At 65.0% G+C, this 57,119-nt stretch carries 52 protein-coding genes and 3 tRNA genes (2 of these 55 cut by a window edge); 23 read left to right on the top strand and 32 right to left on the bottom strand.

Features of this window, described 5'->3' with window-relative positions; translation table 11 throughout:
- The 6 genes in view from aldA to rhmD are tightly spaced (at most 44 nt apart) and all read right to left on the bottom strand, a layout consistent with a single transcriptional unit that may run on beyond the window.
- Positions 1-610, bottom strand: partial view of an aldehyde dehydrogenase gene (gene aldA / locus SALB1_RS13925; protein WP_109995454.1) — the beginning only. Its footprint begins 833 nt before the window's first position; the window shows 610 of its 1,443 coding nt (coding positions 1-610); the start codon lies at positions 608-610; the stop codon falls past the left edge of the window.
- Between the two features lie 44 nt (positions 611-654).
- Positions 655-1,449 (bottom strand): aldolase/citrate lyase family protein, encoded by a 795-nt coding sequence (locus tag SALB1_RS13920; RefSeq protein WP_109995453.1) that lies wholly within the window; start codon positions 1,447-1,449, stop codon positions 655-657.
- A 26-nt stretch (positions 1,450-1,475) separates the two neighbouring features.
- A complete protein-coding gene (locus tag SALB1_RS13915) occupies positions 1,476-2,246 on the bottom strand; it encodes an SDR family NAD(P)-dependent oxidoreductase (RefSeq protein WP_109994401.1) in 771 nt (256 codons plus the stop codon).
- Complete coding sequence (locus SALB1_RS13910; RefSeq protein ID WP_109994400.1) at positions 2,246-3,154, bottom strand: amidohydrolase; 909 nt, start codon at positions 3,152-3,154, stop codon at positions 2,246-2,248. The genes SALB1_RS13915 and SALB1_RS13910 overlap by 1 nt, the downstream gene beginning before the upstream one ends.
- Positions 3,141-3,479, bottom strand: coding sequence for an L-rhamnose mutarotase (gene rhaM, locus SALB1_RS13905; RefSeq protein WP_109994399.1), 339 nt, complete (start codon positions 3,477-3,479; stop codon positions 3,141-3,143). The genes SALB1_RS13910 and rhaM overlap by 14 nt, the downstream gene beginning before the upstream one ends.
- Positions 3,480-3,488: 9 nt before the next feature.
- Positions 3,489-4,673, bottom strand: coding sequence for an L-rhamnonate dehydratase (rhmD, locus tag SALB1_RS13900; protein WP_109994398.1), 1,185 nt, complete (start codon positions 4,671-4,673; stop codon positions 3,489-3,491).
- A 255-nt stretch (positions 4,674-4,928) separates the two neighbouring features.
- On the opposite strand from rhmD, the gene SALB1_RS13895 reads away from it, so the two are divergent.
- From SALB1_RS13895 to dapE, 4 genes are read left to right on the top strand one after another with little or no spacing between them, the layout of a single operon-like run.
- Positions 4,929-5,936: a LysR family transcriptional regulator gene (locus SALB1_RS13895; protein ID WP_109994397.1), complete on the top strand. Its 1,008-nt coding sequence runs from the start codon at positions 4,929-4,931 to the stop codon at positions 5,934-5,936.
- A 24-nt stretch (positions 5,937-5,960) separates the two neighbouring features.
- Complete coding sequence (gene dapD, locus SALB1_RS13890; protein ID WP_109995452.1) at positions 5,961-6,785, top strand: 2,3,4,5-tetrahydropyridine-2,6-dicarboxylate N-succinyltransferase; 825 nt, start codon at positions 5,961-5,963, stop codon at positions 6,783-6,785.
- Positions 6,785-7,138, top strand: coding sequence for a Spx/MgsR family RNA polymerase-binding regulatory protein (locus SALB1_RS13885; protein ID WP_109994396.1), 354 nt, complete (start codon positions 6,785-6,787; stop codon positions 7,136-7,138). The genes dapD and SALB1_RS13885 overlap by 1 nt, the downstream gene beginning before the upstream one ends.
- Complete coding sequence (gene dapE / locus SALB1_RS13880) at positions 7,138-8,280, top strand: succinyl-diaminopimelate desuccinylase (RefSeq protein ID WP_109994395.1); 1,143 nt, start codon at positions 7,138-7,140, stop codon at positions 8,278-8,280. The genes SALB1_RS13885 and dapE overlap by 1 nt, the downstream gene beginning before the upstream one ends.
- Positions 8,281-8,295: 15 nt before the next feature.
- On the opposite strand, the gene SALB1_RS13875 is transcribed toward dapE, so the two are convergent.
- The 3 genes from SALB1_RS13875 to SALB1_RS13865 all read right to left on the bottom strand — a co-directional run bounded on the left by SALB1_RS13875 (position 8,296) and on the right by SALB1_RS13865 (position 11,444).
- On the bottom strand, positions 8,296-10,152 hold the full coding sequence (locus tag SALB1_RS13875; RefSeq protein ID WP_158590746.1) for a patatin-like phospholipase family protein: 1,857 nt from the start codon (positions 10,150-10,152) through the stop codon (positions 8,296-8,298).
- A 100-nt stretch (positions 10,153-10,252) separates the two neighbouring features.
- The gene (locus SALB1_RS13870) at positions 10,253-11,272 is read right to left on the bottom strand and encodes a class I fructose-bisphosphate aldolase (RefSeq protein WP_109994393.1); all 1,020 of its coding nucleotides are present in this window, start codon (positions 11,270-11,272) and stop codon (positions 10,253-10,255) included.
- A gap of 82 nt (positions 11,273-11,354) precedes the next feature.
- Positions 11,355-11,444, bottom strand: a tRNA-Ser gene (locus SALB1_RS13865).
- A gap of 212 nt (positions 11,445-11,656) precedes the next feature.
- Between SALB1_RS13865 and SALB1_RS13860 the strand changes: the two genes are divergently transcribed.
- The 8 genes from SALB1_RS13860 to SALB1_RS19740 all read left to right on the top strand — a co-directional run bounded on the left by SALB1_RS13860 (position 11,657) and on the right by SALB1_RS19740 (position 19,966).
- A tRNA-Thr gene (locus SALB1_RS13860) sits at positions 11,657-11,732 on the top strand.
- 293 nt (positions 11,733-12,025) lie between these two features.
- Positions 12,026-13,063: an IS630 family transposase gene (locus tag SALB1_RS13855; protein WP_109993068.1), complete on the top strand. Its 1,038-nt coding sequence runs from the start codon at positions 12,026-12,028 to the stop codon at positions 13,061-13,063.
- A gap of 170 nt (positions 13,064-13,233) precedes the next feature.
- Positions 13,234-13,737 (top strand): GspH/FimT family pseudopilin, encoded by a 504-nt coding sequence (locus SALB1_RS13850; RefSeq protein WP_109994392.1) that lies wholly within the window; start codon positions 13,234-13,236, stop codon positions 13,735-13,737.
- Positions 13,734-14,282 carry a type IV pilus modification protein PilV gene (pilV, locus tag SALB1_RS13845; protein WP_109994391.1) on the top strand — a complete coding sequence of 183 codons (549 nt, stop codon included), beginning with the start codon at positions 13,734-13,736 and terminating at the stop codon, positions 14,280-14,282. Before SALB1_RS13850 ends, pilV begins: the two co-directional genes overlap by 4 nt.
- Entirely contained in the window at positions 14,279-15,070 is a 792-nt protein-coding gene (locus SALB1_RS13840) for a PilW family protein (protein ID WP_370453187.1), read from the top strand. The genes pilV and SALB1_RS13840 overlap by 4 nt, the downstream gene beginning before the upstream one ends.
- Positions 15,067-15,663: a PilX N-terminal domain-containing pilus assembly protein gene (locus tag SALB1_RS13835; protein ID WP_109994389.1), complete on the top strand. Its 597-nt coding sequence runs from the start codon at positions 15,067-15,069 to the stop codon at positions 15,661-15,663. Before SALB1_RS13840 ends, SALB1_RS13835 begins: the two co-directional genes overlap by 4 nt.
- Positions 15,664-15,671: 8 nt before the next feature.
- A complete protein-coding gene (locus SALB1_RS13830; protein ID WP_179950670.1) occupies positions 15,672-19,508 on the top strand; it encodes a pilus assembly protein in 3,837 nt (1,278 codons plus the stop codon).
- Between the two features lie 2 nt (positions 19,509-19,510).
- The gene (locus SALB1_RS19740) at positions 19,511-19,966 is read left to right on the top strand and encodes a type IV pilin protein (RefSeq protein ID WP_158590823.1); all 456 of its coding nucleotides are present in this window, start codon (positions 19,511-19,513) and stop codon (positions 19,964-19,966) included.
- Between the two features lie 38 nt (positions 19,967-20,004).
- Here SALB1_RS19740 and lspA read toward each other — a convergent pair whose 3' ends face one another.
- Genes lspA through murJ form a run of 3 tightly spaced genes read right to left on the bottom strand, consistent with a single transcriptional unit; the run spans position 20,005 to position 23,041 of the window.
- Complete coding sequence (gene lspA / locus SALB1_RS13820; RefSeq protein WP_109994386.1) at positions 20,005-20,511, bottom strand: signal peptidase II; 507 nt, start codon at positions 20,509-20,511, stop codon at positions 20,005-20,007.
- On the bottom strand, positions 20,508-21,446 hold the full coding sequence (locus tag SALB1_RS13815) for a bifunctional riboflavin kinase/FAD synthetase (RefSeq protein WP_109994385.1): 939 nt from the start codon (positions 21,444-21,446) through the stop codon (positions 20,508-20,510). The genes lspA and SALB1_RS13815 overlap by 4 nt, the downstream gene beginning before the upstream one ends.
- A gap of 23 nt (positions 21,447-21,469) precedes the next feature.
- Positions 21,470-23,041 (bottom strand): murein biosynthesis integral membrane protein MurJ, encoded by a 1,572-nt coding sequence (gene murJ / locus SALB1_RS13810; RefSeq protein WP_109994384.1) that lies wholly within the window; start codon positions 23,039-23,041, stop codon positions 21,470-21,472.
- Positions 23,042-23,186: 145 nt separating this feature from the next.
- On the opposite strand from murJ, the gene rpsT reads away from it, so the two are divergent.
- The gene (rpsT, locus tag SALB1_RS13805) at positions 23,187-23,456 is read left to right on the top strand and encodes a 30S ribosomal protein S20 (RefSeq protein WP_109995451.1); all 270 of its coding nucleotides are present in this window, start codon (positions 23,187-23,189) and stop codon (positions 23,454-23,456) included.
- Between the two features lie 688 nt (positions 23,457-24,144).
- Here rpsT and SALB1_RS13800 read toward each other — a convergent pair.
- The 5 genes from SALB1_RS13800 to rplU form a co-directional block, all read right to left on the bottom strand.
- Entirely contained in the window at positions 24,145-25,344 is a 1,200-nt protein-coding gene (locus SALB1_RS13800) for an IS110 family transposase (RefSeq protein ID WP_255414403.1), read from the bottom strand.
- A 206-nt stretch (positions 25,345-25,550) separates the two neighbouring features.
- Positions 25,551-26,684: a glutamate 5-kinase gene (gene proB / locus SALB1_RS13795; RefSeq protein WP_109994383.1), complete on the bottom strand. Its 1,134-nt coding sequence runs from the start codon at positions 26,682-26,684 to the stop codon at positions 25,551-25,553.
- Complete coding sequence (cgtA, locus tag SALB1_RS13790) at positions 26,671-27,741, bottom strand: Obg family GTPase CgtA (RefSeq protein WP_109994382.1); 1,071 nt, start codon at positions 27,739-27,741, stop codon at positions 26,671-26,673. Before cgtA ends, proB begins: the two co-directional genes overlap by 14 nt.
- Positions 27,742-27,849: 108 nt before the next feature.
- Positions 27,850-28,113: a 50S ribosomal protein L27 gene (gene rpmA, locus SALB1_RS13785; protein ID WP_109994381.1), complete on the bottom strand. Its 264-nt coding sequence runs from the start codon at positions 28,111-28,113 to the stop codon at positions 27,850-27,852.
- 41 nt (positions 28,114-28,154) lie between these two features.
- The gene (gene rplU / locus SALB1_RS13780; RefSeq protein WP_109995450.1) at positions 28,155-28,469 is read right to left on the bottom strand and encodes a 50S ribosomal protein L21; all 315 of its coding nucleotides are present in this window, start codon (positions 28,467-28,469) and stop codon (positions 28,155-28,157) included.
- A gap of 161 nt (positions 28,470-28,630) precedes the next feature.
- Between rplU and SALB1_RS13775 the strand changes: the two genes are divergently transcribed.
- Both SALB1_RS13775 and SALB1_RS13770 read left to right on the top strand, forming a co-directional pair.
- Positions 28,631-29,599, top strand: a complete 969-nt coding sequence (locus SALB1_RS13775; protein WP_109994380.1) for a polyprenyl synthetase family protein — start codon at positions 28,631-28,633, stop codon at positions 29,597-29,599.
- Between the two features lie 7 nt (positions 29,600-29,606).
- Positions 29,607-29,683 (top strand) — tRNA-Pro (locus SALB1_RS13770).
- A 138-nt stretch (positions 29,684-29,821) separates the two neighbouring features.
- On the opposite strand, the gene SALB1_RS13765 is transcribed toward SALB1_RS13770, so the two are convergent.
- Positions 29,822-30,271, bottom strand: a complete 450-nt coding sequence (locus SALB1_RS13765; RefSeq protein WP_109994379.1) for a hemerythrin domain-containing protein — start codon at positions 30,269-30,271, stop codon at positions 29,822-29,824.
- Between the two features lie 151 nt (positions 30,272-30,422).
- Between SALB1_RS13765 and pilB the strand changes: the two genes are divergently transcribed.
- A complete protein-coding gene (gene pilB / locus SALB1_RS13760) occupies positions 30,423-32,153 on the top strand; it encodes a type IV-A pilus assembly ATPase PilB (RefSeq protein WP_109994378.1) in 1,731 nt (576 codons plus the stop codon).
- Between the two features lie 541 nt (positions 32,154-32,694).
- Here pilB and clpA read toward each other — a convergent pair.
- The 5 genes from clpA to SALB1_RS13735 form a co-directional block, all read right to left on the bottom strand.
- A complete protein-coding gene (gene clpA / locus SALB1_RS13755; RefSeq protein WP_109994377.1) occupies positions 32,695-34,962 on the bottom strand; it encodes an ATP-dependent Clp protease ATP-binding subunit ClpA in 2,268 nt (755 codons plus the stop codon).
- 60 nt (positions 34,963-35,022) lie between these two features.
- Entirely contained in the window at positions 35,023-35,352 is a 330-nt protein-coding gene (clpS, locus tag SALB1_RS13750; RefSeq protein ID WP_109994376.1) for an ATP-dependent Clp protease adapter ClpS, read from the bottom strand.
- A gap of 249 nt (positions 35,353-35,601) precedes the next feature.
- On the bottom strand, positions 35,602-36,624 hold the full coding sequence (gene plsX / locus SALB1_RS13745) for a phosphate acyltransferase PlsX (protein WP_179950669.1): 1,023 nt from the start codon (positions 36,622-36,624) through the stop codon (positions 35,602-35,604).
- Positions 36,625-36,756: 132 nt separating this feature from the next.
- Entirely contained in the window at positions 36,757-36,942 is a 186-nt protein-coding gene (gene rpmF, locus SALB1_RS13740) for a 50S ribosomal protein L32 (protein ID WP_109994374.1), read from the bottom strand.
- 31 nt (positions 36,943-36,973) lie between these two features.
- Positions 36,974-37,498 carry a DUF177 domain-containing protein gene (locus SALB1_RS13735; protein WP_158590744.1) on the bottom strand — a complete coding sequence of 175 codons (525 nt, stop codon included), beginning with the start codon at positions 37,496-37,498 and terminating at the stop codon, positions 36,974-36,976.
- A 141-nt stretch (positions 37,499-37,639) separates the two neighbouring features.
- On the opposite strand from SALB1_RS13735, the gene SALB1_RS13730 reads away from it, so the two are divergent.
- Entirely contained in the window at positions 37,640-38,230 is a 591-nt protein-coding gene (locus SALB1_RS13730) for a nucleoside triphosphate pyrophosphatase (protein ID WP_109994372.1), read from the top strand.
- A gap of 1 nt (position 38,231) precedes the next feature.
- On the opposite strand, the gene SALB1_RS13725 is transcribed toward SALB1_RS13730, so the two are convergent.
- On the bottom strand, positions 38,232-38,900 hold the full coding sequence (locus SALB1_RS13725) for an HAD family hydrolase (protein WP_109994371.1): 669 nt from the start codon (positions 38,898-38,900) through the stop codon (positions 38,232-38,234).
- Positions 38,900-39,805: an RluA family pseudouridine synthase gene (locus tag SALB1_RS13720; protein WP_109994370.1), complete on the bottom strand. Its 906-nt coding sequence runs from the start codon at positions 39,803-39,805 to the stop codon at positions 38,900-38,902. The genes SALB1_RS13725 and SALB1_RS13720 overlap by 1 nt, the downstream gene beginning before the upstream one ends.
- Positions 39,806-40,153: 348 nt before the next feature.
- Here SALB1_RS13720 and SALB1_RS18820 point away from each other — a divergent pair, with 348 nt between their 5' ends.
- A complete protein-coding gene (locus SALB1_RS18820) occupies positions 40,154-42,022 on the top strand; it encodes an Rne/Rng family ribonuclease (protein ID WP_120247047.1) in 1,869 nt (622 codons plus the stop codon).
- Positions 42,023-44,032: 2,010 nt separating this feature from the next.
- On the opposite strand, the gene SALB1_RS13710 is transcribed toward SALB1_RS18820, so the two are convergent.
- The 5 genes from SALB1_RS13710 to SALB1_RS13690 form a co-directional block, all read right to left on the bottom strand.
- Positions 44,033-44,542 (bottom strand): low molecular weight protein-tyrosine-phosphatase, encoded by a 510-nt coding sequence (locus SALB1_RS13710; protein ID WP_199678811.1) that lies wholly within the window; start codon positions 44,540-44,542, stop codon positions 44,033-44,035.
- Complete coding sequence (gene kdsB / locus SALB1_RS13705) at positions 44,539-45,282, bottom strand: 3-deoxy-manno-octulosonate cytidylyltransferase (RefSeq protein WP_109994369.1); 744 nt, start codon at positions 45,280-45,282, stop codon at positions 44,539-44,541. Before kdsB ends, SALB1_RS13710 begins: the two co-directional genes overlap by 4 nt.
- Complete coding sequence (lpxK, locus tag SALB1_RS13700) at positions 45,279-46,274, bottom strand: tetraacyldisaccharide 4'-kinase (RefSeq protein WP_199678810.1); 996 nt, start codon at positions 46,272-46,274, stop codon at positions 45,279-45,281. Before lpxK ends, kdsB begins: the two co-directional genes overlap by 4 nt.
- Positions 46,271-48,013, bottom strand: a complete 1,743-nt coding sequence (gene msbA, locus SALB1_RS13695) for a lipid A export permease/ATP-binding protein MsbA (protein ID WP_109995447.1) — start codon at positions 48,011-48,013, stop codon at positions 46,271-46,273. The genes lpxK and msbA overlap by 4 nt, the downstream gene beginning before the upstream one ends.
- Positions 48,014-48,169: 156 nt before the next feature.
- The gene (locus SALB1_RS13690; RefSeq protein WP_109994368.1) at positions 48,170-50,461 is read right to left on the bottom strand and encodes a DNA internalization-related competence protein ComEC/Rec2; all 2,292 of its coding nucleotides are present in this window, start codon (positions 50,459-50,461) and stop codon (positions 48,170-48,172) included.
- 109 nt (positions 50,462-50,570) lie between these two features.
- Here SALB1_RS13690 and SALB1_RS13685 point away from each other — a divergent pair, with 109 nt between their 5' ends.
- The gene (locus SALB1_RS13685; RefSeq protein WP_255414403.1) at positions 50,571-51,770 is read left to right on the top strand and encodes an IS110 family transposase; all 1,200 of its coding nucleotides are present in this window, start codon (positions 50,571-50,573) and stop codon (positions 51,768-51,770) included.
- Between the two features lie 693 nt (positions 51,771-52,463).
- Here SALB1_RS13685 and lolD read toward each other — a convergent pair.
- Entirely contained in the window at positions 52,464-53,174 is a 711-nt protein-coding gene (gene lolD / locus SALB1_RS13680) for a lipoprotein-releasing ABC transporter ATP-binding protein LolD (protein WP_109994367.1), read from the bottom strand.
- The gene (locus SALB1_RS13675; RefSeq protein WP_109994366.1) at positions 53,167-54,417 is read right to left on the bottom strand and encodes a lipoprotein-releasing ABC transporter permease subunit; all 1,251 of its coding nucleotides are present in this window, start codon (positions 54,415-54,417) and stop codon (positions 53,167-53,169) included. Before SALB1_RS13675 ends, lolD begins: the two co-directional genes overlap by 8 nt.
- 71 nt (positions 54,418-54,488) lie before the next feature.
- On the opposite strand from SALB1_RS13675, the gene SALB1_RS13670 reads away from it, so the two are divergent.
- The 4 genes from SALB1_RS13670 to mfd all read left to right on the top strand — a co-directional run.
- Positions 54,489-54,905 (top strand): hypothetical protein, encoded by a 417-nt coding sequence (locus SALB1_RS13670; RefSeq protein ID WP_145961328.1) that lies wholly within the window; start codon positions 54,489-54,491, stop codon positions 54,903-54,905.
- Positions 54,902-55,945: an agmatine/peptidylarginine deiminase gene (locus SALB1_RS13665; protein ID WP_109994364.1), complete on the top strand. Its 1,044-nt coding sequence runs from the start codon at positions 54,902-54,904 to the stop codon at positions 55,943-55,945. The genes SALB1_RS13670 and SALB1_RS13665 overlap by 4 nt, the downstream gene beginning before the upstream one ends.
- The gene (locus SALB1_RS13660; protein WP_109994363.1) at positions 55,938-56,822 is read left to right on the top strand and encodes a carbon-nitrogen hydrolase; all 885 of its coding nucleotides are present in this window, start codon (positions 55,938-55,940) and stop codon (positions 56,820-56,822) included. The genes SALB1_RS13665 and SALB1_RS13660 overlap by 8 nt, the downstream gene beginning before the upstream one ends.
- A gap of 206 nt (positions 56,823-57,028) precedes the next feature.
- Positions 57,029-57,119 carry the start of a transcription-repair coupling factor gene (gene mfd / locus SALB1_RS13655; protein ID WP_109994362.1) on the top strand. Its footprint extends 3,401 nt past the window's final position, so the window shows 91 of its 3,492 coding nt (coding positions 1-91); the start codon lies at positions 57,029-57,031; its stop codon lies beyond the right edge, outside the window.

Genomic DNA, 57,119 nt, shown 5'->3' with positions numbered 1-57,119 from the left:
CGTTGAACACGCCCTTCGGCAGATCGAGGGTATCCAGCAACTTCGCGAACTCGAAGCAGTTGTTCGGGGTCTCCTCGCTCGGCTTGATGACGATGGTATTGCCGGTCACCAGCGCCGGCGCCATCTTGCGGGCGATCAGAAAGAACGGGAAGTTCCACGGCAGGATGCCGGCGACCACACCCAGTGGCTTGCGGAACAGGAACATATGCTCGCCCGGGCGATCGCTTTCGATGATCTCGCCCTCGATGCGGCGCGCCCACTGGCCCATGTAATCCAGATATTCGGCGGTGAAGTTCACCTCCACCTCGGCCAGGCCCGCCACCTTGCCCTGCTCGGCCACGATGATCGCCGCCAGGTGATCGACGTTGTCGCGAATCTTATTGGCCAAAGCATGCAGATAGCTCGCGCGCTCGATCGCCGGCCGGGCGGCCCAAGCCTTCTGCGCGCCGCGGGCGGCTTCGACCGCGCGCTGGACGTCGTTGGCATCGGACTCGGGCACGCGCGACAGCAGCGCCCCGGTCGCCGGGTTGTGGTTGTCGCGGGTCTCGCCGGATGCCGACGGCGCGAACGCGCCACCGATATAGTTCTGATAAGTCGTCACGTCGCTCATTTCGATCTCCTCGCTGAATGGATGCGGGTAACGCCCGCTCCGGATCAATAGGTGCCGCGCTCCGCGACCGGCAAGCCGCCGCGATGGCGGGCGGCGTTGGCATCGGCGGCGCGCTTGAGCATGACCACGTCGAGCCCGGTGGCAATGAAATCGAAACCGGCCTCGCGATAACGGTGGGTATCGGACTCGGCGGGCGCCAGAATGCCGGCCGCCTTGCCGGCGGCGTGCGTCGCTTCGAGCACGCGCCGGATCGCGCCCTGCACCTCCTCATGGCCCGGGTTGCCGAGGTGGCCCATATTGGTCGACAGATCGGCCGGGCCCACGAATAGAGCATCCACACCCTCGGTGTTGGCAATCGCCTCGACATTCTCGACCCCGGCCGGGGATTCCACCTGCGTGATCAGGCACAGCGATTCGGCGGCGCGCTGGGCGTAGTCGGGCACAGAGCCCCAGCGATCGGCGCGGATCACGCCCGCCCCCATGCCGCGGAAGCCGCCCGGGGCATAACGCATCGCCGCCACCAGCGCGGCGGCCTGCGCGCCGGTCTCGACCATCGGCACCATGAGCGTGCGTGTGCCGATATCCAGCAGCTGCTTGATCAGCGCCGGATCGTGGTTGACAGCCCGCACGATCGGCGCCGCGGGCCAGGGCTCGATCGCCCGCAGCTGATCGAGAATGGTCACCACCGTGTTCGGTGCGTGCTCGCCGTCGATGAGCAGCCAGTCGAAACCGGCGGTGGCGACGATCTCGGCGCTGTAGGCATTGGCCAGGCCCAGCCAGCAACCATAGAGCGGCGCATCGGCCAGTTTGGATTTGAACGCGTTGGCAGGAAGTTCCATGGCGTGTTCCGTAAACGTGATGTGGGTCACTGCAGGTTGACGTACAGCCCGCCATCAACCAACAACGCGGCACCGGTGACGTACTTGGCCAGATCGGAGGCAAGGAACACCGCGGGCCCGCCCATGTCGTCCGGCGCGCCCAGCCGCCCGAGCGGCGTACGCGAGATCATGTACTCGCGCTTGGCCGCATCCGACAGATCCTCGCGATTGATATCGGTTTCGATCGTGCCCGGCAGCAGCGCGTTGCAGCGGATGCCGTGCGGGCCGAGCGCGATTGCGGTGGACTGCATCAGCGATAGCACACCGGCCTTGGTCGGCGTGTAGTGGGTCTGCATGCCGCCGCCGACCAGCGCCGAAATGGAGCTGACCGCGATGATCGCCCCTCCATCCCCCTGCTTGACCATCTGGTTGGCCGCGGCCTGCACGGCAAAGAACGCGCCGTTGAGGTTCACGTCCACGGTCTTGAGATACGTCTCGCGCGGCATGTCGAGAAATGAATGAAACGGACAGATGCCGGCGTTGTTGATGAAGACATCCAGCCGGCCGAAGGCGTTGATCGCGGTCTCGACTAGCACATCGCCGGTTTCCGGTTTCTCGGCCGATGCCGCCACCCAGGCGGATTTCACGCCCCGCGCCTCGATCTCGGCGGCCGTGGCCGCCAGCGTCTCGCGCTCGGCCGCTGTATCCTCGGCGCTGATCGCGACGTTCGCGCCGTGCTCGGCACAGGCCAGCGCAATACCGCGGCCGATGCCGCGCGATCCACCAGTCACGAAAATATTCTTGTCCTTGAGCAGCATCAAACCTTTTCCTCACCCGGCAAGCGATACAGCCGCCGTGCGTTGTCCGCGAATAACGCCTGCTTCACGGCAGTCCCCGCGTCCGCCACGACATCGGCATAGGCCTGCCAGATCGCATCGTAGCCGGCGTACAGCCCGTCTACTGGATAATTCGAGGCGAACAGACAGCGCTCGACGCCGAAAGCATCAATGGCCTCGAGAATCAGCGGGCGGATCGAACCCAGCTTCCAGTCGTGATCCAGCATGCCGAAGCCGGACAGCTTGATCGCCACGTTGGACAGACTGGCCAGCCGCCGCAGACCGTCGCGCCAGGCGCGCCAGCCGGCAACGCTCGATCGGTCGACGTACATGCCGGCGTGGTTGATCACGAACGGCACATCCGGATGCTCGGCCGCCAGGATCGCGGCCGCCGGCATCTGATCCGGATAGATCTGCAGATCGAACGACAGGCCGAGCTCGGCCAGCAAGGCGAAGTTCGCGCGCCATGTCGGCTCGCGCATGTAATGCCGCCCGACATAGTCGAACAACGGATCGGCGTGCACATTCAGGATCTGGCGGACGCCGCGCACGCGCTCGCTGGCTGCAATCTGGCGCTCCAGCGCGTCGCGTGCGTCCGGCTTCGACAGATCGGCGCCTATCACGAGTGCCGTCGGTAGATCGTCCGCGCCAACCGAATCCGGCAAGCCGGCGAGCCATTCGGTTTCGCGTAACGGGTCAACCGCATCGGCCTCGATATGCACCGCCGCCGCGATCTCGATATCGCCGGCCGCGGCACGCAGGTCGGCCGGGCCGAAATCATGCGCCATCGGCGAGTAATCGCCCAGCAAATTCGGCTGCGGATTCTCCAGCCACGGCTGATTGCCGAGATCCAGCCGCCAGAAATGCACGTGGGGATCAACAACTCGCATCATCGGCCTCCGCGCTGAGCGTGAAGACCGGCATCAGCGGCACTTCGACCGGCGAATTATCGGGTCGGGTTTCCATGAGGTCGGCCATATACGCCCACCAACGCTGCATCACCTGGTGCTCTGGCAGCACATCGACCGTGTGCTCGCCGGTCAGATGCATGACCGCGAACAGCCGACCGGTGTCTTCATCGCAGAAGATGCGGTAGTCGCGCACGCCGGCCGCTCGCAACGCATCAACCAATTCCGGCCAGATTTCGTCGTGGCGCCGCCGATATTCGGCGGCCTGCCCCGGCGTGAGCTGCATCTCGAAAGCACGAACAGTCATGGCCTGGCTCTAGTGCTCGTAGGGCCGCGCCAGATCGGCGTCGGCCGCGATGGTCACGCCGAAGCCCGGCTTGTCGAGTGCGGAGGCCTTGATGCGCCCGTTCTCCGGTACCGGCTCGCCTTCCAGCAACGGCGTGAACATCGGCACGACCTTGTCGGCTTCCGGCGCCATCATCAGGAACTCGGAGAACGGGCTGTTATGCCGTGTGATCACGAAGTGGTAGCTGTAGACCGACGAGCCGTGCGGGATGACGAGCTTCTGATGCGCATCGGCCAGCGCCGAGATCTTGATCAACTCGGTGATGCCGCCGCACCAGCCGACGTCCGGCTGGATCACGTCGCAGCATTCCATTTCCAGCAGCATGCGAAAGCCCCAACGGGTGGCCTCGTGTTCGCCGGTATTCACCCACATGCCGACCGGCACGTTGCGGCGTAGCTCGGCATAGCCCCAGTAGTCGTCCGGCGGCAGCGCCTCCTCGATCCATTTCAGGCCGTATTCGGCGGCGCCATGCGCCAGGCGGGTGGCGTATTCGACGTTCAGGCTCATCCAGCAATCGAACATCAGCCAGAAATCGTCGCCCACCCGATTGCGCATATCGGCGAGCTGGTCGAGATTCGCCTTCAGGCCGGCGTCGAATTCGGCTGGGCTGTGCCTGAGCGGCAGCTTGCCGCCGATGAAGCCCATGTCCTTGGCTAGATCGGGCCGCGCGCCGGTGGCGTAGAAAATCAGTTCGTCGCGTACCGGGCCACCGAGCATGGCGTGCACCGGTTCATCGCGCACCTTGCCGAGCAGATCCCACAGCGCCAGATCCACACCGGAGATGGTGTTCAGCACGATGCCCTTGCGGCCATAGAACAGCGTGGCGTGAAACATCTGGTCCCACATCAGCTCGATGTCGGTGACCTTCTGGCCTTCGATGAAGCGCGCCAGATGTTTTTCCACGATGAAGGCACCGATTTCGCCGGCGGTGGTCACGCCCACGCCGATGTTGCCGTCACTGGCTTCGACCTCGACCACCAGCGTGCCCAGCACGTTGAGCCCGAAACTGCGCCGCTTGGCGCGATATTCCGGGTACTTGCTCATCGGCGTCGAGATCTGGCTATCGATCCAGTGGCCTTCGCCCTGATCGTGATAGTCGGCCCCGCCACCACGCACCGTATAGGCACGAATCTGCTTGATCGTCGGCATCGCCATCGTGAAACGCTCCCGTGTACGCCCGTCGTGTCTTGAATCGGCTACTGGAATAACAGCCGCTCGGAAGCCGCGACCAATACGGCCCACATGAAAGCCGATACGATCTTGTTATCGGGCGCCGGAAATGCCGACGCTTCAAGCTTTTCAAAGTAACGTGTAACGCCTTAGCTCAGCGTTCATTCGACCAATGTCGAACACATCGCCAGACCGATAGCATTAAGGTATTGAAACTTTCCGCGTTCGACAGGTCGGCCCATGGCCCTGGTTTCCCGCACCACCCTGCTCAATCGGCTGCGCTACAAGCACCTGCTGCTGATCCGTCTGCTCGATGAGCGCCGCAACCTGCATCGCGTGGCCGAGGCGATGAATATCTCGCAGCCGGCGGCCACCCGCATGCTGCGCGAGATCGAAATCACTTTTGACAGCGAGTTGTTCACCCGCGACGCCAAGGGCGTGGCGCCGACCCGTCTCGGCGCCGTGCTGGTGTCGTTCGCCCACAACGCGCTCACGCGGTTGGACCGCTGCGCCGAGGAATTGCAGCGCTATCGCACCGGCGACGGCGGCGAGCTGGCGGTGGGCGCCATCATGGGCGCCGCGCCGGATCTTGTCGCCCAGGCCGTGATCGAGATGAAGCAGGACCGGCCGCTGCTGCGCATCCGACTCATGGGCGAGACCAGCGACCAACTGCTGGATCTGCTCTCGCGCAGCCAGATCGACATGGCGATCGCGCGTTTCTCCTCGGCGCTCCAGCACAACGAGTTCGACTTCGAGCCACTCGGCAACGAGCGCATGATCGCCGTGGTTCGGCGCGGCCATGCGCTTGTCGGCCAGTCGGGTATCGAACTTTCCCGGTTGCTCGAGGAATGGCCGTGGCTGCTGCAACCCGTGGAAACACCCGCGCGCCAGGCGCTGGAAAAAGAGCTGGAACAGCGCGGGCTGGTCTCGCCGCGCGACGTCGTCGAATGCGGTTCGATCTTCGCCGCGTTGCAGTTGGTCAAGCGCAGTGATGCCATCCTGGTGATGGCCGAATCGGTGGTCCGGGATTACCTGGATTTCGGCGTGCTCACCCGCCTGCCGATCACGCTCGGCCAGGCGCTGGCGCCGTTCGGCATCCTCACCCGCCGCGGCGAACGGCTGAGCGAAGCCGGGCATCAGTTCGCCGCCGTGGTCCGCGCGCATGCCGCGTCCTGCGCCGCGCCGACTGTCTTGCGACATGGCGACGCTGCGTCAGACGGTGATTCCACGTTAAACTCGCGCGCTTGAAATGCACCCTTGAGCGAAAAGACCATGGCCGAAATACAGCAGATCATCGAGGACGCCTTCGACCACCGCGACCAACTGTCGCCTTCTTCGGCCGACCCGACCATCGTCGAGGCGGTCGAAGCCGCACTGGCCATGCTCGATGACGGCTCGGCCCGTGTCGCCGAACCCACGGCCGATGGCTGGAAGGTCAATGAATGGCTCAAGAAGGCCGTGCTGGTTTCGTTCCGCCTGCGCGACAACGCGCCGATCGACGGCGGACACACCCAGTATTTCGACAAGGTACCGGGCAAGTACGCCGACTACGACGAGGCGGCCTTCAGGAAACAGGGCGCGCGCATCGTGCCACCGGCCATGGTGCGCCGCGGCGCGCATATCGCACCCAACGCGGTGGTCATGCCGAGCTATGTGAATATCGGCGCCTATGTCGGCGCCGGCACGATGATCGATACCTGGGCCACGGTCGGCTCCTGCGCCCAGGTCGGCGAAGGCGTGCATCTGTCCGGCGGCGCAGGCCTGGGCGGCGTGCTGGAACCGCTGCAGGCCGCGCCGACCATCATCGAGGACGGCTGCTTCATCGGCGCGCGCTCGGAGATCGTTGAAGGCGTGCGCATTGGCCGCGGTTCGGTGATTTCGATGGGCGTGTTCATCGGCGCCTCGACCCCGATCTACGACCGCGAAGCCGACCAAATCATCCACGGCGAAGTACCAGCCGGCTCGGTGGTCGTCGCCGGCAGCCTGCCGCGCGACAACGGGCGCTATTCCATCAACGCCGCGATCATCGTCAAGAAAGTCGATGCATCGACCCGCGCCAAGGTCGGCGTGAACGAACTGCTGCGCAACGTCCAATAATGGCGCAGTTGTTTGGCATCAAGACCTGCGACACCTGTCGCCGCGCCCGCAAGTGGCTGGATGACGCCGGTATCGATTATTCCTGGATCGACGTGCGTGAAGATGGCGTCAGCCGCGAACGCCTGGAAGCCTGGCGCGAAGCGCTGGGCGACGCGGCGCTGCTCAACAAGCGCAGCAAGACCTGGCGCGATTTCGACGCCGACCAGCGTGCGGCGGCCGAGACCGATCCGATCCCGGTACTGCTCGCCCATCCCACGCTGATCAAGCGGCCGATCCTGGAAACGCCGCGCGAAACACTGGCCGGATTCTCCCGGGCGCGCTACGAAACCGCGCTCGCCGGCGGCAGCCGTTGATGCCGGAAACGCCCGCGCTCGATCTCGCCCGTGAATTGATCCGCCGCCCCTCGGTCACGCCCGAGGACGCCGGGTGTCAGGATCTGCTCGCCGACCGACTGGAAGCCGCCGGCTTTGCGATCCAGCGCTTACGGTTCGGCCCGGTCGACAACCTGTGGGCCGTGGCCGGCGAATCCGGCCCCCTGCTCTGCCTGGCCGGGCACACCGATGTGGTGCCCGCCGGGCCGGCCGAACAGTGGTCGCACGATCCGTTCGCCGCCGAGATCGTTAACGGCAGGCTCTACGGTCGCGGGGCGGCCGACATGAAATCCAGCGTCGCCGCCATGGTGTGCGCGGCCGAGAGGTTTCGCGCCGAACAGCCTGGTCACCCTGGCCGTCTCGCGTTCCTGTTGACCAGCGACGAAGAAGGCCCGGCCATCGACGGCACCCGGGCCGTGATGCGCTGGCTGGAAGAACGCGGCGAGCGCATCGATTTCTGTCTGCTGGGCGAACCTTCCAGCAGCCACGAGCTGGCCGACACCATCAAGAACGGGCGTCGCGGCAGTCTCAACGCCCGCATTCGCGTGCGCGGACGGCAGGGCCACGTCGCCTATCCGCAGCGCGCCGACAACGCCCTGCACCGTCTGATCGGCCTGTTGCACGACCTCACCGCGCATCGCTGGGACGACGGCGATGCCTTCTTCCCGCCGACGTCTTTCCAGGTCTCCAATCTGCGCGCCGGTACCGGGGCCGAGAACATGATTCCCGGCGACGCCGACGCGGTGTTCAACTGGCGCTTCTCGCCGTTGCAGAGCGCCGCGTCGATTGATGCCGTCGTATGCGATTACTGCGGCCGCCACGGCGTCGATCCCCACGCCATCGAATGGCGCCTTTCCGGCGAGCCCTTCATCACCAAGAGCGGCCCCCTGATCGATGCCGCGCGCCGTGCCATTCGCCAGTGCTGCGGCCACGACGTGACGCTTTCGACCGCTGGCGGCACTTCGGACGGCCGCTTCATCGCGCCGACCGGCGCCGAAGTCATCGAACTCGGGCCGCTGAACGCCTCGATCCATCAGATCGACGAACACATCGAGGCAGCCCATGTGGATCAGCTGGCCGGTATCTACTACGCGCTGATCGGGGCACTGCTCGGCGGTTCGTGACCGCCCGACGGCCGGTCAGACCGTGGACAACGGCGTCGAGCGCAGCCCGGCCATGGCCGGCCGGCCCAGCGCATCGCCCCGCTCACCCGCGGCTTCGAGGGCGGCCCGCCATTCGTCCAGCTTCTGGTCGGCGTAACAATAGCCGCGATAAACCACATCATCGAGCTTGTCCCAGTCGAACATGCCGATGCCTTCGACCGGCATGTGCAGCGCCAGGTCCGCACGCGCGTCGATCTCCCGGCGTTCGCGGTCACTGGACAGCGTGGCGGTGTGGAACAGAATGCGAAACATGTTCAGATGCCGCCCGGCCGCCCCCAGTGACAGCAGCGAGGTCGTGGGCGAATCGTCGGCCATTTCCACGGTCAGCGTCGACTCGCTGCTGACGTCGGAGACGATCACGTGCCCGCGCCCCATCTCGGCCATGGTGTCGAAGGGAATCGCATTGAGCAGGCCGCCGTCCACCAGCAATTCGCCGCGATGGACGGTCGGCGGCGCAATGCCCGGCACGGCCATGCTCGCCGCGACCCAGGTGGCGAGTTCGCCCTCGTCGTGCACCACGGGCAGGCTGCGCGACAGGTTGGTCGACAGACAATAGAACGGGATATCCAGGTTCTCGATCAGCCGGTCGCCGAAGATCGCGCCCAGCTGCCGGCGGAATTTCTCTGCCGTGATCAACGAGATACGCGACAGCGAATAATCATTGAGATACTTGCCGGTGACAAACGTCTCGCGCAGGCGCGCCAGCATGGTGGTGGCGTCGTCACCCATTGCGATCATGCCGGCGATGAGCGCCCCCATGCTGGTGCCGCCCACGGCGTCGATCGGGATGTTCTTTTCGTGCATGGCCCGCACCAGGCCGACGTGGGCGAAGCCACGCGCCCCGCCGCCGCCCAGCACCAGACAATTCGCCCGGCCCGAGACGAGCCGCGCGACACGCGCCATCTGGTCCGGCGGATAATCACGCGCCACGCGGTGATGGAAGCCGGCACGCGCCACCCGACGCCAGCCGAGTGCGGAATACTCGTCGTCCTGGCCGTAAAGCAGTACGACCTCCATCGGCGCGCGCAGCGCCTGCTCTCCCAACCAGGCCAGATTGCGCGAGAGAAACGGCCACTGCTCGCCATAAGCCACGATCAGTACGCGGTCGGCCTGACGCAGCCCGCGGCGTGTCCAGGCGTCGGGCTCGGCGCTGCCCTGATAGATCAGGTAGCGATAGCGTTCCTCGAGCTGCGTCAGCCAGCGGGTGAGCGTCCGGTGCGACTCACCCGCGCCCAGATCGGCCTCGGCCGTCCCGTCGCCCAGCGCCGTATCCACGCGCGAGGCGTCGATACGCAATGTCGGCGCATACGCCGCCAGCGCACTGGACAACGCGCGCGAGAAACCCGCCACATCCACCCCGGGGTGCGCCGGCACCACGGCATACGTCCGGCCACTCTGCACGCTGTCGCGGCTGGCCATCGGCGACATGTCGCTCAGGCGATCCGCGATCAGACGGGTCACCTGCAGCATCGCCTGCGGGTAACGTGTCACCAGCGATTCGAACTGCGCGCGCGAGATGCGCAGCAGCTGCGTGTCGCGCATGGCGAGGCCATCGGCAGAGTGCTTCTGCTCGCGAATGATGGAGATCTCGCCCACCATCTCGCCCGCGCCGAGCTCGCCCATATGCATCGACGGCCCGTCGTCACGCGGGCGGACGACACGAATCCGGCCGCTGACGATTACATACAGCGCATCGCTATCGTCACCGGCTCGAAACAGATATTCCCCGCCCCCGATTTCCACCCACTCCGCGCGCGCGGCGATCGTGCGCAGCGCGCGGCGGTCGAGATTCCGGAACAGCGGGTTGGCGCGCAATATGGCCTGCGTATCCATAGTCTTCAGTGTATCGGCAATACCGGGGCTCGCGGTACGTGCATAAAAAAGCCCGAGCCGATCACGGCCCGGGCCACGGAATCGCAGTTCCGACCAGCGGTCAGGCGGCGTCTTCCATGTCGGGGTTGTACTCGCCGCGCGCCGCCGCACCATTGTTGCGGGCACGCTTGAGAAACGCCCGTTGGGCCGCGGGCACGTTATCCGCCTGCCCGGCCCACGTCTTGAGTGCCGGCGTCTGCAGCGCGCGACCGAACGAGAACGAAAGCGTCCAGGGTTGCGGCCCCCGGCGATTCATCGCATCCAGATGCGCTGTGGCGTCTTCATCGTCCTGCCCGCCGGACAGGAAAACAATGCCGGGCACCGCCGCCGGCACGCAACGCCTCAGGCTTTGCAGCGTGGCGTCCGCCACCTGGTCCACCCCGGCCTGCTCGGCGCAGTATTTGCCCGAGACGACCATGTTGGGCTTGAGCAACATGCCTTCCAGCAGCACACGCTGTTGTTTCAACTCGGCGAACACGGCATCGAGCACCGCCTCCGTCACCTGCTGGCAGCGTTCGATCGAGTGCTCGGCGTTCATGAGCACTTCGGGTTCGACGATCGGCACGATACCCGCTTCCTGGCACAGCGCGGCGTAACGAGCCAGCGCATGCGCGTTCACCTGAATGCAATAATCGCTCGGCCGGTCTTCCGCGATATCGATGACGCCGCGCCACTTCGCAAAACGCGCGCCCGCTTCGGCATAGGTCGACAGGCGCTCGCGCAGCCCGTCGAGGCCTTCGGTGACTTTCTCCTCTGCGCTTCCCGCCAACGGCTTGGCGCCCTGGTCCACCTTGATCCCGGGAATCATGCCCTTGCCGGCCAGCAATTCCGGAAAAGGCGTGCCGTCGTCGGCTTTCTGAAAGAGCGTTTCCTCGAACAGAATCACGCCACTGATGAACTCTTCCGCGCCCGCGGTCGTGAATAGAAGATTGCGATAGGCTCGGCGGGTCTGTTCCGTCGATTCGACGTTGATACTGTCGAGTCGCTTCTTGATGGTGCCGGTGGATTCGTCGGCAGCCAGCAGCCCCTTGCCGTACGTCATCAACTGACGAGCCGTGTCGATCAAAACCTGGTCTTGCATTGCGCTCTATCCTCCATAGTAGTGATAACGGTGGTGTCGCAGCCTCTCCCGGCCACGCCACGAATACGCGCAATTTGTTGTATGGCGGAGAGGGTGGGATTCGAACCCACGAGGGGCTTGCACCCCTGCCGGTTTTCAAGACCGGTGCATTCAACCGCTCTGCCACCTCTCCCAAAAATCTATGGACCGTTGGCTGAATCGCCGGTGACTCGCGAAACCGCGCCCGGCCGACGCATTACGATAGTATTTTCGAGCCGCAGTATGCCGCCATGCAAGCCCCGCGGCCAGGGCTTTTCCCATGGTCACGATCCCACCGCCGACCGGCCGCGCATGGGCGTTGTCCGATTCGCGCGCTTTCTTTATACTCCGCGCCTCGCAAGTTTCGCCGGGATAGCTCAGTCGGTAGAGCAACTGATTCGTAATTAGTAGGTCGGAGGTTCGATTCCTCTTCCCGGCACCAGTATAAAAGCCCCCGCGTCATCGGCTCGGGGGCTTTTTCATGGGCCGAGCCACGATAACGTGGGCACTTGCCTGCTATCCCCACCGTTCGGGGCGGACACTTTCGCCCGTCGCCGCGGACCGATAGGCCGCTTCGACCAGCGCGAGCGTGTTGAAGTTGTCCGGCCCCGCGCGGTGCGCGCGCGCCGTCGGCATCGCCCTCGGCCATCCGGCGATGTTGGCTCACCGGTAAACCCTTCGCACCTTATACTAATCCGTTCATAAGTAGAACCTCATATGATAGGTTCTGTGATCATGAGCACGAAGCGCAGCAATGACGGCCGCCATCTGGACGCGCAGTCGAAAGAGGCGATTCGGTTGCGGGCCGTGGATCAAATCGCGCAAGGCGAAAGTCCGGAGGCGATGGCCGAGGCGTTGGGAGTGAATCGCCGGACCGTGTATCGGTGGCTGGAACGCGCCCATCACGGGGGGCGAGAGGCGCTCTACAATCGCGCGAAATCGGGTCGGCCGACCAAGTTCACTGCAGCCGACCTACAGTGGCTGTCCGGCGCCTTGCGGGACAGTGACCCGCGTCAGTATCGCTTTGCGTTTGCTTTGTGGACGCGCGACATCGTGCGGGAATTGCTGCGTCGCGAGCGTGGGGTACGGGTTTCGGCCGTGACGGTGGGCCGCGTACTCCGCCGCTTGGGTTTTACGCCGCAGCGCCCGCTACGCCGGGCCTGGCAGCAATCACCCGAGGCGGTCGCCGAATGGAAGCAGACGGTCTATCCGGAGATTCGACGGCGCGCCCAACGCGAGCGTGCGCGGATTTATTTTGCCGATGAATCCGGGGTGCGCTCGGATTATCACGCCGGCACGACCTGGGCGCCGACAGGCGAAACGCCGATTGTTGAAGCCACCGGAGCGCGCTTTTCGATCAACCTCGTGTCGGCGATCAGTCCCGGCGGCTCGCTGCGTTTCCAGCTCGTCGAGGGCACGGTCACGGCCGAGGTCTTTGCCGGATTCATCCAGCGCCTGGCCGCCGATACGGCGGCGGACGAAAAAGTCTTTCTCATCGTCGATGGCCATCCCACGCATCGCGCCAAGCGCGTCCGACGGACGCTGGAGGCCCTCGACGGCCGCGTCGAGTTGTTCTTCCTGCCGGGCTATTCGCCCGAGCTCAATCCGGATGAGCAGGTGTGGGGGTATGTGAAGAGTCGGCTGGGTCGCGGTGCTATCGCGAGCAAGGACGAACTCAAGATGCAGGCGCGATCGCTCCTGCATTCCCTGCAAAAACTGCCCGACAAGGTCGCTGCGTTTTTCCGTCACCCCGAATGCCAATACGCAAGGTGACGTGGCTTTACTTTTGAACGGGTTAGTAAGTGACGCCCGCTGTGTGGCGGCCATCGGAGCGCCGGTCGTCCAACCGCCGTCCATCGGCTGCGCGCCAGCGCTCGTCGAGCCATGCTGCGCCACGGGATGAAAACAGACTAAGCTAACAACATAACAAAGGGGAAGGCACAATGGGGGCCGCCAACATCCGCGGATTCACGCTGCTCGAACTCATGGTCACGATTGCCGTGGCCATAGTGTTGCTGACGCTCGCGATTCCGTCGTATCGCAGCTTGGTCACGCGCAATAGTCTGGCGAGCAACGTCAATGATCTCGTGGGCTCGCTGAACTATGCACGCAGTGCAGCGGTAAGCCGTGGCACAACGGTCTATGTCTGCGCCAGCCAGAACCAGACAACGTGCCGCGACGACGGCGTCTGGAGCGACGGCTGGATCATCTACGCGCCCGACCCAAGCACGACCGACACGTCACCCCATTCCAGCAATATGCTCCGTGTCCACGGCGCCACGGGCTCCGGGGTCAAACTGACCGCGAATCACGACGCGCCCTTGAGTTTCAACGCGGACGGATTCGCCATCATAGGGCGAACCTTTACCGCCACCACCGAAGATGGTCGGACGAGCACATCGGTCACCGTGGCATCGACCGGACGCGTCGACAGCAGCACGCCATGACCTCGCCGGCGCCCCAGAATGGTTTCACCCTGCTCGAGGCCCTGGTGGCACTCGTGGTGATCTCGATCGGCCTGCTCGGTCTGCTCGGGCTTCAGACCGTGGCCATTGTCAACACGCATGTATCCAAATCGCAGACGCTGGCCAGTATCGGGGCCAACGATATCGCCGACCGTATCCGGGCCAATCCAGCGGCGGACGCCTCGCTGGTCTACGCGCAGATTTCCGACAGCGGCACGACGCAGCCGCAAACTGATTGCACGCAATCCGTGTGTAATCCATCGGCCATGGCAAGCTACGACGCATGGGAATGGCAGCAGACGCTGGCAAACACCCTGCCCAGTGGGCGAGGGGACGTCAGCTGTGTCTCGCCCACGAACCCTAGCAGCAATGACCCATGTCGCGTCTACGACGTCACCGTACTCTGGCGGGGCCGGGATGCGGCGGCCGGCAGCGGCACCGGCGATGTGTCGGCCTGCCCGAACGCGACCAACGGAGGCGGCCTCGGCACGGGGTTGCGCTGTTATTCCATCGAGATCCAGCCGTGAGCGGTGTCGTGACGGGGCGCCAGCCCGCGAACCAACGCGGCTTCACGCTGGTGGAGCTCATGGTCGCGCTGGTGATCGGCCTGCTGTTGTTGGCTGGCGTGCTGCAGATTCTACTGAGCAATCGCGCCAGTTTCGACGCCCAGCGTGCCACCGCGCATCTACAGGAAAACGCGCGCCTTGCGGAGTTCGTTCTGAGCCACGCGATCGCCCACGCGGGCTATCGCACGGCGCTGGATGCCGCCGAAACCACGATTTTCCCCGCAACCTCGAACCCGAAGACAGCCAATTACCCCGACGGCGCCTACATCACCGGCGCCACCGATGCCGATGGGAACAACGATGCGCTGCGCGCGCGTTTCCAGGCACGCGGGGACGTGCGCGATTGCCTCGGCGGCTCGGTCGGCTCCCCCGCGGCCAGCGAGACGTCCGACGTCCTGTTCTTCGTCAACGGCAACGACACCCTGGAATGCACCAAATTCAGCAACGGCGGATCGACAACGCAGCCGATCGTCGAGAACGTCGACCGGTTCAAGGTGCGCTACGGGTTGAACACCAACGGGACCGCCGGGGTTGATCACTACGTCACTACCCTGACCGGCACCCAGGCCCGGGAGGTCCGCAGCGTTCGGATCCAGTTGCTGCTGCGCAGTGCCGACAACGATCCGGCCCTGTCAGAGCCCGTCGACCAGAAGTACGATTTCAGCGATGGCTCGACCTTCGAGACCACCGATCGCCGCGCCCGCCTGCTCGTCGATCGTACAATCGCGATCCGGAATCCGAGTCCATGAGCATGCCCCGCCCAGCGGCGCCCGTCGTCAACAGACGCCAGGATGGCTTTATTCTGGTGACGAGCCTCGTATTTCTCGTCGTTCTGACGTTGCTGGCGGTCTCGGCGATCAACTCTTCGACGCTACAGGAACGCATGGCCACAAATCAGCGGGAGAAGTCGCGCGCCCTGGACGCCGCGGATTCCGCATTACGTCATGTGGAAACGCTGCTCGCCTCGACCGACTTCCGCCAGTGCAATCCGGTCATGAGCCCCACCGCAGGCACCAACGCCGCTGCAAACAACGGCTGCAATGCCAGCGCTTCGGGGCTCACCGTCATCCCCGCGGGCTCAGGCGCATCGAACTCGACGAGCTACTATCTTTCCGACCAGTTCTGGTCTCAGGCCGGCGTGAGCAGCTATCAACTGCCGGCCGATGCGAGCGGCAGCGGTCTGAACGTGCAGTACGTTGTGGAATACGTCCGCGAGCAGGCGAACGACCTCAACCCGGGTTCTGCCGGCGCCGTCATACTCTTTCGCATCACGGCCCGCGCTCACGGGCGCTCGCCGGCGTCGCGGGCGGTCGTGCAGAGCGTTTATCAGGTGACCACTTAGGGATGTCGATGCGCATGCATGCTCGAACCCGTCTTATTGCGCTAGTGCTGCTCATCGGACTCGCACTCGGCTGCGTCAGTGGGCACTCTCTAGCCGCCAGCAGCTCCGCCATCAATCTGACTGATCAACCGGTTGTTACCGGATCCGGCCTAGCGCCGAACATCCTAGTGGCCGTGGACAACTCGGGCTCTATGGACTTCGAAACGCTCTTCCCGACGGATAGCGGACTACTTTTTTGGAACAGCCGCACTAACTCTGCCTGGAGCGGCGGCAACTATGTTCAAGACAGCAACATCAGCTACGCGTATCTTTTTCCAAACGGTTATAACAACTGTTCTTATTCCGGCGGATGCCAGTCTACGGACCGAAGAATCTACAGTGGCTACTATGCGGTGCCGCCCATCCCGATTATGGCATTCGCGCGTTCGCCCCAATACAACCACTCTTATTTCAATCCCGCCGTTGACTACAAACCTTGGGTCAACAAGCCCGCAATAAGTGATTTCACGCATGTCCCGGCCAGCCCGGTCGTCAGTGATAGTTATTTCGACCTGACTCAAGATATAAAAACTTATCAGGATGGATATAACTTCGCTGTAATCAACGGCATGCCGTTTGGCGACGTGACATACGCTGACAGTTATCATTGCACGAGCTATTATCGAAATCGATGCACGTCCATAGAACCGGACTGGCAGACATCCCCCAAGAACAGCGTATTTTATAGTGGATACCAAGGGGGCGCACTTGTCGGAATAGCATACTTCCCGGCCACTTTTTATCTCGACACAGGCACTGCGCTTCCCGCCAATTACGGGTACGTCGGCCCAACTTTGGCAGGTTATGGCCCCGACAAGCAAAATCTAACAGGCTATGAAATAAAGCCTCAAAATTTTGCAACGACTCAGCAGTATCAATCTGCAATGCAGAACTTCGCCAACTGGTTCACTTATTACCGCAAGCGCAGCCTCGCGATCCGCGGCGGCATCACTCAGGCATTCAAGCAGATCGGCCGCGTCCGCGTCGGTACCTGTACGATCACAGAGGCTCAGAATCGCCTGAGCAGTATGTACAACGGCTCGTCCTACCTGACCATGACGAGCCTGCCAGCGGTGGGTGACGAAAGCGGCGGGGTCCGCCGAAACTTCTACCAATCGATTTATGGCCTGGATTTCAGCCAGGCACGCGGCACGCCCAACCGCCCCGCCCTGTACTACCTGGGCCGAGAGCTGGAAAACAACCCGAACATCATCCAGTCGCCCTGCCAACGCAACTACGCACTGCTTTTCACCGATGGATACAACAACGGCACGGTGAGCGGCGTCGGCAATGTAGACGGCAACTACGGCACCGGCAACCATTCCCCGATTCCGGATAGTTACACGAACACGATGGCGGATATTGCCATGCGGTTCTACAAGCAACTCAACCCGCCCAGCAATATCGGGAATGCCGCAGTTCTGCCACTGCCCAAGGGTTGCCCGGGCGACGAATCGGTCGATTGCGAACAGAAGCCGCATATGACCACTTTCGGCATCACCCTGGGACAAAGCGGTTATATCTTCGGTAACAGTGCCTACGCAGCACAGAACAAAGACCCGTATGCCAATCCACCCCCTTGGTATCTTAGATCCTACAGTGGTACCCCCTATCCAGCCGGCAACTTGCCGACCTCGGGCCCGCAGGAAATCGACGACCTGTGGCACGCAGCGATCGATTCTCGCGGCGCACTGCTCAACGCCTCCTCGCCACAGGAATTGGCCGGCAAATTCACGTCGGCACTGAACCAGATTCTCGGTCGCGGCGAGACGCTGACCAACGCCACCGGCAACAGCACATCGCTGACATCCAATTCGGTGGTGTTTCAAACACAGTACGAAACCACCCACTGGACGGGCGACCTGATTGCCTTCAACGCAAAGACCGGGTCGACTGCTGCATCGGACCGCCTCTGGAGCGCGGCGTCGCTTCTGACCGGCGTTAAAGGGGCCACTACGAGCGATGGGCGCACGATTGTGACCTCACTGCGCAGCAACAGCTCGACCACCGGCGGCGCGGTATCGGGCGTACCATTCACATCCGCCGGCCTGGCCTCCGCCGGCATTTCCAGCCTCACACCGGACGCCATCGCCTATCTGCGCGGCCATCGCGACAAGGAACAGACCGGCGCCAGCAACGACGTTGCCAACGGCCGCATCTACCGTAATCGTGGTGATACCGTACTCGGCGATATCATCAACTCGGTGCCGACCTATGTCGGCAGCCCTACACCGCTGCGCTACGCTGGCACGTGGCACGACCAACTCTACCCGAACCAATCCATGCCCGAGAACAGCGGGCAGACCTATTACAACCCGAGCAGCTCATCGAGTTTCGTATCGCAACAGGCCAGCCGCGCCCCGATGGTCTATGTCGGCGCCAACGACGGCATGCTGCATGGCTTTGATGCCAAGACCGGCGCCGAAAAACTGGCTTACATCCCGAACACCCTGCTCGGCTCACTGGCCGGCGGCAACGACCCGCTGACCAGCCCATCCTACGCGCATCGTTCCTTCGTCGACGGTCAAACCACCGCCGGCCCGGCCTATTTCAACGGTAAATGGCACACCATGCTCGTCGGCGGTCTGCGCAACGGCGGCAACACGGTATATGGGCTCGATATCACTGACCCGAGCACTTTCAGCGAGTCCAATGCCGGCAGCATCGTCCGCTGGGAGTTCAAGGCCCCGGGGCTCGGCAAGACCTTCGGGAAACCGTCCATCGTGCGTCTGCACAATGGCGAATGGGCGGCGATATTCGCCAATGGTTACAACAGCGACAACTACGGCGCATCGCTTTATATCGTCGATATCGCCGATGGCCACGAGATCGCCCACCTGACAACCGGCGCGACGCCGGTCAACGGTGCCCAGGGCAACGGCCTGGCGACGCCCTTCCCGGTCGATATCGACGGCGACCATGTCACAGACTATGTGTATGCAGGCGATCTGTACGGCAATGTCTGGCGTTTCGATCTCACATCGAGCAACCCGAGCGACTGGTCGGATCAAAAGATATTTCAGGCCAAGGCAGCCGACGGCAGTGTCCAGCCGATCACCACTCAGGTGCAGGTCGCCGCCCATCCGAATGGTATCGGCTACGGCGTGATGGTCTACTTCGGCACCGGCCAGGATATCCAGCCGCTCAATAACAACCAGAGCGCCACGCCGAACAGTTTCTACGGCGTCTGGGATCCGGACGTGATCTCCTACGATCCGGGAACCAATAATGCCCCGCCCCGACCGGATAATTGGTTTGTCACCCGCGATCAACTGGTATCGCAGTCGGTAAACACGATCAGCCCCAGCAACGGTATTGCGGGGCTGAGCTACCGGACCGTAACGGACAATCCGGTCACCTACATCGACAATAACGGCAAGATCGCGGACCGTGGCTGGGCCATCGATTTGCCACAGGACAGCGGCGAAGCGGTGCTCAATCCAGCGTCGATCGTGGGCGATAACGTGGAATTTTCCACCACGGTGATCAACCGCCAGACCTGCTCACTCACCAGCAACGGATATTTCATGGCGGTAAGCCGAGTCAATGGCGGGCCGGCGGCCAAGAATATCTTCGACGTCAACGGCGACGGGGTCGTGAACGACCAGGACGCCAGCACGCCACGCGTAGCCGGCGTCGGCTTCGGCTCGAAGAGCGGTTCGCCCGGCCGAGGAGCGAGTTTCAACGACCTCGTCCACGGCACACAGGTGATCAAGACGCCATTGACCGGCGGCGGCACCGCAACCATTACACTGGCCCGAGACTTCCTCAACGGTCGCCGGTCCTGGCACGAGATTCGACGATGAGCATGCGCAGATTCAGACGCTATCGGGAGCGGCAGCGGCACGCCCCGGGCCTGCTACAAAACGGGTTCACGCTCATCGAATTGATGATCGTGGTGGCGATCATCGGCATCCTGGCGGCCATCGCCTATCCGAGCTATCTCTCCCACGTTCGCGAAGCACGCCGGGTAAACGCCAAGAGCCTGTTGCTCAAGGCTGCCAATGAAGAAGAGAAGTACTATTCGGTACAGAACCAATACGCGACGAGCATGAACCAGCTCGGCCTGCCGAGCACCACGGAGAACGGGTTCTATAACGTCAGCGCCAGCGTCTCCGGCACGAACAACGACAAGTACACCATCACGGCCACCGCGCAGGCAGATCAGGTCAACGATACCTGCCGCACCATGACCATCGATCAGACCGGCGCCAAAAAAGCAACGAACGCCAGCGGGCAGGACGTTTCCGATACCTGCTGGTAGCCGCCGCGCCCGCCAGGCCGATGACCCGAGTAAGGCGCTCAGCCGTTACGCCTGGGCCACAGCATATCGACTGCAATCAGCACCGCGCCGATGCAAATGGCGCTGTCGGCCAGATTGAACGCCGGGTAGTGCCAGGTGCCGATGTGGAAATCCACGAAATCCACCACGAAGCCGCGCGTGGCGCGGTCGATCGCGTTGCCGAGCGCGCCACCGGCCACCAGGCTGAGCGCCGCCGCCAATAAGCGGCTGTCGTGCGGGTGCCGACGCATCCAGACCAGAATACCGATCACCACAGCCACGCTGAGACCCACGAACAGCCAGGGCGTCGCACCGCGCAGCATCGAGAAAGCCGCGCCAGTGTTGTGAACCAACGTCAAATTGAGCCAGGGCAACAGCGGCGTCGACTCATACAACGTAAAATGATTGACCATGAGCTGCTTGGTGATCTGATCGGCCGCGATCACCAGTGCCGACAGCCAGAGCCAGTGCGCGTTCTGCAACTCAAAGCCGCGTTCGGCCCCGGCGTCGTCTCGGAATTGACTCATTGCGAACTCGTGTTGTCCAGCAGCCGTCGAACCTCGGCGACGTCGGCATGCATCTGACGGGTCAGTGCGTCGAGGGAGTCGTAATGTTCCTCGGCCCGCACGAAGTGCTCGAAGAATACGTCAATCCGCTGACTATATAAATCGCCCGAGAAGTCGAGCAGATAGATCTCCAGCAGCTCATCGCGGCCGTTGACCGTCGGCCGCACGCCGAAGCTCGCCGCGCCGGCATGCATACGCCCGTCGACCCGCCGCACGCGCACCGCATAAACGCCGTAACGCAGCGCCGCCGGGCGCTTAAGGCGCAGGTTCGCGGTGGGAAAGCCGAGCGTACGCCCGAGCTGCTCGCCGTGAACCACGCGCCCGGTGATCCGGTAGGCACGGCCCAGCAGCCGCGAGGCCGCCACCACGTCGCCGACGCCCAGGCATTCGCGCACCCGGGTCGAACTGACGCGCTCGCCATCGACGCAGACATCCGGCACGGGCAACAGCTCGACGCCGCGCGCCTCGGCGAAGCGTTCGAGCGTATGGATATCGCCCGCGCGTCGATGACCGAAGCGGAAATCGCGTCCCACCAGGATCGCACGCGCGCCGAGCCGTCGCTGGATCAGGTCGTCCAGAAACGACTCCGGCGACAGCTGGGCGAAGCTGCGATCGAAACGCGCCCGCACGAACAGATCGATGCCCAGCGCGGCGGCATCTTCCATTTTCTCGCGCAGGGACGACAGCTGCGGCGGCGGGTCGTCCGGCATGAAGAAGGCGCGCGGCGTCGGGTCGAACGTCATCAACGCGGCCGGCAGGCCGAGCGTGGCGCCGCGTTCGTGCACGCGCTCGATCACCGCCTGATGCCCCCGATGCAGGCCATCGAAATTGCCGATCGTCAGCACGCAGCCCTGCGGCTGGGCTGGCGCGGCGCGTACGGAACGGATAATGCGCATCAGGCTTTCCCACTCACTCCCGATCACTGACTCGAGCCGTGGCCCAGGCGGAACTGGCGCGGCCGGATGCCGGCCAGCCCGAGCACGACGAAATAAATCGCGACGCCGGCGCCGATCCAGAACGACAGCCAGGCCACGCGCATGAGCGCGCTACGCGATTCCCAGACCATTGTGGTGGCGGCGCCCACGTGCAACACCACCGCCATCACGATGCACGCCAACGCAACACGCCACAACAACGCCGCCCAGCCGGCGCCCGGCTGATAGGCACCGCTGGCGCGCAGGTAGCGAAACAACAGGCCCGCGTTGATGAACGCGCCCAACGAGCCGGCCAGCGCCAACCCGGCATGCGGCGCCGGCCAACGCATCAACAGAAATATACCCACGAAAATGAGATTCATCGCCATGCCGCAGATCATCGAGATCACGCCGCAGCGCACCGGCGTGCGCGAATCCTCGCGCGAATAAAACCCGGTTACCAGCACCTTGACCAGCGAGAACCCCATGAACCCCAGCGAGTACGCCATCAACGCGTATTGGCTCATGAGCGCATCGTGCGCATTGAACGAGCGGTAATTGAAAAGCGTGGCGACCAGGGGCCCCGCAAGCACGAACAAGCCCACCATCGCCGGCAGGCCGAGCAGCGCCAGCAGCTTGAGCGCCCAGTCGAGCGTGGCCGAGAACTCCGCCGTCGACGCGCTGGCATGGCGCGCCGACAGCGTCGGCAGAATGACCGTCGCGATCGCCACGGAAAAGATGCCCAGCGGGAATTCCATCAGGCGGTCGGCATAGTACAGCCAGCTCACGCTGCCGGCCGCCAGGCAGGAAGCCACGATCGTATCCAGTAGCAACGTGAGCTGCGCGACCGATGAGCCGAACATGATCGGCAGCATCAGGCGCAGAATACGACGCACCTTCGCGTCCGCCCATGCCCAGCGTGGCCGCGGCAGCCGATCGATGCGGATCAGGAATGGAATCTGGAACGCGAGCTGGGCCGCTCCGGCGATGAAGACCCCGATGGCCAGCGCGATCTCGGGGCGTGCGAACAGCGGCGACAGCCCGATCGCGGCGCCGATCATGCAGATGTTGAGCAGCACCGGCGTGACCGCGGGTACCGCGAACTGCCCATAGGTATTGAGCACACCGCCGGCCAGAGCGGTCAGCGATATGAACAACAGATAAGGGAAGGTGATGCGCAGCAGGTCGACTGCCAGCGAGAACTGGCTCGGCGAATCCGCGAACCCGGGCGCAAAGGCATAGATCAATGCCGGCGCGGCAATCACGCCGATCACGGTCAAACCGATGAGAATGACGCCGAGCGTACCCGCCACCGCCGACACCAGCGCCTTGACATCGTCGCCGCTCTCCTGGTCGCGCGTCGACGACAATACCGGCACGAACGACTGCGCGAACGCACCTTCGGCGAACAGGCGACGCAGAAAGTTGGGAATCTTGAAGGCCACGAGAAACGCGTCCATCGCCGGGCCGGCCCCGAACATCACCGCCAACGTGACGTCGCGCACAAAACCCAGAATGCGCGAGCAGAATGTCATCGCGCCGACGACGCTGGTCGATCGGGCCAGAGATGAAGCCATTGCAAATGCACGAAGCCGAAACGCTGCGCACTATAGCCTTTAATGCGTGCGCGTCGAAACACGCGCGTGCAAGTTGACAACGGCGCGTCCAGAACCCATAATCGCGCGCCTTTCCGGCATCCAACCCATATTTCAGGAGCTGTCCGTGGCGAATACTGCCCAAGCCCGCAAACGCGTCCGCCAGGCGACCGAACATCGTCAGCGCAACATGGCGCAGCGTTCGCTCGTGCGTACGCATATCAAGAAGGTGCAGAAAGCCATTGCCGCGAACGATCTGTCGAGCGCGCAGGAAGCTTTCAACAACGCCGTGCCGGTCATCGACCGCATGGCCGGCAAGGGGCAGATCCATCGCAACAAGGCCGCACGCCACAAGTCGCGCCTGAATGCGCAGATCAAGGCGATGGCCCAGGCCTGATTCCTTCGCGCCCCGCGCACATCAAAGCCCGCCCCGGCGGGTTTTTTTGTGTCTGACGTGCGCGTGCGCAATGGCGCCATGGACGCGACCGCTTGCCGGCGCGCCGTGAATCCGCCCGAGCGCCGCACCACGACGCCCCGGTCCGCGACCACGCGGCGGCACCTAGCCGAACACATGCGGGCTTTCGCGAGACCCGGCGGCACGCGCGCAAACGCGCCGTAGTGGCGCCCCGGCACACGGCAACGCGGGACGGCGGGCGCTCGAATGCCTTGGGGCGGGCAGCGTCCCGGCTGCCAGGGCCCGCACCGCGGCGGCACGGAATGCGGCCCGGCACACCCGTGACAGGATCCCGTGTGCTGCCACGCCGATTCATCGACCTATTTGGGCCCTGATATGGATTGACCTGTCAACTACGACTCGTGATTCGTTCATCATGTCTTTTGACGTATGCCCTTGGAACAGAACACGGGCGGCTGCTGCGACGGTAGATCACTCTGATATACGTGGATTGGGTACCGACCTGACATGTCTTCGTCGCGGAGCTGCCTTGCTCTAGTGGCGGGGATCAAGCGGATTGGCCGGGTGCCCCATAGGGTCCTCAAGGGTTCTCCAACCGGGCCGGCCGTGTCCTGATCCAAAGGCATGCGTTTCAATCCTCCTGTTGTGAATGGGGGTGACGGCCGAGCGGTTACGCGGCTACGGCTGGATTGACCGGTACTTCGCAGGCGATGGCCCAGATAAAGCCGGCCAATTCGCGTGCGACCGCGGTGGTGGCCAGCGGCGTGTTCTTGCCGGCGCCGATCAGATGGCGATAACGCCCGCATAAACGCTTCTGGGCGTGCCAAGCGATGGCTTGGACGGTGTCACTGGTCTGTTCGGCCCGCCGCTGGATGGCATCACTTTTACGCGCCGGGAATCGATAGGCCCAGGCGGCTTCGACCAGCACGCGCCGAACATGGCCGTTGCCTGTCTTGGTAATGCTGCCCTGGCGTCGTGAACCACCGGACGAGTGCTCGCTGGGCACCAGGCCCAGATATGCCATCAGCTGGCTCGGCGAGTCAAAGCGCGTGAGATCGCCGAGCTCGGCGAGCACAGTCATGGCGGTTATCATCTGCACGCCGCGCAGTGCCATCAGGGCCTCGACCACCGGCCGCAGCGACCAGCTGTCCAGTGCTTGGCGCATCTGCCCGGTCAGGGCGGCCACGCGACGCTGGGCCGCGATCACGGTATCCACATATTCCTGCAAGACGATCTGCTGAACCGGTGTGGCCATGGTGATCCGCTCGATCCAGCGAAAATGGGCCTGGGTCCAGCGGCTCTTGCCGGGGTACACGTGCCCGTGGCGCAGCAAGAAGGCACCCAGGCGTTGGCGTGCCGTGCGTTCGATCGCCTTGAGATCCTCACGCGCCCGGGTGAGATCGCGCATCGCTTCCTGCTCGGCATCCGGCACCCACACGGCGGTCAGATCGCCGCTGCGCAGCGTTGTGGCCAACTTGAGGGCATCGCGCCGATCCGTCTTGATCCGCTCGCCGGGCTTGCGCGGAATCAGCGACGGCGCCACCACTTGGCAATCATGGCCCAGACTCAGGAGCTGGCGATAAAGCCCGTACCCACAGGGCCCGGCCTCGTAGCAAAACAGGATCACCTCGCCATCAAAAGCCGTGGTCAAACGGTCGACGAGCTTGGCGATCGTCTTGGGCTTGTTGGCCACCTCGCCCCAGCTGGCCGGCGTACTGCTGCGTCCCGCCGGCGCGACCGCCACGGCAATCGTGTCCTTGTGCACGTCTAGACCGACGTAAACGCCGTATTCGGCGACGGTCGACACCCGCTGTTCCAGCACAGCCTGCGCGATCCGGGTCTCATTGGCGTCCATGCTAATCTCATTCATGACCTGCCCTCCTCAATGTGGCTCTGTGTCAGGGGTTTAACCCATCCCCAACATAACCCACGCAATGTTGAGGACGGGCAGGTCAATCCATGATGTCTATTTCGACTCGTTTCGCGCCGTGCGGCGTTACAGCCATTCGCCGCATGCCCGGATACGGCGCGTCACCGCGCCCTGCCCGGCGCCATCGCCCGCATCCATGACGCGCGCTAGCGCGATATCGTCACCAGGTTATCGCGGTGGATGAATTCCGGCTCTCGATCGTAGCCGAGGATGGTCGGGATACGCTCACTCGTCTGGCCCATCAACAACCGGGCCTCCCGGGCGTCGTAATTGACCAGCCCCTGCGCCACCTCGACGCCCTCCGGCGCTATGCAGACCACGAGATCACCGCGCCGGAAATCCCCTTCGACCTGCGTGACGCCGATCGGCAAAAGGCTGCGCCCAGACTCCCGTAGGACACGTGCCGCCCCCGCATCGACATGCAAACGCCCACGCACCCGGCGCTGGCCGGCCAGCCAGTTCTTGCGCGCCGCGCGCCGACCGCCCGGGCGCGGCAATAGCAGCGTGCCCAGCGCCTCGCCGGCCACGACCCGCTCCAGCACACACGACTCACGGCCATTGACGATCACGGTCATGGCGCCGGAGTCGGCCGCCTGGCGCGCGGCACGGATCTTGGTTTGCATGCCGCCCCGGCCCAGTGCACCGCCGCCGGCACCAGCCATGCCGAGTAGTTCCGGCGCGTAGGCCTCGACCTCATGGAGCAGGCCGGCATCGGGGTAAATTCGCGGATCGGCCTCGTACACCCCCGCCTGATCGGTGAGGATAATCAGGCCGTCGGCGTCGATCAGATTGACCACCAATGCGGCCAGCGTATCGTTGTCCCCAACCCGGATCTCCTCCATCGCGATGGCGTCGTTCTCGTTCACGATCGGGATCACACCCAGACCCAGCAACGTCATCAACGTGCGCCGCGCGTTCAGATATCGTCCGCGATGCGAGACATCGTCATGCGTGAGCAACACCTGGGCGACCCGGCGGTCGAAGGTCGTGAACGCGCGGCCGTATGCCTCGACGAGCCCGGCCTGGCCGACCGATGCGGCCGCCTGCAATTCGTCGAGACGCTGCGGGCGCAAATGCCAGCCCAGACGCACCATCCCCTCCGCCACCGACCCCGAGGAGACCAGCACAACCTCACTGCCGCCGGCCGCCAGTGCCGCGATCTGCCGCGCCCACTCATCGAGCCGGTCGCGGTCGAGCCCCTGGCCGTCTGCCGTCAACAGCGCACTGCCGATCTTGACGACCCAGCGACGAACGCCGGTCAGACTGTCACGCGCGCTCATCGTCCGGCGACTCGGCATCGTCATGACCACTCTCGACATCCTGCTGTGCCGATTCCGCCTCAAGCGCGTCCATCGCCTGCTCGATCAGCACGCGCAGCGAATCCGGATTGATTGCGGAAATCGTGTAGACCGGCCCCTGCCAGTCCAGCGCTGTCACCACGCGATCACGCAGTGCGGCCACGGCGTCGGCATCCAGGGCGTCCACCTTGTTCAGCAACAGCCAGCGCGGGCGCCTGGCGAGCTCCGGGTTGAATCGCTCGAGCTCCTCGGTGATCGTGCGGATCTGCGCGACCGGATCGCGCCCTTCGATATCCACGGCATCGACCAGATGAAACAACAGCCGTGTCCGCTGGACATGACGCAGGAAGCGGTGCCCCAGGCCGATCCCCTCGGCCGCACCCTCGATCAATCCCGGGAGATCGACCAGGGTAAAACTCCGCAGCGGTCCGGCGGCGACCACACCGACCTGCGGCTGCAGGGTCGTGAACGGATAATCGGCGATACGCGGCCGGGCCGCGGAAATGGACGACAGCAACGTGGACTTGCCGGCATTCGGCAGTCCGACCAGTCCGACATCCGCCAACAGCTTGAGCTCGAGGCGCAGCTCCCGGATTTCGCCGGGCGTGCCGTCGGTCGTCTTGCGCGGCGCCTGATTGGTGCTCGACTTGAAGCGGGCGTTACCGAGCCCGTGGTAGCCCCCCTGGGCCACGCACACGGTCTCGCCGTCGTGCGTCAGATCACCGATCAGCTCGTCGGTCTCGCGCGAATAGCAGAGTGTGCCCACCGGCACGGGCAGATAACGATCGTCGCCCTTGGCACCGGTCCGGTTCTTGCCCGCGCCGTTACCACCGCGCTCGGCCTTGAACACGCGGTTGATTCGATAATCGTAAAGCGTGTTGAGGTTGTGATCGGCGATCAGGTAGACGCTACCCCCATCACCGCCATCACCGCCATCGGGGCCGCCGTGCGGTACGTATTTCTCACGCCGAAAACTCAGGCAGCCATGGCCGCCGTCGCCAGCTTCGACCCGGAGATTGGCTTCATCAACGAATTTCATGCGGTCCGCCCTCAGCGCGGGATGATGACCGGCTTATCACAACAGCACGAGCAAGCATAAAAAAGCCCCGCCGGAGCGAGGCTTTCGCGATCGAGCACCGATCGCCTGTCAGTCAGCGGCCGGAACCACGGAAATGAACTTGCGGTTGCGCGGGCCTTTCACGGAAAAATCCACGGTGCCGTCGACGCTGGCATACAGCGTGTAGTCCTTGCCGGTGCCCACATTCGAGCCGGCGTGAAAGCTGCTGCCGCGCTGACGAACGATGATGTTGCCGGCCTTGACCTGCTGGCCGCCGAATTTCTTCACGCCGAGGCGTTTGGATTCGGAATCCCGGCCATTGCGGGTACTGCCGCCTGCCTTTTTATGTGCCATGAGCTAGTTCCTCCGGTTCGAGGGTGTCGATGCCGATGCGCTCAAGCGCCCGGAATCGAGGTGATCTTGAGCTGCGTGTAGTGCTGGCGATGACCATGCGTGCGACGGTACTTCTTGCGACGCTTGAACTTGATCACTTCCACCTTGTCGGCGCGACCATGGCTCTGCACGTCGGCAGAAACTGCCTTGCCGTCGAGCACTGGCGTGCCGACCTGGACGTTTTCGCCGTCGGAGATCAGCAATACGTCGGCCAATTCAATCGTGCTGCCGGCCTCGGCATCAAGCTTCTCGACGCGCACCACATCGCCCTCGGCGACCCTGTACTGTTTACCGCCGGTACGGATTACCGCGTGCATGTCCACTCCAAACGCAGGTTGCGGGCGTGTTCGGCCCGTTTAAAGAGCGCGAATGATACGGCTTTGGACGGCGCCGGTCAACGTTTGTGTGCGGCGCCCGCTTTCTTGACAGATAGCAGCCGCAGCCCTAAGTTTGCCGCTGTTTTTGCGATCCCGGACAGATGAATATCCAGCCGCTGTTTCAGCCGGTCGAAAATGACATGCGCGCAGTCGACGCGCTGATCCGTAAACGGCTGAGCTCCGATGTCGTGCTCATCAATACGCTGGGCGAATACATTATTGCAAGCGGCGGCAAGCGCATTCGCCCGGCACTGGTCGTGCTCGCCGCGCGTGCCGCCGGGTATCAGGGCACCGCTCATCACCTGCTGGCGGTGATCATCGAGTTCATTCACACCGCCACCCTGTTGCACGACGACGTGGTGGATGAATCCACGCTCCGTCGCGGGCGGGAAACCGCCAACAGCGTCTGGGGCAATGATGCCAGCGTGCTCACCGGCGACTTCCTTTACTCGCGCGCGTTCCAGTTGATGGTGGAGCTCGACTCGCCCGAGGTGATGAAGATACTGGCCGACGCCACCAACCGCATCGCCGAAGGCGAGGTGATGCAGTTGATGCATGCGCATGACCCGAACCTGACCGAATCGGATTATCTGGAGGTGGTGGATCGCAAGACGGCCAGCCTGTTCGCCGCCGGCTGCCGTCTCGGCGCGCTGATCGCCGGGCGCACGCCGGCCGAATGCCAGGCGATGGCCGATTTCGGGCGCCATCTCGGCATCGCCTTCCAGGTGATCGACGACGCGCTCGACTATGGCCACGGCGACGACAGCTACGGCAAGAATCTCGGCGACGACCTGTCGGAAGGCAAGACGACACTGCCGTTGATCTGCGCGCTGGCGCGCACGCCCGAGGTTGAAGCCGCGCCGCTGCGCCAGGCAATTCGGGACGCCAACCTGGGCGCGCTGGATTCGATTAAAAAAGCGATTGAATCCACGGATGCGATGACATACACTTTCGGCCGCGCCGACGAGGCAGCCAACGCAGCGATCGAGTGCCTGGCCCCGTTCGAGTCGACGCAGTTCAAGGACGCCTTGATTATGCTGGCCGAGTTTTCGGTCCAGCGTCGGTCCTGACCGTCATCGGAGTATAGCTCAGCTTGGTAGAGCGCCACCTTCGGGAGGTGGAGGTCGTAGGTTCAAATCCTGCTACTCCGACCATCTTTTTCGTTCCCGCCTGATACGCTGACAACCGCGGATCGTACGTGAACGCTCGGGCGCCGGCGCAGAGCGATCGCGCCGCTGCTCTGTTTCGGCGACAACGACGCGACGCCGCGCTGAACGCGGCGCCGCACCGCCTCAAGGCGAACCGTCGGCCTGCTCCGCCATCATCCGATCATACCCTTGCGCGAGTTGCACCTTCTCGTCGTCGCCGAGCACGCGACCGGCGATCTGAAAGACCTCTCGCTCCTCCTCGTCCAGGTGATGCGTGACCAGATCCTCGAGCTTCCGGGCGGAACTCAGCCATGCGGGCGAGCTGTAATCGGTGGCTTCGATCGCCTCCACCAGCTCGTCGATCTCATGGTGCTCGGCCACGCTGTGGCGCGCTTTTTCCTGCGTCATGTCGTGTTCCATCAGCGGATTGTAGAAGTACCGCTCCTCCGCGTTCTCGTGATGCACAAGCTCCGCCTTGACCGCGGCAAACAGGCCTTCCCGCTTGTCGGAGTCGCCGTGCGTCTCGCACAGTGCGGCCAGTAATCGGCGTTGCTTGTCGTGGCTTTCGCGCAGCGCTTCGAAGATCGTTTTCACGTGGATTCTCGCTGTGAATTACAGCCCGACCATAGTTCATGGCACGCCATGAGGAAACCGCCTACAATCGACGCATCGGTTCACCCGTGTAATCTGACGTACTCGGCGGCCCGATCCAGCGGATCGACAGCTTTTGGTACGCGGTGCAACTATGCCGACAACCCAACGCACGACGCGCCAGACGACCCTTGGCGGCCTGGCGCGACAACTCGTCGAAGACGGCCTCATCGAGTACGAGGCGGCGCTTCGTATCCAGGCGGAAGCCCAGCGCAACGAAGAGTCGTTCGTGGCGCGGGCGGTGGCGACCCGGGCGCTTAGTGCGCCGGTCCTGGCACGGGCCCTGGCGCGCGCTTTCTCCATGCCGCTGCTGGATCTGCGCGCGGTGGATCTCGCCCATGCCCCGATCGACGCCGCCCCCGAGAGCCTGATCCGCAAGCACGGGGCGCTGCCCATTTTCCGGCGCGGCCGGACGCTGTATCTGGCGGTGGCGGATCCCACCAATCTGCAGGCGCTGGACGAATTCCGTTTCAATACCGGCCAGCAGATCGAAGCGGTACTGGTCGAGCAGGACAAGCTCGAACGCGCGATCGAATCGAACTTCAGCGCGCTCGACAGCGCGATGGCCGGCCTGGACGATGTCGCGCTCGACAATCTCGCAGTCGAGCAGGATGGCGGCGACAGCACCAGCTCCGATGCGCTCAAGGCCGACGCCGATGATGCGCCCGTGGTGCGTTTCGTGAACAAAGTATTGCTGGACGCCATCAACCGCGGCGCATCGGACATCCACTTCGAACCCTACGAACAACGCTACCGGGTGCGCCAGCGCCAGGACGGCGTGCTGCGCGAAGTGGCCTCGCCCCCGGCCGCGATCGGCATGCGCCTGTCGGCGCGGCTGAAAGTCATGGCACGGCTGGATTTGGCCGAACGACGCATCCCGCAGGACGGGCGTATCAAGCTCAACCTGTCGAAGAACCGATCCATTGATTTCCGCGTCTCGACCTGCCCGACACTGCACGGCGAGAAGATCGTGTTGCGTATCCTCGATCCAGCCAGCGCACAGATGGGAATTGAAGCGCTCGGTTACGAGGATTACCAACGCGAAATCTTCGAGTCGACCATTCACAAGCCCTACGGCATGGTGCTGGTGACCGGCCCCACCGGCAGCGGCAAGACGGTGTCGCTCTATACCGCGCTCAATATCCTCAACACGGCGGACCGCAACATTTCCACCGCCGAGGATCCGGCGGAAATCAACCTGCCGGGCGTGAACCAGGTCAACGTACAGCCACGCGTCGGGCTGACCTTCGCCGCCTGCCTGCGGGCGTTCCTGCGCCAGGATCCGGACGTCATCATGGTCGGCGAGATCCGCGACCTGGAGACGGCGGAAATTGCCATCAAGGCCGCCCAGACCGGGCATATGGTGTTGTCGACGGTGCACACGAATGACGCGCCGCAGACCCTCACCCGTCTGATGAACATGGGCGTGCCCGCCTACAATATCGCCGCCTCGGTCACGCTGATCATCGCCCAGCGCCTGGCGCGCCGGCTCTGCCCCCAGTGCAAGACCGCAGCAGAAATCCCGCCCGATGCGCTGATCGAGGAAGGCTTCTCGGTCGAGGAAATCGAGCATCTGACGATCTATGAAGCCAACCTGAAAGGTTGCGATCATTGTACCGACGGCTATCGCGGACGCGTGGGGATCTATCAGGTGATGCCGGTCACCGATGCTATCGGCCAGATCATCATGTCGGGCGGCAATGCAGACGACATCGAGAAACAGGCCGCCTCGGAGGGCGTGCTCAACCTTCGCCAGGCCGGCCTCAACAAGGTGCGCCACGGGGTCATCAGCCTGGCCGAACTCAACCGCGTCACGGTGGAATAGAGATCAGGGCTCGTTGTCGCTGCAAACGACAGCGTGGCAAGCCCGATCACACCCCGCGCCCTCGCCGAATGGGGCCATTCGAACACACGGGGCGACCGCCAAGCCTTGGCATGACATGCCATCGCAGACGGGACGGCGCCCATGCCGCGTTACCGGCCCCGAACCGGGGCATCGCGGTCGCACTGTGCGCCGCCTGACAAGATTTGCGCCGCAACGCCGTGTGATGCGAAACCGCAAAGGCCGCTGTGACCCGTAGACGGGAGCAGGGTGTCACGCAGGTCGGATTAGATGCTTGCACCGTAATCCGACAGGCGGGCCTACGGAACCGCGGGTTGAGCGTCGGATTACGCGCTGCGCGCTAATCCGACCTGCCGCCAGGTCATTGTTTTTAAATTAATTAGACGGAAACAGTGCTAGCCTAGGCCCTATTTGACCTACGAGCGGTATAGCTGTCGCACTACGCCCGCGTCGAGATTCACCTGCCCGGCCTGCGCCGGACGTGGGCGGCGCCCCGCGAAGCGGCGCGTCGCCCGCGTCGCCCTCAGGCCTGCTCGGGCGTCTTCTCGCTCGACGAGACATCCAGATCGAGCTCATCGTTGACCACCCGGACCACCACGCGGCCGCCATGGGCCAGCTCGCCGAACAGCAGCTCCTCGGCCAGCGGTTTCTTGATGTTCTCCTGAATCACGCGGCCCATCGGGCGTGCGCCCATCTTCTCGTCGTAGCCGCGCGCGGCCAGCCAGGCCCTTGCCTCGGACTCGACCACCAGCTCCACGCCGCGCTCTTCGAGCTGGGCCTCGAGCTGCAGCACGAACTTGTCGACCACGCGCTCGATGACATCGCCCTTGAGCGGCGCGAACTGGATGATGGAGTCCAGACGATTGCGGAACTCGGGCGAAAAGCCGCGACGGATCGCCTCCAGGCCATCCGTGCTGTTATCGGATGGATTGAAGCCGATACTGCGGCTGGCCATCTGCTCCGCCCCGGCGTTGGTCGTCATCACCAGGATGACGTTGCGGAAATCCGCCTTCCGGCCATTGTTATCGGTGAGCGTACCGTGGTCCATCACCTGCAGCAGCAGGTTATAGATGTCCGGATGCGCCTTTTCGATCTCGTCCAGCAGAATCACAGAGTGCGGCTGCTTGTTGACCGCTTCGGTCAGCAGGCCGCCCTGGTCGTAACCGACATAGCCCGGGGGCGCGCCGATCAGGCGCGACACGGTATGCCGCTCCATGTATTCCGACATGTCGAACCGGATCAGCTCCACGCCCAGATGCAGCGCGAGCTGACGCGTGACTTCGGTCTTGCCCACACCGGTGGGCCCGGCGAACAGGAACGAACCGATCGGCTTGTCGCGGTTGTCTAGCCCCGAGCGTGACATCTTGATCGCGCTGGACAGCGAGTCCACGGCCTCGTCCTGGCCGAAGATGACCAGCTTGAGATCGCGATCGAGCGTGCTGAGCACGGCGCGGTCGTCGCGGGACACGGTCTTGGACGGAATCCGGGCGATCCGCGAGACCATTTCCTCGATATCCCGAACCTGCACCGTCTTGCGCCGCTTGGTCGACGGCCGCAGACGCAGACGCGCCCCCGCCTCGTCGATCAGGTCGATCGCCTTGTCCGGGAGATGCCGGTCGTTGATATGACGCGCCGACAGCTCGGCCGCTGCCTCCAGCGCCGGGTTGGTGAAGCGCACCTGGTGGTGCTCCTCGAACCGTGTCTTGAGCCCCTTGAGGATCTGCACCGTGTCGGCCACGCTCGGCTCCGGCACATCCACCTTCTGGAACCGGCGCGCCAGGGCGCGATCCTTTTCGAAGATGTTGCGGAATTCCTGGTACGTGGTCGCACCCATGCAGCGCAACTCGCCCGAGGCCAGCTTCGGCTTGAGCAGGTTCGAGGCATCCATCACGCCACCGGAGGCCGCGCCAGCGCCGATCACCGTGTGAATCTCGTCGATGAACAACACCGCACCTTTTTGCTTGCCGAGTTCGGCGAGCACACCCTTCAGGCGCTTCTCGAAATCGCCACGGTACTTGGTACCCGCGATCAGCGCGCCAAGGTCCAGCGCATAGATCACGCTCTTGGACAGAATATCCGGCACACGCCCTTCGACGACCATCCGCGCCAGCCCTTCGGCGATCGCGGTCTTGCCGACGCCGGCCTCGCCCACCAGCAAGGGATTGTTCTTGCGCCGACGGCACAACGTCTGGATCACGCGCTCGATCTCGTGCTCGCGGCCGATCAGCGGATCCACGTCGCCCTCGGCGGCCTTGCGGTTGAGATTGGTGGCGTACTGTTCCAGCGGTGACGCGCTCGACTCGCCGTTCTCGTCGCTCTGCGACTGGCCGGCGCTGCCGGCGTCACCGGATTCCTCGCCCGACTTGTTGACGCCGTGCGAGACGAAATTGACCACGTCCAGGCGCGTGACGTCCTGTTCGCCCAACAGGTATACCGCGTGCGACTCCTGCTCGGAGAAGATCGCGATCAGCACATTGACCGCCGTGACCTCCTTCTTGCCGGACGACTGCACGTGATAGACCGCGCGCTGCAGCACGCGCTGGAAACCCAGCGTCGGCTGAACCTCGTGGTCTTCGCCGGCCGGCACGACCGGCACATGCGTGTCGATGTAATTCTTGAGTTCACGCTCGAGACGTTGAATGTCGGTGTTCACGGCCTCGAGCACCTCGATCACTGCTGGATTGTCCAGCAGCGACATCAGCAAATGCTCGACGGTGAGCATTTCGTGATGCTGACGACGCGCAACCATGAAGGCGGCGTCGAGTGCAGTCTGCAGTTCTTGGCTGAGCATTTTGCGTCCCCGAACTTGGCGTTCGATTTAAACCTGCGGCGCGACGTGTCGGCCGTCCTTTCAGGCCTCTTCCATAGTACACAACAGCGGGTGCTGGTGTGCGCGTGCGTGGTCGTTGACCAGTTGCACCTTGGTCTCCGCGATCTGGGCGGTATAGGTGCCGGCCACGGCCTTTCCGCGTGTATGAACGGTCAGCATGATCTGTACCGCCTTGTCCCGATCATGGGTGAAATAAGTCATCAGCACTTCGACCACGAATTCCATCGGCGTGTAGTCGTCGTTATGCATGACCACTTTATACAACGGCGGCTTCTTGGTCCTGGGCTTTTCGGGCGCGACCGCGGTACCGCCGTCTTCGTGCCCGATTTTCGGTTTGTCGGTATCAGTCATGTCGACCCCTGGGTTTCATTCGACGTGAAACGCGACGCGCGCCGATGTCGCCGCCGATTGAAAGATAGAGAAAGACGGGTGGCATGGCGGCACCGAACACGCGGCATTCACGCCGGCCGTGCAGGCCATTTTCGATCCGATTATCCGATCCGCAACCATCAACGGCTACAGATATAGGGGCTGGAAAGCCGTGAATCAATCGCTCGAACAAGGATTCGGCGCACACCCTCGAATCGCGCGAAATCCGGCCTATTCGCCGAGGTTATGCGCCAACTGCTGACGAATCCGGCGCGGCACGCTCTGCGCCACCTCGAGCCGCGCGACGCCGATCGCGCTGGCGAATGCCGTCGCATCGGCATCGCCATGAGATTTGACCACGGTGGCCTGCAACCCGACCAGCGTAGCGCCGTTGTACTGGCGCGGATCAACGCGGCTGCGAAACGCCCGAAGCACGGGCATGGCCAGAACCGCCGAGGCCTTGGTCAGCCAGTTGCGCGCGAACTCCTCACGCAGATACTGGGCGATGAGCTTGCCCAGACCCTCGCTGGTCTTGAGCGCCACATTGCCGACGAAACCATCACAGACCACCACATCCACATCGCCGATGTAGATATCGTCGCCTTCGACAAAGCCGATGTAGTTCAGCCCGCTCGCGGCAAGCAGCCGGCCGGCGTCCTTGATCTGCTGATTGCCCTTGATTTCCTCGGCGCCGATATTGAGCAATCCGACCCGGGGATGCTCGATCCCGTGCACGGCACTCGCGAGCACGGCGCCCATGACCGCGAACTGGAACAGCTGCTCGGGCGTACTCTCGGCGCTCGCGCCCAAATCGAGCATCAGGGTGTGCCCGTCGCGCGAGGGAATCGGCGAAATGATCGCCGGCCGATCGATGCCGGAGAGCGTCTTGAGTACAAATCGGGCGGTGGCCATCAGCGCGCCGGTATTGCCCGCCGATACGCAGGCATCGGCCTCGCCGCGCTGCACCAGATTGACCGCCACGCGCATGGACGAGTCTTTTTTCTGGCGCAGCGCGCGCGCAGGCGACTCGCACATGTCGACGACCTCGCCGGCATGCACGACCTCGAGACGATCGAGCACGGCATCGCTTTTCTGACGCCGCCCGCGGTCCGCGATCTGTGTCTCGAGCGCCGCCGCATCGCCCACGAGTTTCAGCACGATATCCTCGTGCCGGCGCAGGCTGGCGATCGCCGCTTCGACGGCCACGGCACTGCCGTGGTCGCCACTCATCGCGTCAACCGCGATGCGAATCATGCCGGACACGTGATCGCCAGCGGTCGCTGCACTTGTTTCATCCCCTCGCCCCATGTCCAACACGATACAACGCAGCGCCCGTCACCCGGACGCCGCACTGTCGGCTGGATACGATGACGCGCGCAGAAAACTCTAGACGTCGTCGCCGGTCTCGACCACACGCCGGCCACGGTAGAAGCCGTCGCGGGTCACGTGGTGACGACGATGCGTCTCGCCCGTGGTCGGGTCGATCGACAGCGTCGGACGATCCATGCTCGCATGCGTGTTGCGACGCTTGTCGCGCTTCGAACGGGATTTACGGTTTTGTTGGACGGCCATAGCACTGCCTTTGGGTTATCCGGATCGGGATCTACCGCGGCTCATCGTCATCGCGCTTGAGCGATGCCAACGCCGCGAACGGGTTCGGTTTGTCTGGCGCCGGACTGTTCTCCGGCGCTTTCTGTTCGGTGTCGTAGGCCGCCCGACATGCCGGACGGTCGCACTGCACGATCATCGGCAGCGCGAGCAGCAGTTCATCGTCGATCAGCGCATGCACATCCAGCATATCGCCTTCGCTCAGAATCGGCTCCCACTCGCGCGGCACGGCGGCGGCCGCCTCGTCACTGGCCACGACGATCCCCGCCACATCGATGTCCATCGCCTGCGCGGTCGGCTGCAGGCAACGCTGACACGGCAGCATCAGCGTCGTGCGCACGCGACCGGTCAGCACCACCCGGCGCTGGTTATCCTCGTCGAGCAACAAAGACGCCTCGACCGGCGCATCCGAAGCCACGACCACGACGGCCTTGGTTCGAGGCAACGCCGACAACGACAAACGGCCCGTCAGGCGCGCCTTGTCCACCGCCCGGCGGCGATAGTCGATCCGCCGCGTCATTTGTTGCCCCGACGACATGGCGCGCGATAATAGGGGGCGAGCCGCCGCAAGTCAAAGCCTTTCGCCCGCGAGGCCAATCGTATCCGGCCGTGCGGTCGCTTGCTTTATGCTCGCCTGCGTCATTTTCAATCCCACACGCTCATGAGCGCGCATCGCCCCCACGTGATTCTAGCCTCCAGCTCGGTCTGGCGCCGCCAGCTGCTGCAACAGATCGGCCTGCCCTTCGAGGCCACGTCGCCCGATGTCGACGAGACCGCGCACGCGGGCGAGCCCGGCGACGCGCTGGCCTGCCGCCTGGCCCGGGCCAAGGCCGAGAAGGTGGCCGCCGACTGGCCCGAGGCGGTCGTCATCGGCAGCGACCAGGTCGCCGACGTCGATGGGTACATTCTGGGCAAGCCGGGCACTGCCGCACGCGCGCGCGAACAATTAAGGTGGCAGTCGGGCAAGCGCGTGGTCTTTCATACCGGGCTGTGCGTCTGCGCGCCGGCGTTCGCCGAGCCGCGCCTGCATCTCGAAACCGTGACCACCCGGTTTCGCGAGCTGGACGATGCCGAGATCGCGCGCTATGTGGCGGCCGAGGATGTCACCGCCACGGCCGGCAGTCTCAAGTCCGAAGGCCTGGGCATCACCCTGGTGGCTGCGATCGAATCCAGCGACCCCAGCGCCCTGGTGGGGTTGCCCCTGATCGGCCTGCGCCGGCTGCTCGCCGAGGCCGGCCTTGCCCTGCCCTGACTCAGGGCGCCCCGGCTTTACCGGCGGCCAACCAGGCCGGCAACGCCCGTACATCCGCGATCACGTCGATGGCGCCCGCGCGGCGCAGGCGGATTTCATCGTGTACGCCGCAACGCACGGCGAGCCCGTCGATTCCCGCGGCGCGCGCCATCACCATGTCGTACTCGGTATCGCCGACCATCAGCGCCGCCTCCGGCTCGGTTGCCGTGCGCAGCAGGATATCGTCGATCATGTTGGGCGCCGGCTTGGGCACCGACTCATCCGCGCACCGGGTGATGCGAAACAGCCCCTTCGAATCGGTTGCGTGCATCGCGCGATCCAGCCCGCGCCGGTTCTTTCCGGTCGCCACGGCCAGCTCGATCCCCTGCTCGCCGAGATGAACCAGCGCCTCGCGCGCGCCCTCGAACAGTCGCGGGGCCGCGCGTGGCCAACCGTAGCGCTGGCGATACCGGCTGATGCGATCGCGCACCCGGACCGGGTCCAGCTCGGGAAACAGTCGCCCCAACACCTCCTGGATACCGAGGCCGACGAGCTCGCGCATCTGGGCCGGCGTGCGCTCGGGCAGGCCGGTATCCTGAATCGCCTGCTGCAGGGTGCCGACAAGCTCGCCGGCCGAATCCATGAGCGTGCCGTCCCAGTCGAATATGATCAGCTGGTAGTCGCGCGCCATCACGCCCGCCCCAGCCGGCCGAAGACCGCCGCCAGATCGGGCGCAAGCGGCGCCTCGAAGACATGCGGCCGCCCATCGAAATACAGCCGTACCGAGGACGCGTGCAGCGCCAGCCGCGCCAGGCCGCGCTCACGCCAGCGACTGGCCCGCGCGTTCGGGCCGTACTTGTCGTCTGCGGCCACGGGGTGGCCGCAGTGCGCCGCGTGCACCCGGATCTGGTGCGTGCGACCGGTCCGGATCTCGACGTCCATGCGTGTGGCGTCGGCATAGAACTCGGCCGGAGCGAAGCGCGACAGACTGGCCCGTCCGCCGTCGTGATCGACCGTGACCACGCGCTCGCCGGCGCGCTCCACGTCGCGCGACAGCGGCGCATCGACCTCGATCGTACCGTGCGGCCACCGCCCCTCGACCAACGCGATGTAGCGCTTGCTCGCCGACGCGTCGTTAAGGCCGGCCCGCAGATCGTCGAGCGCAGCGCGGGAACGCGCCACGAGCAGACAGCCGCTGGTCTGCCGGTCGAGGCGATGCACGAGTTCGAAGTACTCGCCGGGGCGCGCGGCCCGCAGCACTTCGATCAACCCGAAGCGCAGGCCGCTACCGGCATGTACGGCCAGTCCCGCCGGCTTGGCAAACACCAGATAATCGGCGGTTTCCGCCACGACCGCGGCGTTGACCTTGTCCATCAGCGCGTCGGGCGGCCGCCCCGGGTCGGCCTTCGGGGCCTGATGGACCGGCGGAATACGCACATCGTCGGCTTCGACGAGCCGGGTTCCGGGCCTGGCCCGACCCTTGTTCACGCGCACTTCACCGCTGCGAATGATTTTGTAAACGCGCGATTTCGGCACGTTTTTGAATTCACGCAGCAAAAAATTATCCAGCCGCATGCCGTCGTCGTTGGCGTGCACGCGAACATGTCGTACTTGAGGCCGCTGCGTTGTCAGATTACACTCCCAAGGTCGCGCATACGCGGCCCATCGAAAGTCGATGTAGCCAGCGAGCGCTGACCGACAGTTATTTCGAACACGCTGGTGCGTAACGGTTGAAAGCCTATCACGGCACGTTCGCTCAGCGGTTCCCTATTCTCGAGTTATCCATTCATCTTATGCGCTCCTGTCTGACCGCCGTAGTCCCCATTCTGCTCGCCGCGATGCTTGGCGAGTGTGCGCGGGGTACGTCGCGGTCGGCCGCGTGGCAACGCGTCCATACGCGCCGCGCCCGGGCCGCCAGTCGAGCGCGCCACTGGATCCCAATCCATGAAACGTATTTTGGTCAACGCCACCCAGCCGGAAGAGCTGCGGGTGGCCATCGTCGATGGACAGAAACTGCATGACCTCGACATTGAGGTCGGTTCTAGAGAACAACGCAAGGCCAATGTCTACAAGGGACGCGTAACCCGGGTCGAGCCCAGCCTGGAGGCCGCGTTCATCGATTACGGCGGCAACCGCCACGGGTTCCTGCCGCTCAAGGAAGTCGCCAAGTCGTACTACGAGAAAGCGGACGGCAACGGCCAGGGCAATGGCAAGGCCACGCTATCCGAAGGCCAGGAAGTCATTGTCCAGGTCGAGAAGGAGGAACGCGGCAACAAGGGGGCCGCGCTCACGACCTACATCAGCCTCGCCGGGCGCTATCTGGTGCTCATGCCGAACAATCCGCGGGCGGGCGGCGTGTCCCGTCGCATCGAGGGCGAGGAGCGTAACGAGCTGCGCGAAGCACTCAACGAAGTCCAGGTGCCCGAGGGCATGGGCGTGATCGTGCGCACCGCTGGGGTCGGCCGCTGCGCCGAGGAATTGCAGTGGGATCTGGACTATCTCGCGCACGTCTGGAAAGCGATCAACGACGCGGCGGACGCGCGCAAGGCGCCGTTCCTGATCTACCAGGAATCCAACGTCATCATCCGCGCGCTGCGCGATTACCTGCGCGACGATATCGGCGAGGTCGTCATCGACCAGCCCGAGATCTACGAGACCGGGCGCGAGTTCATGCAGCAGGTCATGCCGCATGCCCTGAACAAGCTCAAGCAATACACCGATGAAACGCCGCTGTTCTCGCGTTTCCAGGTCGAGTCGCAGATCGAATCCGCCTTCGAGCGCGAGGTCACCCTGCCCTCCGGCGGTTCGATCGTGATCGATCACACCGAAGCCATGACCTCGGTCGACATCAACTCGGCACGCGCCACCAAGGGCGCTGGCATCGAGGAAACGGCCTTCAACACCAACGTCGAGGCGGCCGAGGAAGTCGCGCGTCAACTGCGCATTCGCGATCTCGGCGGCCTGGTGGTGATCGATTTCATCGACATGGAGAGCGCGAAGAACCAGCGCGAAGTCGAGAACCGCCTCAAGCAGGCGGCCAAGGCCGATCGCGCGCGCGTCCAGATCGGGCGCATATCGCGCTTCGGCCTGCTGGAGATGTCGCGCCAGCGGCTCAAGCCGTCGCTATCCGAATACTCCAGCCAGGTCTGCCCGCGCTGCCTGGGCCGCGGTTCGATCCGCAGCGTCGAATCGCTGTCGCTGTCGATCCTCCGCCTACTGGAAGAGGAGGCAATGAAGCCGGGTACAGGCCGCGTGATCGTGCAGTTGCCGATCCCGGTCGCGAGCTTCCTGCTCAACGAAAAGCGCAGCGATCTGGCGGACGTCGAACGGCGCGCCAAGACTCGGATCACGCTGGTCCCCAACAACGAACTCGAAACGCCGCACTACGAGATCCGGCGCGTCCGCGGCGACCAGCTCACCGAAGAAGACAACAACGCCGCCAGCTACAAGATCGATACCCAGGTCGATATCGAAAAAACCGGCGGAACCCGATCACCACACCAGTACGCGCAAGGCCCGCGAGGAGCCCGCGGTCAAGCGCGTTGCCCGCCCCGACGCACCGGTCATCGAGCGCAGCGAGCCCGCCAGCACCAGCGAACCCGCCAGCGCCAGCGCTCCGCCACCGGCGGCGACGCCCGAGCCGGCCGCCAGCATGAGCCCGTGGCAGCAGCTCTGGGACGCGCTTCGGCGCATCTTCAGCGGCGAGGCCGATCTCGGCCCGTCAGGCCCGGGTCCGGCCAGCCGCGAGACAACCACGCAGAAAACCGAACACGACCAGCGCCGCCGCGGCGCGAACGCGAAGTCCGGCGATGAGTCCGCCGGCCGGCGCGCAGAATCCGGCGACGGCAACGCGAAGACGAATGCACGCGGCGACAAGTCGCGGGATGACGACAACAACCGCGGCAACGGCAACAGCCGGAATGGCAATCGTCGGCGTGGCGGGCGCAACCGCGGTCGCGACGAGAACAGCAGCGGCCAGTCGCCGAAGCAGAGTTCGGGCCAGGATGCGGACAAGGCGCCGAAGCAGGACGCCGGGAAGCCGGACACACCGGCCGAGGACACGGCCCAGAGCAACCGCGACAAGGCCGCCGCGGCACGCAAGGACGCCGACAATTCACGCAGCAAGGCCGCCGAAGCACAGGCCAAACAGTCCGCGCAGGGCAACAAGCGCGCGGACAATAGCGCGAGCCGCAAGCCGGAGCCGAAAACCGACGACGCCGATCAGGCCACCGACGAGCCGAACCGGACGAACAACGACGCATCGGGCGCCGATGACAATACCGGATCGGGCGAAGCCAAGCGCGGCCGGCGCCGCCGGCGTGGCGGTCGCGGCCGGCGCGGTGGCCGCAAGCGCAGTGGCGGCACGGACAACGACACCGACGAACAGAAGGCAGCCGCGACAAGCGAGACGGCTACTAACGGCGCGGCAAGTGCCGAAGACGACGCGTCGGGCGCGGATCAGTCCTCGCCCACCCAGGCCCAGCCCCGTTCAGACGCAGGCGAAGCCGAGACGACCGGGGGCGACGACAACAATACGCCCGCGGCAGACCGGAAGGCCGAGGAATCAGCGGATGCATCTTCCAAACGGAACGGCGGCAATGCCGACGCCAGTGACGACACCCCGGAGCGCAGCGCCGATGGCCAGAACGGCACAAAACGCCAGTCCAAGGCAGCGCTTCCCGAAGTCGAGGACAAGCCCTGGTCGGCCGTGACCGCGAGCGATAACGCCCGCAGCGCCAGCCAGAATGACGACGAAGCCCCCGCGGCATCGAAAACCGAACCCGAGGGTGGCAAGCCGGACAAGCCCAAACGCCGCCGGCGGGTCAAGGCTTCGAACGCCGCCGACACGGCGGACGCTACCCCGGGCGAAGACGCGCTGAGCGCGCCAGCCGGCCCGGACGACGGCACGACGGCGGATTCGAGCGAGATTGCCGACAAGCCACGCAAGAGCAAGCCGAAACGTCGGCGTTCGAGCACCCGCAAGGCGGCCGCCAGTGAGGACACGGATGGCCAGGCCGCCGCGCCGGCCGAGCCGAACAAGACGCCGCGGGAAGCGCCGGCTGCCAGCGTCGAGGAATCGGCTGCCGTGTCCGAGTCGGGCGAGGCCGCCGGCAAACCGGTCGACACCCCGGCAACGGACGCCGCCACCCCGGACGCGTCGAGCGCTTCGCAGCCCCCGTCGGAGCGCGTTGGCGTCACGCCGGCCACGAACGCACACGAGCCGAAAGCAGACGAAGCCGGGCACGCGTCCGACACCGCGGCGCCGGCCGGCGCTACGGAACCGGACGACGATGAGCGCGCCCGCCTGCAGCAGGTCGAAACCAGTGCGGCGGCGCCATCGCAGCCCGAGACCGAAGACCGCGTGGCCGATGCATCGGCCGAGGCGAAGCACGATTCGGCCGCGACCGCGTCGCCCGATGACGAACCGGTTGCCGCCGCTGCCACACGCGTTGCGGCATCCGCGGTCGTCGAGGCGGCGGCGTCCCCCGCCGAGCCCGAACTGACGCAGGTGGAAACACGTTCCGAGCAGGCGTCGCACGCCGCGCACGGAGCCGACGCCGAGGCCGAGGACACGACGCAGGACGGCGAGAAAACCCAGCCGGACGACACCTCGACCGCGTCTGCGGACAAGGCCGACGAAAGCCCGGAAAAGCCCCGCTGATCGCTCGGCGGATGGCCGTTGCATCGGTTCGCGCCCGGCATCGGGCGTGCCTTGTCGTGCCGCGCCCGGCACGACAAGGCGCCGACACAAGGCGATGAATTGACTTGACGGGACACCGTACGCAACCGGCCCCTTATAAGCGGGCCGGTTGCCCGATCGGCTTAGCGTGCGACGAGACGCCCGCTGATATCGACGATCAGCCCTTCAATACAGGTTTCGATCATGTTCAGTACGCGATCGAATCCACCAGCGCCGCCGTAATACGGGTCGCCCACCGGCTGGCCCCGGTATTCGGCGCTGAAGTCGCCGAGCAGGGCGATTCTCTCCAACAATTCGCGACGACCATCGGCCATGGCCCGAAGATCGGCGAGATTGCTCTCATCCATGGCAATGACATAGTCGAAGGCCGCCAGATCGACCGGCGATACCTGACGCCCGCGCAGGCGGCTGAGATCGTAGCCGCGGGCAGCGGCCGCCGCCATGGCGCGCCGATCCGGCGGCTCCCCCACGTGCCACGGCCCGGTGCCGGCGGAATCCACGACCACACGCTCGGCCAGACCCGCCGCGTCGAGGCGGCGTCTCATGATGCCCTCGGCCGTGGGCGATCGGCAGATATTGCCGAGACACACGAACAGGACACGCATTTCGGCGTTGTTCTCGATCCCGCTCATGCGCCCTGCATCCGCTGTGTCACGAGAGCAAGATCGGCTTCGGTGTCGACCCCGGGCCCCGGCAGGGCCACGGCATCAACCAATGCGATCGGCAGCCCGATATCGAAGGCGCGCAGCTGCTCCAGCGATTCATGCCGCTCGAGAAAACCGGGCGCGGTGGCGGCGAAGGTCCGCAGGGCATCGACCCGGTAGGCGTAGATGCCAAGATGGCGCAGGGCCGCGCCGTCGAAGGCAGTGTTGCCGCTGTCGCGATGATAGGGAATCGGCGCCCGGCTGAAATACAGCGCGCGTCCTCTCGCCGCCACCACCTTCACGATGTTCGGGTTGCGAAAATCCTCGGCGCTGGCGATCGGCGTCGCGGCCGTAGCCATCGCGGCGCCGGGATCGTCGTGCAGTGCCTGTGCCACCTGATCGATCAAGGCGGGCGGCATCATGGGCTCATCCGCCTGCACATTGACCACGATCGCGTCGGCCGACCACTGCGCCCCCGCCACCACTTCCGCGATGCGATCACTCCCACAGCTATGCTCCGGGCGCGTCATGACCGCCCGCGCGCCGGCCCGTTCGACCGCCGCCGCGATTTCCGCCGAATCGGTCGCCACGATCACCGAAGCCGCGGAACTCGCCGACGCGGCCCGACAGACGTGCTCGACCATCGGCCGGCCCGCGATCTCGCGCAGCACCTTGCCCGGAAGACGCGTACTGGCCAGTCGGGCCGGAATGACGACGTGAAAATTCATTCGTGCTCCTGCATGGGGACGATGCGCCGCAGTAACGCATCGATTTCGTTCGTACAATCGGGCGACAAGCGCGTGGTGACCGGCACGGCCCAGAGGTCGCGGTCGCCGAAGCGCGTGCATTTCACCGCATCCTTTTCGGTCATCAACACGGGCCGATCGTCGCCAAACGCGAGGTCGGCGCGCCGGTAACGATGGTGATCGGGCGCGGCATGCCGAATCACGTCGAGACCGGCGGCTTCGAGCATATCGAAAAACCGCGCCGGCTCGCCGATGCCGGCCACGGCATGCACCGTCGTGCCGCGAAAGCTCTCCAGCGCCGCCATCCGGCCATCGCGCAGCGAACGCGCCATGCCTGGCTCAAGCCAGAAATCGCGGCCCGCACCCTGGACACACTCCAGATCGACCCAAGCCAGACGCTTTTTCGGCTCGCGCAGGGGCCCGGCCGGCAGCAGCCAGCCGTTACCGTAGCCGCGGCGCGCGTCCCGCACGGCGATCTCGGCGTCGCGCGCCAGCCGGTAGTGCTGCAAGCCATCGTCGGCGATGACCAGATCGACATCGTGCCCGGCGATCAGATGCCGCGCCGCCGCCACCCGGTCCGGATCGACCACCACCGGGATGCCGGTGCGCTGTGCAATCAGGACCGGCTCGTCGCCGCCCTCGACGGGTCGCGTGTCGGCGCGCACCGTCAGCGGATAATGCGCGGCGCGTCCGCCATAGCCGCGCGCGACCAGCCCGGGGCGCAGCCCGAGCGCGCGCGCACGTGCGATCACGGCCAATGTGAGCGGCGTCTTGCCGCTGCCACCGACGCTGATGTTGCCCACCACGAGCACCGGCCGCGCGACGCGTTGCGCGGCCCACCAGCCCCGCCGGTACGCTATCCGGCGGCCGGCCACGATCATGCGGTAGAGTACGGCCAGCGGCACCAGCGCCCAGAGCGCATGCGCACCATACCAGCGCCGCTCGATCGCCGCCGACCACCGCGATCGGCTCACGCCCCGTCCGGACGTGCAAACTGGATGTCGTGCAGGCCCCGGTAATGGCCCTCATGCGCCATCAGTTCCGCGTGGCTGCCCTGCTCGACCACCCGGCCGTCATGCATCACCACGATGCGGTCGGCATCCTGGATGGTCGACAGGCGATGCGCGATCACCAGGGTGGTGCGATCGCGCATGAGGTTGTCGAGCCCCTTCTGGATCGCCTTCTCCGACTCCGTGTCCAGGGCCGAGGTGGCTTCGTCGAGGATCAGGATCGGGGCATTCTTGAGCAGTGCCCGCGCGATCGCCACACGCTGCCGCTGACCGCCGGAGAGCATCAGGCCGTTCTGCCCCACAAGCGTGTCGTAGCCCGCGGGCAGCGACTCGATGAAGTCAGCCGCGTAGGCGCGACGCGCGGCGTCCTCGATCATCCCGCGCTGGGTGTCGCCGAGCGCGCCATAGGCGATGTTGGCGGCAATCGTGTCGTTGAACAACACCACGTTCTGGTCGACCAGGCTGATCTGGCGCCGCAAATCGGCCAGCCGGTACTCGGCGATGGGCACATCGTCGAGTGCGATCCGCCCCGTCTGGATATCGTAGAAACGCGGCAGCAACGACAGCAGCGTCGACTTGCCGCTACCCGAGCGGCCCACGAACGCCACCGTCTGCCCGGGTTCGACATGGAAGCTGATGTCGTCCAGCACGTCGTGATCACCGCCCGGATAACGAAACGATACATTCGCGACATCGATCCGGCCCGCGGCGCGTGCCAGTCGGCGCGTGCCGCGATCGGGCTCGCCCGGCTCGTCGATCAATTCGAAAATCGCACCCGCGGCCGCCATCCCCGCCTGAATCGTAGCGTTGACGCCGGTGAGGCGCTTGATCGGGCCCATCGTCCCCATCATGGCGCCGAAGAAGGTAGCCAGATCGCCCGGCGTCATCACGCCGCCGCCGGTATTGTGCACCGCCACCGCGACCACGAACGCAATGGCGATGGCCGCGATGAACTGAATCACCGGTATGCTCGCCGCGCTCGTGGTGGCCTTGCGCATCGACACCTGCCGATTGCGGCGGTTGACCCGCTCGAACGCATCGCGCTCCTGGCCCTCGCCACCGAAGACCTTGACCACGCGCTGGCCGGTCAGCGCCTCTTCGCTGATGTGCGTGATGTCGCCCATCGACTGCTGAATGGTGGCGCTGTAGCGCCGGAATCGCCTGGACACATGATTGACGATCAACGCAATGATCGGCCCCACCAGAAGCGTGATCAGCGCCAGCGACCAGTTGACCCAGAACATCAGCAGCGTGAAACCCACGATGCGCAGGGTATCCTGGATCACGATGGTGATTGCGCTGGTGGCCGCCCCGGAGATCTGGCTCGTGTAATACGTCAGCATCGCCGTCGTGCGGCCGGTGGTATGACGGTCGAAGAAGCTCGCTGGCAGCCGCAGGAACTTCTCGAACACATCCGAACGCACGTTGTAGACCACGTGGTTGGCCACCCAGGCCATGCAATAACTGGCCACGAACCCGGCGATGCCGCGACCGACGAACAGGCCCAGGATGAAAACCGGGATCCAGCGGATCATCCACGGATCGCGATGCACGATGCTGCCGTCCAGCAGCGGCTTGAGGATATAGATCAGTGCCGTGTCGGCACCGGCGTACACCGCCATGCCGACGCCCGCGAAAGCCAGCCAGTGCTTGTAGCGCCAGGTGTAGCGCAGCAGACGGGGATAGATTTCCCCGATCGGCATATCGGTTTGGATGCTGTTGCGCGCCAACTGGACTGCTCCCTGTCGCCCCGGCTCGCGGCAGCCGGCTGGCTCGGACGAGCCGCCGCATGGCTCGCCATGGCCGCTCCCACGGCCCCTGCCGTGAACGCGCATGATAATCATGCAGTTGCCGAGGGGCTACCCGCCGGGCCGCGGCTGCTGCCAGAAACGACGGTGCTGCCAACGCCAACGTGCCACCCGCGGCGCATGCGGCGCCGGCCACGCCACCTCCAGCGCCCCGGCTGTCGCGGTATTGAACAGCTCGATGCCGCGCGCTTGATAACGGGACACGACCGCTGGCCGCGGAAATCCCCAGCGGTTGTGCCAGCCGGTGGATACCAGCGCCACCGCCGGGTCCACTGCGTTGATGAAAGCCGGCGAAGACGAGGTCGTGCTGCCATGGTGCGGCACCACCAGGACATCGCTCGCGATCGCTTCGACTTCTCGATCCAGCAGCGCCCGCTCGCCCGGCGCCTCGATGTCGCCGGTCATGAGCACACTCGCGCCCGGCGCATGAATCCGCAGCACACAGGAATGCTCATTGCTGTCATGCGCGTCGGCGGCTTCGGCCTCGCTCGGATAGAGCAGGTCGAAATCCACACCGTCCCACCGCCAATGCTGGCCGGCGCGGCACGGATCCCCGCTGTGCGCGCCCTGGCGATGCGACACCTCGGCCTGCGCCACGACCGCCGCTGCGCCGCCGACATGATCCATATCGCCGTGGCTGATCAACAGCCGATCGACTTCAAGCCGCCCGACCTGGCGCAGATACGGCAACACGATCATGGCGCCGGCATCGAAACCGGTGCGGTACGCCGGTCCCGCGTCGAACACCAGCGTGTGATGCGCGGTGCGCACCACGCTCGCCAGCCCCTGTCCGACATCGAGCACGGTCAGGCGAAAGCGGCCGGGCGCGATGGCCTGACCGGACGGGCGCCAGCCGATGACCGCCGGCAGAATGAGCAGCGCGCCGAGCGCACGAAGTCGCCATGGCACCGGCACGGCCGCCAGCCACAGGCCCGTAACGGCGAGGACGAGCGCCAGCCCGCCCGGCAACACGTGATGGAATGACGCCAGCGGCCATTGCGCCGCCCATTCCAGCCCCGGCCACAGCGCGGCCAGCGCCGCGGCGATCTTGGCCAGCAACCAGCCGCCCGCACCGGCCGGCGCCACCAGCGCGGCCACCCCACCCGCGAGCACCAGCGGTACCGCGAGGCTGGCCGCCGGGATCAGGAGCGCGTTGACCAGCGGCGCCACCAGCGACGCCTGGCCAAAGAACCAGAGCGTGAGCGGCATCAGCACGACCACCAGACCGAGCTGGAAGTACAGCGCCTTGCGCCACCAGGCCCCGTCCACCAGGGTCGCGATCCAGATCAACCATGCGACCGCCGCAAAGGACAGCCAGAAACCGGGCGCAATCACCGAGGCCGGATGCCACAGGACCACGATCAACGCCGCCCAGGCCAGCGCCCGGCTGGCGCCGATATCGCGTTCGACTCCCACCGCCGTCAACAACACGGCGGCCATGATCACCGCGCGCTGGGTGGGCAGCGCCCAGCCGGCCAGTGCGGCATAGCCGATGGCCCCGGCCATTGCCACCACAGCGGCTACGCGCCGCGCCTGGCGCGCCGCTGGCGTACGCAGCGTCAGCCAGCGGGCGATGGCAAACAACAGGCCCGCGATCAGGCCGATATGCAGGCCCGATATCGCCACCAGATGCGTGGTGCCGGTAGCGCGCAGCGTGGCCCACTGGGCATCGGTGATGTGTTGTCGCACGCCCAGCGACAACGCCTCGATCAGGCCGCGCATGGGCTGCTGTTGCAGAATGGGCGCGAGGCGTTGCAGCGCGGCATGGCGCAGGCGATCGACGCTCCGGACCGGTGCCGCATGGCATGCAGCGGAATCGCGGACATAGCCGGTGGCGTCGATCCCCTGGCGCCAGAGCCAGCCGCTGTAGTCGAAGCCGCCCGGATTGGCCGAGCCGTGCGGCGTCGACAGCTTGGCCCGGACATGCAGGCAATCGCCGGGCGCCAGCGCCGGCGGCTTGTCGTACCACGACAGGCGCAGCCGTCGGGCCGGATCGCTCGTCGTCATCTCGAAGCGTGTGCGATAACGCCCGGCCTCCGGCAGACCGACCACATGACCGGTCAACGATACGATCTCGCCATCGGCCGCCGCCGGCAGGCGATCGGCCATGGCGTGGTGGGCCTGAATCAGGCTCCAGGCCGCCATCGTGCAGACGACGGCCAATAATGCGCGGCCAGGGAACCGGGCCAGACAAAGCAGCAGCGGGGCCAGCAACCAGGCCGGGCTGGGCAGTTCGGGCAATTGATACACGGCCGTGACGGCCGCCACGCCGGCGACGGCGATCAGCCGGACATCGTCGAACACGGCAAACGACGCCAGCGAGCCGGTCGGCCCATGGCCCATCACTCCCCCCTAGACATCATGGATTGACCTGCCCGTCCTCAACATTGCGTGGGTTATGTTGGGGATGGGTTAAACCCCTGACACAGAGCCACATTGAGGAGGGCAGGTCATGAATGAGATTAGCATGGACGCCAATGAGACCCGGATCGCGCAGGCTGTGCTGGAACAGCGGGTGTCGACCGTCGCCGAATACGGCGTTTACGTCGGTCTAGACGTGCACAAGGACACGATTGCCGTGGCGGTCGCGCCGGCGGGACGCAGCAGTACGCCGGCCAGCTGGGGCGAGGTGGCCAACAAGCCCAAGACGATCGCCAAGCTCGTCGACCGTTTGACCACGGCTTTTGATGGCGAGGTGATCCTGTTTTGCTACGAGGCCGGGCCCTGTGGGTACGGGCTTTATCGCCAGCTCCTGAGTCTGGGCCATGATTGCCAAGTGGTGGCGCCGTCGCTGATTCCGCGCAAGCCCGGCGAGCGGATCAAGACGGATCGGCGCGATGCCCTCAAGTTGGCCACAACGCTGCGCAGCGGCGATCTGACCGCCGTGTGGGTGCCGGATGCCGAGCAGGAAGCGATGCGCGATCTCACCCGGGCGCGTGAGGATCTCAAGGCGATCGAACGCACGGCACGCCAACGCCTGGGTGCCTTCTTGCTGCGCCACGGGCACGTGTACCCCGGCAAGAGCCGCTGGACCCAGGCCCATTTTCGCTGGATCGAGCGGATCACCATGGCCACACCGGTTCAGCAGATCGTCTTGCAGGAATATGTGGATACCGTGATCGCGGCCCAGCGTCGCGTGGCCGCCCTGACCGGGCAGATGCGCCAAGCACTGGACAGCTGGTCGCTGCGGCCGGTGGTCGAGGCCCTGATGGCACTGCGCGGCGTGCAGATGATAACCGCCATGACTGTGCTCGCCGAGCTCGGCGATCTCACGCGCTTTGACTCGCCGAGCCAGCTGATGGCATATCTGGGCCTGGTGCCCAGCGAGCACTCGTCCGGTGGTTCACGACGCCAGGGCAGCATTACCAAGACAGGCAACGGCCATGTTCGGCGCGTGCTGGTCGAAGCCGCCTGGGCCTATCGATTCCCGGCGCGTAAAAGTGATGCCATCCAGCGGCGGGCCGAACAGACCAGTGACACCGTCCAAGCCATCGCTTGGCACGCCCAGAAGCGTTTATGCGGGCGTTATCGCCATCTGATCGGCGCCGGCAAGAACACGCCGCTGGCCACCACCGCGGTCGCACGCGAATTGGCCGGCTTTATCTGGGCCATCGCCTGCGAAGTACCGGTCAATCCAGCCGTAGCCGCGTAACCGCTCGGCCGTCACCCCCATTCACAACAGGAGGATTGAAACGCATGCCTTTGGATCAGGACACGGCCGGCCCGGTTGGAGAACCCTTGAGGACCCTATGGGGCACCCGGCCAATCCGCTTGATCCCCGCCACTAGAGCAAGGCAGCTCCGCGACGAAGACATGTCAGGTCGGTACCCAATCCACGTATATCAGAGTGATCTACCGTCGCAGCAGCCGCCCGTGTTCTGTTCCAAGGGCATACGTCAAAAGACATGATGAACGAATCACGAGTCGTAGTTGACAGGTCAATCCATATCAGTGTCCTGTCACGGGTATTTTGCCGTATTCAGAACGCCTGTGCGGGCCCAGCACAAGGCGCGCGACTGCGCCATAGCGTGCCTATGGCAAAGGAGTGCAACGCGGTGATGGGCGCGCACAGGCGTTCCCTTCGGGATATAGGGTGCGGGGCGAGGCGGCGCGCGCCCGTGGACGGCGTTGCGCCGTTTGGCCAGGGGGATGCCCTGGCCGGCGCGGCGCGCCTTGCCACGAACGCGCGCCGCCTCGCTGAATGCGACAAAATACCCGTGACAGGACACTAGCCGCTGCGCGGCCGTTCCGGGATCGAGACTAGCGCGACGCCGCGGTGGGTACCAGCCGGGACCACACCGAACGGCGCATGGACCGAACCGCCCGAGTGGTCAGGCCACGGCGGTCAAACCAGCTCGGAAAGCTCCGCGGGGGCCAGGTGACCGTCGGTGAGCGTCCAGATCTGATCCATGCGCTGGGCCAGCTGCCGGTCGTGGGTCACCATGACCAGACTGGTGTCGAGATCGGCGTTCAGCTCGAGCATCAGATCGAACACGCTCGCCGCCGTGCGGTGATCCAGATTGCCGGTCGGCTCATCGGCCAGGATACAGGCGGGCTGGGTCACCAGCGCCCGCGCCACGGCCGCGCGCTGGCGTTCACCGCCGGACAATTCGGTCGGCTTGTGCTCCAGCCGCGCGCCGAGACCCACCTTCTCCAGCAGCTCTCGTGCACGGGTCAGCGCCGGGCCATTCGGCCCACGGCGGAGCATCAGCGGCATGGCCACATTCTCGACCGTGGTCAGTTCCGGCAGTAGATGATGGAACTGATAGATGAATCCCAGTTTCTCGTTGCGCAGGCGGCCACGGGCGGCATCGGACAGGCGCGTCATGTCCTGGCCGGCGATATGCACAGTGCCGGTGGTGGGCACGTCGAGCCCGCCGAGCAGATGCAGCAACGTGGACTTGCCCGAGCCCGAGGCGCCGATGACCGCGATACGCGCGCCGGGCGCGACATCCAGATCCACGCCGTCGAGCACCGTGATCGGCTCGCGTACTTCGGTGAAGGTCTTGCTCAGGCGGCTCGCCGAGAGCACGAAATCCGCAGGGTTATCACTCATAGCGCAGCGCCTCCGCTGGCTGCACGCGCGCCGCCCGCCAGGCCGGATACAACGTGGACAGGAACGACAGCACGAGCGACAGACACGAGATGCGGACTACATCGGCTTCGTGTAACTCACCCTTGAGCTGGCTGATGTAGTAGACATCGGCCGACAACAGGTTGGTGTGCAGTACTTTCTCCACGAACGGCACGATATCGACCATGTAGATCGACAGCAGCACGCCGAGGACGACGCCGATCGCGGTGCCGATCACCCCGATCAGCATGCCCTGGACCATGAAGATCGCCATCACCGATTTCGGTTTCATGCCCAGCGTGCGCAGGATCGCGATATCACCCTGCTTGTCGGTGACCACCATCACCAGCATGGACACGATATTGAACGCCGCCACCGCGATGATCAGCGAGAGAATGATGAACATCATCGTCTTCTCGGTCGCGATGGCGTGGAAGAAGTTCGCATTCTGCTGGGTCCAGTCGGTCACGCGATAGCGATACGGCAGGATTTGCGACAGCCGATGCGAGACCTGCGGCGCCTTGAACATGTCCTTGAGCCGCAGCCGCAGCCCGGTAACGCCGTCGCCCATGTGATAGAGCGTCTGGGCGTCCTTCATCGAGATCAGGACCATGCCACTGTCGTATTCGTACATGCCCACGGAAAAAATGCCGGAGACATGAAACCGCCGGAAGCGCGGCACGATGCCGGCCGGCGTGACGTTGGCCTCGGGGATGAGCAGATCGACATTGTCGCCCACGCCCACACCGAGCTGATTGGCCAGATCGACACCCAGAATGATGTTGTAAGTGCCGCCCTTCAGCGAATCGAACGAGCCCGCCACCATATGACTGGCCACATCCGAGACATCCTTCTCGCGCTTGGGCACCACGCCGCGAATCAGCGTGCCGGAGATCGAACGACCACTGCGCACCATGCCCTGGCCGGAGACATACGGCGCCGAGGCCACCAGCTGCGGCGTCCGCTTGTCGACCTGCTTGCGCAGATCCTGCCAGCCCTGCAGCGCGCTGTTGTTGGCCTGGATCTCGACGTGCGCGGCCATGCCGAGGATGCGATTGCGCAGCTCCGACTCGAACCCGTTCATCACCGACAACACGGTGATCAGCAGCATTACGGCCAGCGCAATCCCGCCCATCGATATCGACGAGATGAACGATATAAAATGATTGCGCCGCTTGGCGCGCGTGTAGCGCAGGCCCAGCGCCAGTTCGAGTGGTCTAAACATGGCCGCGCATTAAATCACACAGACAACAATCGGCACAGCCGCGCATCGCGTGCTCCGGTGGTGGGAAAAGCATGGACATACCGCGAGGAACATTTCGCACCCGGTGGGTTCAGACCGCGATCCTCTATGTTTTGACCGCAACCGCCGCGGGCGCATCCTTCGCCGCAGACTATGCCAGCCCGGAAGACGGCACGACGAACACAACCCAGTCCGGACGCGCACAGCCCCGCCGTCCCGTCGCGCCGCGCGCTTCGGCCGCGCCCGCTTACGGCGACCTGCCGCACCGCGGCCAGACCATGGCGGCGGTCCGCGCCCGATTCGGACCGCCGCGCTCACGGCGCGGCCCGGTCGGGCATCCCCCGATCACGCGCTGGAACTACCACCGCTACCATGTCTACTTCGAAAACAACCGCGTGATCCACACCGTGATACCGAACCACCCCGAACCGCTGTACCACGTAGACCAGCTCCAGGCCCTCCGGCCGTGACGGCACGCCACCTGCCCGCCGAATGGGCGCCGCAGAGCGCCACCCTGCTGGTCTGGCCGCGCGCGAACGGCGACTGGGGCGACGGCGTGACGGCCGCACGCGACACCGTTGCAGCGATGGCGAGCGCCCTGCTTCGTTTCCAGCCCGTGGTCCTGGTGGCGCCGGACGACGACTGTGCCACCGATATCCGGGCGCGCAGCCGCCATGAAGACGCGCCGCTCGCCGGCATCCGGATCGCGACCTGCCCCGCCGACGATATCTGGGCGCGCGACACCGGCCCAGTGACCGTGTACGAGGCCGGCCGGCGCCGATTCGTGGATTTCCGTTTCGACGGCTGGGGCGGCAAGTTCGAAGCCGCGCGTGACGATGCGCTCACGGCTGCGCTGTATGCCGATGGCGCGCTCGGGCCCGGCGACCCCGAACACAACACCGCCGTGCTCGAAGGCGGCAGCATCGAATCCAATGGCCGCGGCACGATCCTGACCACCGAGCGCTGTCTGCTCACCAGTGGGCGCAACGCCGGCTTCACGCGGGCCGACGCCGAACGGCTGCTCGCGCGTACCCTGGGCGCCCGCACCATCCACTGGCTCGCCCACGGCAACCTCATCGGCGACGACACCGACGGCCACATCGACACCCTGGCCCGCTTCGTCGCCCCCGACACGATCGTGCATCAGGGCTGCGCCGATCCGGCCGACGCACACCACGCCGGTCTCGCGGCCATGGCCGGCGAACTGGCGGCGCTGCGCGACGCCGACGGCGCCGCATACAAACTGATCGAGTTGCCGCTGCCTGCGCCCCAATACGACCCGGGGGACGGCCATCGACTACCCGCCGGCTACGCCAACTTCCTGATCGCCAACGGCTGCGTGCTGGTGCCGGCTTTCGATGACCCGGCCGACGCCGAGGCGGCCGCGATCATCGGCCACTGCTTCCCCGATCGCGAGATCATCCCCATCGACAGCCGTGCACTGATCCGCCAGCATGGCGGGCTGCACTGCGCGGCCATGCAGATCCCTGCCGAGCCCGACCATGCCTGACGCCCGCAACCTGACCGTCGCCGTGGCCCAGTACGCCTGCACGGACGACGTGGAAGCCAATCTGGCCAGCGCCGAGCGCTACATCGCCGCCGCCGGGGCCGCCGGCGCCCGTCTGGTGCTGCTGCCCGAGCTGCACAACACGCCGTATTTCTGCCAGCGCGAGGATCCGGCGATCTTCGATTACGCCGAGCCCATCCCGGGCCCGTCCAGCCAGCGTCTGGCGGCGGCGGCGGAAAAGGCCGGCGTGGTAGTGGTGGCCTCACTGTTCGAGCGGCGCGCGCCCGGGTTGTATCACAACACCGCCGTGGTGCTCGACGCCGACGGCCGGCTGGCCGGGCGCTACCGCAAGATGCATATCCCGGACGACCCGGAATACTACGAGAAATACTATTTCACGCCGGGCGATCTCGGCTTCACGCCGATCGACACCTCGATCGGCCGGCTGGGCGTGCTGGTTTGCTGGGACCAGTGGTATCCGGAAGCGGCGCGGCTGATGGCGCTCGCCGGTGCCGAGCTGCTGATCTATCCTTCCGCGATCGGCTGGGATGACGCCACCGACGACGCAGCCGAGCAGGCGCGTCAGCTCGGCGCCTGGCAGGGCGTGCAACGCGGCCATGCCATTGCCAACCACCTGCCGGTGGTGACCTCCAACCGGGTGGGCGTGGAAGGCGATGCCGGCACCGAGATCCGTTTCTGGGGCCACAGTTTCGTATTCGGGCCGCAGGGCGAGACGCGGGCCGAGGCCGGCGAAATGCCCGAACTGCTGATCGCCGACCTCGATCTGCATCGCACCGAGACGCTGCGGCGTATCTGGCCGTTCTTCCGCGACCGCCGCATCGATGCCTTCGGCGACCTGACCCGGCGCTTTCGTGATTAGCCAAACAAGCGCCCGGCGCCCGCTGTCGCGCGACGAACATTAAGCCCGAGCGCCGGGCAACGTAGCGCCACAGCACTCCGACTTCGAGTACTTGCAGACAACGGCTAATCAGTGACTTGCGTTATGTTCCATGAAACGGCAACAGGCCCTAGCCGGCGGGCGACTCGCCGCGACGTTCGCCCCTATGCAATAATCCGCGCCCTCTCATGGTAGCCAGCACACCTCAAATCGCCGCGCCCAGCCCGCTGTCGCCGCCGGCGCTCGTTCCCGGCGCGGCCGCGCGCTGGAGTCGGCTCG

Source organism: Salinisphaera sp. LB1 (assembly GCF_003177035.1).
Taxonomy (GTDB): Bacteria; Pseudomonadota; Gammaproteobacteria; order Nevskiales; family Salinisphaeraceae; genus Salinisphaera.
The sequence above is the reverse complement of the archived record's forward strand: the minus strand, read 5'-3'. Positions and strand labels throughout refer to the sequence as shown.

Excerpts from the sequence above, each read along its gene's own strand:
- SALB1_RS13725 (WP_109994371.1), bottom strand. The coding sequence starts at position 38,900 with ATGGCGCGCGACTACCAGCTGATCATATTCGACTGGGACGGCACGCTC.
- SALB1_RS13875 (WP_158590746.1), bottom strand. The coding sequence starts at position 10,152 with ATGGATACGCAGGCCATATTGCGCGCCAACCCGCTGTTCCGGAATCTC.
- clpS (WP_109994376.1), bottom strand. The coding sequence starts at position 35,352 with ATGACTGATACCGACAAACCGAAAATCGGGCACGAAGACGGCGGTACC.
- SALB1_RS13830 (WP_179950670.1), top strand. The coding sequence starts at position 15,672 with ATGCGCATGCATGCTCGAACCCGTCTTATTGCGCTAGTGCTGCTCATC.
- SALB1_RS13885 (WP_109994396.1), top strand. The coding sequence starts at position 6,785 with ATGGCGCAGTTGTTTGGCATCAAGACCTGCGACACCTGTCGCCGCGCC.
- SALB1_RS13730 (WP_109994372.1), top strand. The coding sequence starts at position 37,640 with ATGAGCGCGCATCGCCCCCACGTGATTCTAGCCTCCAGCTCGGTCTGG.
- dapD (WP_109995452.1), top strand. The coding sequence starts at position 5,961 with ATGGCCGAAATACAGCAGATCATCGAGGACGCCTTCGACCACCGCGAC.
- kdsB (WP_109994369.1), bottom strand. The coding sequence starts at position 45,282 with ATGAATTTTCACGTCGTCATTCCGGCCCGACTGGCCAGTACGCGTCTT.
- SALB1_RS13690 (WP_109994368.1), bottom strand. The coding sequence starts at position 50,461 with ATGGGCCATGGGCCGACCGGCTCGCTGGCGTCGTTTGCCGTGTTCGAC.
- SALB1_RS13835 (WP_109994389.1), top strand. The coding sequence starts at position 15,067 with ATGAGCATGCCCCGCCCAGCGGCGCCCGTCGTCAACAGACGCCAGGAT.
- SALB1_RS18820 (WP_120247047.1), top strand. The coding sequence starts at position 40,154 with ATGAAACGTATTTTGGTCAACGCCACCCAGCCGGAAGAGCTGCGGGTG.
- proB (WP_109994383.1), bottom strand. The coding sequence starts at position 26,684 with ATGAGCGCGCGTGACAGTCTGACCGGCGTTCGTCGCTGGGTCGTCAAG.
- SALB1_RS13710 (WP_199678811.1), bottom strand. The coding sequence starts at position 44,542 with ATGAGCGGGATCGAGAACAACGCCGAAATGCGTGTCCTGTTCGTGTGT.
- SALB1_RS13775 (WP_109994380.1), top strand. The coding sequence starts at position 28,631 with ATGAATATCCAGCCGCTGTTTCAGCCGGTCGAAAATGACATGCGCGCA.
- cgtA (WP_109994382.1), bottom strand. The coding sequence starts at position 27,741 with ATGAAATTCGTTGATGAAGCCAATCTCCGGGTCGAAGCTGGCGACGGC.
- SALB1_RS13870 (WP_109994393.1), bottom strand. The coding sequence starts at position 11,272 with ATGCAAGACCAGGTTTTGATCGACACGGCTCGTCAGTTGATGACGTAC.
- msbA (WP_109995447.1), bottom strand. The coding sequence starts at position 48,013 with ATGCCGATCGGGGAAATCTATCCCCGTCTGCTGCGCTACACCTGGCGC.
- rpmA (WP_109994381.1), bottom strand. The coding sequence starts at position 28,113 with ATGGCACATAAAAAGGCAGGCGGCAGTACCCGCAATGGCCGGGATTCC.
- SALB1_RS13915 (WP_109994401.1), bottom strand. The coding sequence starts at position 2,246 with ATGCTGCTCAAGGACAAGAATATTTTCGTGACTGGTGGATCGCGCGGC.
- dapE (WP_109994395.1), top strand. The coding sequence starts at position 7,138 with ATGCCGGAAACGCCCGCGCTCGATCTCGCCCGTGAATTGATCCGCCGC.
- SALB1_RS13675 (WP_109994366.1), bottom strand. The coding sequence starts at position 54,417 with ATGTTTAGACCACTCGAACTGGCGCTGGGCCTGCGCTACACGCGCGCC.
- SALB1_RS13670 (WP_145961328.1), top strand. The coding sequence starts at position 54,489 with ATGGACATACCGCGAGGAACATTTCGCACCCGGTGGGTTCAGACCGCG.
- plsX (WP_179950669.1), bottom strand. The coding sequence starts at position 36,624 with ATGATTCGCATCGCGGTTGACGCGATGAGTGGCGACCACGGCAGTGCC.
- SALB1_RS13800 (WP_255414403.1), bottom strand. The coding sequence starts at position 25,344 with ATGAATGAGATTAGCATGGACGCCAATGAGACCCGGATCGCGCAGGCT.
- SALB1_RS13735 (WP_158590744.1), bottom strand. The coding sequence starts at position 37,498 with ATGACGCGGCGGATCGACTATCGCCGCCGGGCGGTGGACAAGGCGCGC.
- SALB1_RS13855 (WP_109993068.1), top strand. The coding sequence starts at position 12,026 with ATGAGCACGAAGCGCAGCAATGACGGCCGCCATCTGGACGCGCAGTCG.
- lspA (WP_109994386.1), bottom strand. The coding sequence starts at position 20,511 with ATGAGTCAATTCCGAGACGACGCCGGGGCCGAACGCGGCTTTGAGTTG.
- rpmF (WP_109994374.1), bottom strand. The coding sequence starts at position 36,942 with ATGGCCGTCCAACAAAACCGTAAATCCCGTTCGAAGCGCGACAAGCGT.
- SALB1_RS13850 (WP_109994392.1), top strand. The coding sequence starts at position 13,234 with ATGGGGGCCGCCAACATCCGCGGATTCACGCTGCTCGAACTCATGGTC.
- clpA (WP_109994377.1), bottom strand. The coding sequence starts at position 34,962 with ATGCTCAGCCAAGAACTGCAGACTGCACTCGACGCCGCCTTCATGGTT.
- pilV (WP_109994391.1), top strand. The coding sequence starts at position 13,734 with ATGACCTCGCCGGCGCCCCAGAATGGTTTCACCCTGCTCGAGGCCCTG.
- SALB1_RS13660 (WP_109994363.1), top strand. The coding sequence starts at position 55,938 with ATGCCTGACGCCCGCAACCTGACCGTCGCCGTGGCCCAGTACGCCTGC.
- rhaM (WP_109994399.1), bottom strand. The coding sequence starts at position 3,479 with ATGACTGTTCGTGCTTTCGAGATGCAGCTCACGCCGGGGCAGGCCGCC.
- rplU (WP_109995450.1), bottom strand. The coding sequence starts at position 28,469 with ATGCACGCGGTAATCCGTACCGGCGGTAAACAGTACAGGGTCGCCGAG.
- SALB1_RS19740 (WP_158590823.1), top strand. The coding sequence starts at position 19,511 with ATGCGCAGATTCAGACGCTATCGGGAGCGGCAGCGGCACGCCCCGGGC.
- SALB1_RS13815 (WP_109994385.1), bottom strand. The coding sequence starts at position 21,446 with ATGCGCATTATCCGTTCCGTACGCGCCGCGCCAGCCCAGCCGCAGGGC.
- SALB1_RS13910 (WP_109994400.1), bottom strand. The coding sequence starts at position 3,154 with ATGCGAGTTGTTGATCCCCACGTGCATTTCTGGCGGCTGGATCTCGGC.
- murJ (WP_109994384.1), bottom strand. The coding sequence starts at position 23,041 with ATGGCTTCATCTCTGGCCCGATCGACCAGCGTCGTCGGCGCGATGACA.
- rhmD (WP_109994398.1), bottom strand. The coding sequence starts at position 4,673 with ATGGCGATGCCGACGATCAAGCAGATTCGTGCCTATACGGTGCGTGGT.
- SALB1_RS13920 (WP_109995453.1), bottom strand. The coding sequence starts at position 1,449 with ATGGAACTTCCTGCCAACGCGTTCAAATCCAAACTGGCCGATGCGCCG.
- SALB1_RS13685 (WP_255414403.1), top strand. The coding sequence starts at position 50,571 with ATGAATGAGATTAGCATGGACGCCAATGAGACCCGGATCGCGCAGGCT.
- pilB (WP_109994378.1), top strand. The coding sequence starts at position 30,423 with ATGCCGACAACCCAACGCACGACGCGCCAGACGACCCTTGGCGGCCTG.
- lolD (WP_109994367.1), bottom strand. The coding sequence starts at position 53,174 with ATGAGTGATAACCCTGCGGATTTCGTGCTCTCGGCGAGCCGCCTGAGC.
- SALB1_RS13895 (WP_109994397.1), top strand. The coding sequence starts at position 4,929 with ATGGCCCTGGTTTCCCGCACCACCCTGCTCAATCGGCTGCGCTACAAG.